Source organism: Paenibacillus sp. NPDC058367 (assembly GCF_042723305.1).
Taxonomy (GTDB): Bacteria; Bacillota; Bacilli; order Paenibacillales; family Paenibacillaceae; genus Paenibacillus_AQ.
Genome location: NZ_JBHXIZ010000003.1, coordinates 230,686 through 288,356 on the forward strand (window position 1 = coordinate 230,686; position 57,671 = coordinate 288,356).

Genomic DNA, 57,671 nt, shown 5'->3' on the forward strand with positions numbered 1-57,671 from the left:
AAGGGCACCTGTTGTTAAAATCCTAATCCGGAGGTTATGATCATGAACAAACAGAACTCAAAAACAACGTTCAAATTGTTCGTTTGCCTGTCTCTCGTGTTTAGTATGTGTTTCAACTTTGGGAATAACAAACCAGCGGAAGCTGCTACGACTTTTGCAAAAGGGGCTGATGTAGGCTGGCTATCGGAGATGGAGTACTATAATTGGTCTTTTTACAATGATAACGGTGTGAAACAAGACCTACTGCAAATTCTCAAAGATCACGGAATGAACTCCATTAGACTACGGGTCTGGGTTAACCCTTCCATTAATTTCTCTAACAAAGCCGATGTTGTGAAACAGGCCGTTCGGGCCAAGAACATGGGTTTCCGAATCATGATTGACTTTCATTACAGTGATACATGGGCAGATCCCGGCAATCAGAAGAAACCTGCTGCCTGGACCAGCAAGAACTTTACAGCTCTAAAGACAGCGGTATATGACCACACGTATGATGTTATGAATACACTCAAAGCTAGCGGTGTTACGCCGGAATGGGTACAGGTAGGGAACGAGACGAATAATGGAATGCTTTGGGAGGATGGAAAGGCTTCTGTAAGTATGAGTAATTTTGCTGCGTTGATCAATTCAGGATATAGTGCAGTAAAAGCGGTCAGTAGTAGTTCAAAAGTCATCGTCCACCTCTCTAACGGCTACGACAATTCCTTATTCCGCTGGATGTTTGACGGTCTGAAGTCTAACGGTGCCAACTATGATGTGATCGGCATGTCACTCTATCCTACTACAAGCAACTGGTCTACACTGAATGCTCAGACATTAACGAATATGAATGATATGGTTGCCCGGTATGGTAAAGAAGTGATCATTTCTGAGGTCGGGATGGACGTTAGTGCTCCAACAACGGCTAAAGCTTTTCTTACCGACATCATTAGCAAAACAAAATCGGTAAGTGGCGGCAAAGGGCTTGGCGTGTTCTATTGGGAGCCGGAGAGTTATGGTACATGGTACGCTTACACAAAAGGTGCCTTTGATTCTTCTGGTAAGCCTACGGTGGCTTTAGATGCCTTTTTGAATTAAAAAAGAAGACAGCCACGGTGCTTAACCATTGGCTGTCTTCTTTTCTAATAATCTTTAGAAATGGAGCGAATCCAGTTTCTTACCTTCAAAATCAAACAAAGCTAAATTGGACCACCCATTCTCATGCCCGACAGACCATTCCTTTTGCAAAGGAATCCAAGCAGGCTCCCAGTAATAAAAGCCGATTCCTTTTCCGTTAGGTGTATTCTCAATTACGTTTATGAAATCCTTCATATACTTAGCTTGACCTTCTACTGTGGCTGGATAACCTTCATGGAGCTGGGCTTCCTCATTCACAATTACTGGAAATCCTTCAGGTGCATTCAGTGTCCATGGATAGGCTGTTTCCACCACAATGATATCCTTGTTATAACGCAGCGCTAATTCGTTCAGGTTAAGCTGCAAGTCGTCCAAAGTACCATGCCACCAAGAGTAGAATGATAATCCGATAACATCAAAATTTACGCCATGTTCTAAGAAACGATCAAAAAAGTTACGGCTCGCCGGATGATCAGCACCCCGGTCAATGTGGATCATGATGGACAAGTCAGAATCGACGGATTTCGCACCCGCTATACCTGCTTTAACTAGCGTAGTGAACTGCTCCCACTGCTCCGGAGTATCACAATCTCCATCTACCTTGCCTTCTCCCCATAACATGCCTGGCGTAATTTCATTACCGATCTGCACCATATCGGGCAGTGTGCCTTGGGACTGTAAAGCTTTAAGGGTCTCGCGTGTATAATCATACACGGCGGATGTCAAACCACTGAAGTCAAGTGCCTCCCAAGCTTTTGGCTTCCATTGGTTAGCTGGATCCGCCCATTTATCTGAATAATGAAAATCCAGTAGAAAATCCAGCCCTGCTTCTTTGATCCGCTTTGCCATAACCAGCGTCCGTTCCAAATTGCAAAAGACGCCTGGAGGGTCATTCCAAATCCGCAGCCGTATGGCATTTACTCCATTGTCCTTAAGGATGTGGAGTAAATCCTCACCTTCCTCAGCGTTCCGAACAGAGCGACTATGGAATTTGCCTCCACCCTGCTCTATTTCATCCAAAAACGAGATGTCCATTCCATTAATAAATGTCGTTATCATCATCCCTACTCCTTTACAGAACCAAGTGTCATTCCTTTAACAAAATACTTCTGCAAAAATGGATATACAATTAGAATAGGAGCAGCCCCGATAAAGATTTGCGCGGCTCTAACCGTTGTCTGCGAGATTAATTCCATCTCCTTCGGATTAATGCTCATGGAGCTCATATCCCGTTGAATGATAACGGTCTGCAGAAAGGTCGCCAGCGGAAACTGCTTGGAATTGTTCAAGTACAATAGTCCATCGAACCAGGAGTTCCAGTGGAACACCATACTAAACAGTGCAATCGTCGCAATCGATGGTAATGAAATCGGTAAGTAAATGCTGAACAAGGTACGGAAATGTCCTGCGCCGTCAATTAGCGAAGCTTCCTCCAAATCTTTAGGAATACCGCGGAAGAAGTTCAGCATCAGAATTACCAAGAATGTATTCACCGCACCTGGCAGAACGAGTACCCAGAAGGAATCCATTAAGCCAATCTTTTGAATAACAATATAGAATGGAATCAGACCACCATTAAACACCATGCTGAACACGAACAACCAGGAATAAACATTCCGGCCTTTGAAGGCTGAGTTTTCCTTAGATAGCGGATAAGCTGCCAGAAATGTAATCAGAAGCGTAAGTCCGGTTCCGAGTACAGTTCTTTGTACGGATACCCATATAGAGTGTAGGAATATCGGATTATTCATTGTCTTTTTATAAGCTTCCAGAGAGAACTGCTTTGGCCACAAGCCCACCAGATTGGCATCAGCCGCAGACTTGGCACTGAAAGATACAGCTAATACGTGAATCAGAGGAACAATACACATGAGTGCGAGTATGATCAGAAAACAAGTATTGAATATGTTAAAAATACGATAACCTCTAGTTTTGTAATACATAGGTCTCCCTCTTCCATTGGTAGTTTAGAAAATGCGATATCCTGCCCATTTTTTAGCCAGACTGTATGATACAAGGATTAGGACCATACTAATGGCTGACTTGAACAGTCCGATTGCTGTACCAAAGCCCATCTCACCATTCAGAATAGCTGTCCGGTATACGAAGGTGTCGATAATATCGCCTTTCTGATAGACCAGCGGATTGTAGAGGTTAAAGATCTGGTCAAACCCTGCATTCAATACATTTCCGAGAGCCAGAGTACCTACCACAACAACCATTGGCAGTAGAGAAGGCATTGTGATAAAACGTGTCTGTTTCCAGCGGGTTGCACCATCTATTTCAGCAGCTTCATATAATGAAGGGTTAATTCCTGCTAGAGCAGCCAGGAAGACGATCGTGTTATAACCAAATTCCTTCCATACATCTGTGAGAATGACGGTGAACCTGAACCAGTTATTATCTCCTAAGAAAAAGATGGGTTTAATCCCCATACTCCAGAGGATCTGATTGACGAAGCCATCTGTAGCAAGCAAATCTAGCAAGATCCCGCCAAGGATGACCCAAGACAAGAAGTGAGGTAAATAAACCAATGTCTGAATTGTACGCTGTATATAAACCTTGCGAATCTCATTCAAAAGAATGGCGAAAACAAATGGCACAGCCAGATTGAAGATCATCTTCAGAACGGCAATAATCAATGTGTTCCAAATGACCTGCATGCTGTCATTACGTTCAAATAGATAGCGGAAATTATCTAATCCAACCCACGCTGATCCCGAAATTTTTAGCCATGGCTTATAATCCTGAAACGCCATCACAATTCCGCCCATCGGGATAAAGCTGAAGATGATCAGGAATATCATCGCCGGCAGCAACATTAAGTGAAATGGCCATGTTTTTTTAAGTGTTCTCATCCTTGGTCCCCCATATCGTGTCAAGTTCTTCTGTAACCATACTCAAATTATAGCAACGACAGGATTCCCCAAATAGCGAGCAAAACCAATATATATGGTACAAAACCAATCTCTTTACCGTATAGAAACAGAAGCTAATTTATACAAATTCGGATAACCGCTAACGCAAAAAGAGACGGTTCCCACAGCTAAATAAACAGCTGAGGAAACAGTCCCTAATTGTGCTACTTATACCCTTCACAGAGCATTATTTTACGCTGTCATACCATTCATTTACTTCTTTAGTGATTTGGTCGCCGCCGCCTGATTTCCAGGTCGTTACGAAGGTATCGAAAGCTTCTAGTGGCTTGTTGCCATAGATGATCTCATTAAACGTTTGGTTCTCGATTTTGTTCAGATAATCCATCTTCGATTTCATAGTTTCAGTAGTAGGACCAGTGAACATATTTTTGAAGGATTTATCCTCTTGTGCCAGCAGAACCTTTGCAGCTGCAGGGGTATCCTTACCATAGTTCACAGCTACATCCTTCTCCAAACGAGTGGTTGGTTCAGCACCATCTGCAAGATTAAGAAGGGCTTTCATTTGGGCATCCGGAATCCGGGCACCGTCACGAACCAGCATATAACGAACGCTGTTCACATAACCACCAGCAATTTTATCATTTTCAATCATCTTACCGTTTGCATCTAGTTCATAGTCATATCCTGCGAAGAGGCCATTATCCAGCTCGCTACCAGGCTTAGGATCAGCGAAGTTATCGAACAGATAGTTTTGATAGGTGAAGAATGCCTCTGGATTTTTCATCTTAGTGCTAATCAGAGTTACACCGTTGGTGAACTGTGTTCCATGACGCATAACTTTACCATCTGGTCCCGCTGGAATTTCAATTGGAGCCCATACAGCATCCGGAGCATTCTTCACAGTATCTTGAAGCGGCCAACCGCTCATCCAGTAAGGTCCTGGGAGAATACCTGCTGTACCCGCCACTGCCGGCTCAGCTGTTTTGTTCTCATCCCAAAGCGCTGCTTCTTGAGGAATGTAACCTTTTGCGAGCCATTCCTTCATTTTTTCCAGCCCTTGCTTCATACCTGCATTTACAGAGCCGTATTCCAATTTACCATCAGCATCAAGATTCCATTGCTGCGGAAGCGTTCCATAAGCACCAAAGATCCAGGAAGGATCGCCCATCCAAGTGTTCATCGATGTCTTAAAGCCGATACTAAGCGGAGTTACCTTGTCTGGTGCCAAGCCATCAGGGTTCTGATTCTTGAATGCATCCATAACTTTTTCTAGCTCATCTATCGTTTTAGGTGCTTGCATATTTAGCTTGTCCAGCCAATCTTGGCGGATCCAAAGAATGTAATCATGGTTGTACGCGTAATCGAGAACAGGCAGACCCATTCTTTTGCCATCACGGCTGTATTGGTTCCATACGTTCGGATCCTGTGCCATGGCTTCTTTCCAAGTAGCTGAAGCGTATTTATCAAACAGTGTTCCCACTTCAGCATACATACCGGAATCGATCAAATCCTGAGCAATCGTGCTATCACCCGTACCGATCGTTACAACATCGGGCATTTCCTGACCAGATGACATCGACAGGCGCAGTTTGGTTCCAAAAGCACCATTCGTATCTGTAATGGACCAAAGTGATTTAATATTGATGCCGAACTTTTCTTTTGTCCACTTCGTAGCTACGTTATTCTCAATGCTTTCCCCGTTCTTGAATTTAAGCTCAGGGTCAACACCCCATACCGTTGTAATGGTTACCTCAGGATCATATTTATCCTTGTAGGCGTTTTCAGAATTAGATGTTGTATTGGTAGTCGTATCACCGGCTGTATTCTTTCCATCAGCAGCATTATTGCCCGAACAACCTGCGAGACTACCTACCAAAAGCATACTCATACACAGGAGCGGCAGCCATCTCTTTCTCTTCATCGCGCTCATTTTGTTCCCCCTTAGATTCCTTAAGTGTTGGTTATGACTTAATTATAGGGAACGAAGATGATGTCGAATACGTCATTTAAACAAGGTTTCTGCACCTTTCTCAACCTCTCTATCCGTCACGAAACTCATTTGGTGTCATATTGTAATGCTTCTTGAACATTTTGCTGAAATATTGCGGATTCTGATATCCAAGTTCGGTCGTGATTTCATAGATTTTTTTATTCGTATTCTTAAGTAGATAAAGTGCACGTTCCATCCGCATGCGGATAATATAGTCTCCGAGCCCTTCTCCTGTCTCTGCCTTATATATTTTAGATAAGTACACAGGGTGCAGATACACATGATCCGCTATCGTCTTGACCGACAGATCATGCCCAGAATGGTTTCCTACCAGCTCATGTACCTGCTTTATAATGTAACTTTTCGTGTTCTGATCACTTTCTGAGAGTTCCTTCTGCAGCTTGTTTAACATATCAAAAGCCCAGTCCTTCAGCTTGTCAAAAGAAACAATAATGCTCTGTGTCAGCATCGGATCGAACGCATATTGATCGATTTGCGAGATGAACTGCCCCCCTTTGTGGGCAATGTACATGAATGCATTAGTAATGGACAGAAAGACTTCATACAGATGCTCACTTGAAAAGCGTGCATTCTCCATATCTCGGAACACATCAGCTATCTTCTGACGGGCTGTATCCCATTGCTTAGATTCCAGCAAATGAATGAGCGTTGGCGGACGATAAAGACTTTCGAGTGATTTGATGCTCATCATCTCCTGAAGATGACGATCCCCCAGATAAAGTACCGAGCCTGTTTCATTATGTGTTGTCAAATACATTGAACTTAAGCCACTTCGATAGGCAGCCGTCATCCCTTCGGGAAAAGCAAACCACTCCGTTACGATAAGCGATATCTCACCCTTCAGATAGTTACTCACACTAATTCTGAAGTTAGCAATCGCTGACTTAAGGATCTGTTGTCTCGCAGCATCGTAATTATTCGACTTCTCTAACTCTCGCTGGATGACTGGCTTCAGTTCCACAAGCAAAATTAAACAATCATGGGGTGCTTTGCAAAACCAGACATGGAATTGCTCCTTAAAGAGCTCCTCGGCAATATTGCCGATGGCATATTCCATTAGGGAAACCGAATGATGATCCATTGCGGCGTAATGTTTACCCAACTGAATCAATAACATCGCCGCTTCAACATCTGATTCGAAAGAGATTTCATATTCCTTAAGCTTTAATGCAAGTGTCCGCTCAGAGAGCACTCTTCCAAGTAGTAATTCATGCATCAAGTTGGCCCGCAAAACACTGTAATCGGCTTTGCGATTATAGAGTAGCAAATGATATTTATCATGTGCTTCCCATTCGTCTTTTAGAGACTCAATCGCTCCGGAGATACTATTGATAAATTCCTCATCACTTACTGGCTTCAAAATATAATCAAAAGCCTGTAGCTGAATCGCCTTCTTAGCGTACTGAAAATCAGAAAAACCTGTCAGCAGAATCGACCGGATATCCGGCCATCTCTCGCTCACCGTTTCAATTAATTGCAAACCGGACATTCCAGGCATCGAAATATCAGTAACCATGATATCTATGTCCTGCTGTTCCAATATTTCCAGAGCCTCGGCACCCGATGCCGCCTGATGCACTTGCTTTACGCCAATCTCGTTCCACGGAATCGTGCGGGCCAGACTTTCTGTTACATAAGGCTCATCATCGACTAACAATATCTCTATCATCATATTCCCTCCTAGATGTCATCCATATTATTGTCAGTTAGCGGTAACAACCACTGAAGTTTAACCTGCAATCCTCCGAGTGATGATGGTGCAATCGTCAATCCTGCATCCTCACCAAAACGCAGCCGCATTCTCTGATGCACATTCCAAAGCCCGCAGCCCATTTCTTCATCCATCGCTTTGCCTAGCTTATTTTCCAATACGATAATTTCCTCCGGGGTCATGCCTTTTCCGTCATCCTCAACCGTTAATGTCATAACTCTTCCGTTGCATGTGCCCGTAATTCGCACCAGCCCCTCTTTAGAGACAGGTTCAATCCCATGGATAACCGCATTTTCGACCAAAGGCTGAAGAACCAACGGAGGAAGATCTCTTTTCCGCATTTGCGGCGGGATATGAACTTCATATTGAAGTCTGCTCATCCTCATTTTTTGGATCTCCAGATAGTGAGTCACAAATTCCGTTTCTTCAGATAAAGCGACAAGATCGCGTTCTTGGCGGGTCGTATATCTGTAATACCGGGATAAATTATGCGACATACCGACGACAGCACCCATATTATCGAGCTTCGCCATACTCGTAATAAATGAGAAGCAATTATAGAAGAAATGCGGATTAATCTGGGATTGAAGCTGCTTTAATCTAGCTTCTCGAACATGGATCTTTTCCATTAACACATTCTCAATCAGCTTCTGAATCTGTTCCACCATGCTATTAAACCTTCCGGACAGAAAGCTGAACTCATTCTTACCTTTGATCTCCACCCGCGCAGAGTAGTCTCCTTGCTTCAACCTCTGGAAGCCTCCTACCAATAATCTAACGGGCACCTGCACCTGAACATACAGTAGATAGGCTACGAGACAGCTCATTAATAACAATGCACCAATAGCAAAATAAAATAAGCGATTGGAGGTTTGGATCGGATGCAGTATTTCTGACAGCGGCATATAGTCGATCAAATACCAGCCCATTTTATCCGAATAGACTATGTTTACACTGTAGGACTCACCATTAATGTTCACGGTACGATTTTCACTTTGCTTCAGCTGCTCTTGCTCCAGCCTTTTTACCAATTCATTAGCTAGTAGCTTGTCAGCACTACGGTTAAAGATAAGTCCAGTGCCCTGTTTATAATAAAAAGGATCTCTCCTGCCATCACTTTTGAATTTATCCAGCATATCTTCAATGTTTCGGCTGTCAAACTCCACTTTCATAATCGTATTGGCCTTTTCAGGAGTGAACTCTGACATGAAGGGGGTAAAAGAAAACCAAGAGAACACAAAATGGTCGCCATCTTGCTCAATGATCTTTTCTACATGCCAGCCTGACTTTACTTCCCGCTTCAAATCCTCATCCGAATACGGTATAGCATCATTCTCTGACACCATTCGGTGGATGGACGGTGAATATAGATACAACTTACTCTTCCAGTTGGAGGAGCTTTCCTGAATACTGATTTTGGTCTGGATCCGCTTAATCGTGTTTATCGCATCCAGGTTCAAATGTGTTCCCTTCAAATAAGTATCCTTTAAGCTCAAAATATCAGGATCATGAATGAGCAGGATCGGCCAGGAGGACAACAGCTCCATATTGCTCTCTACTTGATTCTGAAAAAAACTGAGCTGATTGCTGTTCGAAGTATTTAACTCCGTACGTAGCACATCCGTGGTCGTCTTATTGGAATAGAAATAGAGGATCGTAATAGGAATCAGCATGATGACCATGATACTTACGATTTTGGTAAATAAATTATATCTATACACTTACCTTCACACTCCGACTCAAATGTCATAACCTCTATTGTACAAATAATCTTCATTAACGCATAGATAATTTCTCCCTGCAAAATGAGGTAGACAGGTGATAGCTTGTTCAAGCACTGTTATCGTCCTCTCTATTGTAAAGGCTTAAATTATTACGCTATATGCTACGTACGAAACATTTCTGCAGTTTTTGCAGTCTAATGTATTGTAGAGACATACAAAAAGGGATGATCCGAAAGCCGCTAGGCATTCCAATCATCCCTTTATACTTTATTTAGTTCAATCTATACAATCAGAGTCTGTTCAGAGCGTTTGTGCTTTAGATTGTTGACTCGATATGAAGAATAAAGCGGTCCAGATCAACGCGAACCCGATAATTTGCGGTAGCGTGACGAGCTGCTGGAATACGATCCAGTTAATGATTACTCCCGTCATAGGAAAGCTTAGTTCAGCCAATGTAGCGAAGGAAGCTTTAGTAGTGCTTAGTCCTTTGTAATACATCAGCATACTGAGTAGTCCTGGCAGCAGAGCCTGCAGCAACAAATTAATGGCTATGGCAGCAGATGCACCAAACCCACCATTAATCTGCCAAGGAGCACCTTCTAATGTGGTGATAACGAAAAGCAACGGCAGCGCCAATATAAATCTTAGGGAAGTCACTGTCTCATATTTCATAGACCCAAGCAGATAACGTCCCATTACTGTTGAGCCACCCCACAATGCGGCCGCTCCTAAGGCCATCAGACTGCTAACACCGATAAAGTTGTTCACATGTCCGAATGGAATACTCCAGCCAAAGGTCAGCAGATAGGTTCCTACCAGTGCCACAATAATGAGGATTCCGAAATTTTTAGGCAGACGTTCTTTAAGAATTAAGGCTGCAAGCCCGATAGCGAATATCGGCTGAAGCTTTTGCAGCAACAGCACAGCATTCAAATCCCCACTGGAGAGTGCCATCGTAAATAGAATTGTCGCCCCGGCAGAACCTCCCCAGGAAACAATTAGCAAAGCTCCAATCTGGCGAAATCCAATACCTTTTAGCTCCTCCCGGTGACGCCAAAGAACAGGGGAAGCAGCCAAGAAAAGCACCACATGCTCCAAAAGAACAATTTGCGATGAGGTCAAAGATTTTAAGAGGATAATACGAAAGAGCGGATCAACGCCCCATAGTGCTGCACCGAACACAACGAGCCAAAACCCACTGCGTAACGGCGACGTGCTGCTTACCTTACTAGCTGATGATGAAGCTGTTACATTACTCATAATTCCATTCTCCTTGTCGATACAAACCCTCGATAAGAGACCAAAAACCCCCGAATCACCATAAAAGGTCGACTCGGGGGCATTATCAATAAAGACGTACAGGATAGACTCCTAGCGCCTTTATCTTATGATCCTCTCCCATCCGGACTTTACCGTCGGCTCTGGATTCACACCAGATCAGTCACTTCTCTGCAAGCAGAACAAGTGAGTCGCGGGCTCAGTTCGCTTTGAACATTACCGCCGGTTGGGAATTTCACCCTACCCCGAGAATCTTGTATTCCGTTGTTTTTTTCACAATCTCAGAATAAACCTCTTCTTGCCATTCGTCCAGTACTTTATGAAAATATACATAAAATTTTCATGTATCACAGCTTTTCTTACATATTTTTTTCGTTATTGTTCTACTGTCCCATCCCAAAAAATCTGTATAATGAAATTATGTTTATTTTTCCATAGTTTAGGAATTTTTCTAAGGAGGTTGTTATGAAGGAATCATTTTGGACGAAGGAGTCATTCTGGACGAAGTTATTGTTCTCCTTTTTTGCTGTCGGAGTCATAGCTTTTTTAGGATTCATAGGTTCGATAATTACCGCGCTTTTCGGGGGACTAATGTTTTATACTCCACTTGTGGCGATTTTATCTGTTGTGATAGCTATTTATGTTGTACTCCTTATATTTAATGTGTTGTCCCGAAAAACAAGCAATATTATGTTGCTATCCATCCTCGGACTTAGTGTGCTCGTAACCGCAGGATATGAGATCAAACAAGCATATATCAACAGCATTGCCACGGTCGATGATCGGGAAGTTAATTTGGTACAATACGAACCTTTTGCTGAGAATACCAAAGCAGTGAATTTGGATAAACCTTCTTCATATCATATCGATAACAACTTACCAAAATTGGATGGCGCAACCGCACTATACCCACTGTATTCAGCTTTCGTGCAATCTGCTTATCCTGCGGCCAGTTATAATCCATATGATTTCCAAACAAGTCAAGTGATTTGCAGTAGCACACCGGAAGCTTACAAAAGACTAATCGAAGGTGAAACTGATATTATCTTTGTCGCTGCTCCTTCTCTTGCCCAACAGAAACATGCGAAGCGAAAAGGCGTTGAGCTGAAGCTCACACCCATCGGCCGCGAGGCTTTCGTATTTTTTGTGAATAAACGAAACGAAGTAACTGGACTTTCCACCGCCCAGCTTAAAGATATCTACGCAGGCAAGATCACCAATTGGAAAGATGTAGGCGGAGCTAATAACCGTATTCGCGCTTTTCAACGCCCAGAGGATAGTGGGAGCCAGACGATGCTGCAAAAGTTTATGGGAGACACTACACTCATGACACCTCCTAAGGAAGACGTGGCGGATATTATGAGTGGAATTATTAAACAAACCTCCAGTTATCGCAATTATAAAAATGCACTCGGGTACAGCTTCTTATTTTACGCCTCAGAAATGAATCAAAGTGGGGAAATTGCACTACTCGCCATTGATGGTGTTAAGCCCGACAAAGAAAGTATTCGCAGTGGACAGTACCCTTTGGCTACAGAATTTTATGCTGTGACTGCTGGAAGTGACAACCCCAATATTCAGCCCTTTCTAGATTGGATGCAATCTGCTCAAGGTCAGGAATTGGTAGAAAAAACGGGTTATACTTCTTTGCAATAAAATATTGTTACGAAAAGAGAGCTAACCCAAATGTTTGGGAAAGCTCTCTTTTCGCTTTTTATACCGAAATTTTTCCTTTTTCACTCTAAAAGAGCGCAACTTTTGGAAACTATTGTCGTTTAAGATTTATATAAGCCGAAACTGCATCATAGGAAGAAAAAGTAAGAATTGCTAGAAACCAAGAAACGGGGATGGTAGGGATTGCAGATGAAGAAGTTTGGTTTTTTGGCGTTACTGCTGCTTTTGTTGGTGCTGGTTCATCCAGGAACTGGTTATGCCGGCTCTGCAGAGACACACATCAATCTAGACGGCAATGATCTTAAGATTTCAAAAGAAGCACAAGTTCAAATTGTAAATGGAAGCGTGATGGTTCCACTTCGCCTCGTTACGGAGCAGCTTGGTTATACCGTGAAATGGGATAATGTGACCAAGACTGCAACCATTGAGCAAAAGGGAACGACATTAAAGCTTATCGTGAATAATGCGATGGCAGAGGCTTCGGGGAAACAGGTAAAACTGGACAACCCTCCTTTTCTCAGTGGCAACACGACCCTCGTTCCTTTAAGATTTGTTGGTGAACAGACAGGAACTACTGTCGGTTGGGATAATGTGAGCAAAACGGTATACTTAACTTCTCCAGTACCAGAGATTGGCGGAAGCGAACCAGAAATTACAGTTCCAGACACATCTGTAACCGCACCCTCTGATAATGGATCGAATGGTAACACAACGACTGATGGAAACACCTCAACGGCAGCAGTCACAAATCTTAGCTTCATCGATAACAAGCTCATCATCGCGATGAACGGCAGTGTAACACCAAATGTATTCACAATGACAGATAAAGACCGAATTGTCGTAGATTTACCGAATACCAGCTTTGGCGACAGCTTTCATCAGAACCTTTCTGTCGGAAAAAACCAAAGTGGGCAGTTGACGATTACCGAATATCCTAATGTCTCAACCATTCGTTATTCATTATTCAGTAGTTCTCCCTCTACGATCCGGATCGTGATTGATCTGAACAGTGCGAATAACTACAGTGTAACGAATGCTAACGATGGACTTATTATAGTGGATCTAAATGGGACAAGCACCACGCCTCCTGCAACCACTGTACCTGAAGTACCCGTCACAACGCCTCCACCTTCTACTGGCAACACAGACAAGAAGATAATCGTTATTGATGCAGGACATGGTGGGAAAGATCCCGGCACTGGAAGTAACCGCAAAGAGAAGGATTTCACCTTGCCAACAGCACTAAAAATTGCAGAATTACTAAAGAAAGAGCCAAATATCGAGGTTGTGCTCACTCGAAGTGATGATACATACCCGACCCTGCAGGACAGATCCAACCTCGCCAATAAGGTAAAAGCAGATTTGTTTATCTCTGTCCATGCCAATAGTATCCCAGTGGGCAGTAAGAGCAATCCTAGTGGTACAGAGACCTATTACACACGTAAAGATAGTTTATTATTCGCGCAAACCGTTCATAAATATCTTACTGTTGCTACAGGTCTTCAGGATCGAGGGGTTCGTCAAGCAAATTATCATGTAACAAGAGAAACTAAAATGCCAGCCATTTTATTAGAATGCGGTTACTTAAGTAATACCAAGGACGAAGCATTACTCTTCACAGTAGATGTTCAGAATAGGATAGCCGAAGCAGTAGTTCTAGGGATTAAGGAATATTTAGGTCGATAGAAAAAAGGGGAGCTTCTTAGCCAATTGGCTAAGAAGCTCCCCTTTCTATTTTTATTCTTGTTTGTTATTCCAAACACTCATTCGTTCTCTTAGATTAGAAGTGTGTAGCTCTAACTGAATCCCATCTGGATCGAGAAAGTTGACAGTCCAGCCTACTCCCCTTTTAACAGGTCCTCTAATGATTCGTACTTCGTGGGTACGGAGTACCTGTAAAGCCTCCTCGAAATGTTCTTCCGCTATACTAAAGGCAATGTGGTCTATCCCAATTACACTGCCCATTAATTCAGTGTATTCTGGCTTTTCAATGAGGCAAATCCATGCGCTTCCCCATTCCAGATAGGCATCTGTATTGCCTTTGTGTATTAGCTGAAGACCCAAAATACCAGTATAAAAATTCAATGAACGTGATAAATCACTCACATTTACCGTCACATGATTAAATCCTTGGACCTTCATCCCCGTTCATCTCCTCAGACTTCTCAAACCAGAATAGAGACAATTCTCTTGCGTTTCTCTGAATCGGGATCTTGAGTTACTCGCATCTCTTCATCAAAGATCAGTGTAGGACGTTCTTCCAGATTATACTCAGGCCATAATAGCTCAGATGTAGCTGGGTTTCCTCGATGAGCAAAGGCAATCCATGCCGCATGCATACTTTCAGCCAATTTTTGCATCGCTGGCGTAATTTCCGCACCCAAGCGAGTTACATGAGACAGATTGTTAAAAGCATAGACAATTTCCGCACCATGTACAGCTTTATTTAACAATGGATGGCCAGGGACCGTCCCATCAAAACGATACATCCAAACAGGCGCATAGGCCAATTGATTCTCAGCTAAGGATATAGAGGTTCCCCAGAAATATAGATCCGTTAGAATCTCCGCCTGTCCTTCCCATGTAGAAGAATAGTGGCTGGCAACCTCCGCCAGACTTCCAGTTCCCATCATCTGCTCCAGCGCCTTGAGCGATTCATCAAAGTCTGCACCTGGTGTTTCTCCCCTGAAAAATAAATTCCCCTCATCTCGATTGGTTCCAATCAACAACGGAATCCCCTGGGCTGATCCTTCTGCCACAGCCTGTGCAGGATCTACAGGAAGCGTATCCCCATCAATGACAGGCTGAAATAACATGCCTATTGAACCACCCGTTAATTTAATAGTCATTCTTGTGGCTGCTTCTATAATTTGTTCCGCTGAGAACGTATTAAGTAGGCTAGTATCTCCATCAGGAGAAATGCCTAGTTCAGTAAGTAATGCTACAGCAATATCTTTTCCTTGTTGATTTGGCAAGGTTTGAGCAGCCCCACTTTGCATGATCGCTCCAGCAAATAATCCCTTTGCAGCAGGCATAGCCAGAAGGGCAGCGATACTCATGCTGCCAGCTGATTCTCCAAATACCGTAACTCGCTGAGGGTCGCCTCCAAAGGCGGAAATATTAAGCTTTACCCATTCCAGCGCGGCAATTTGATCCAGCAAGCCTTGATTAGACGCAAATCCATCACCAAGCGAAGACAGATGCATAAAACCAAATGGTCCCAGTCGATAATTAATCGTCACCAAGACTACATTACCATTCTTCGCGAAGCTAGTGCCATCAAACTGTGGCTGACTTCCAGCACCAGTCACAAATGTACCCCCGTGGATCCAAAACATTACAGGGAGTGCCTCGCCTGGGGATGCAGGTGACCATACATTTAAATATAAACAATCTTCAGAATGACGAGGTGTTAAGCCACCGAAACGCGTACCTCTCGTATCCGCTGGCTGATGGCTAACTGGACCAAATTCAGAAGCATCTCTAATTCCGCTCCAAGCTTCTGGTGGCTGCGGCGCACGAAATCGAAGCTCTCCAACTGGTGGAGCGGCAAAAGGGATTCCACGCCAAACGTTCACGCCATCCTCCTCTCGTCCTTGAAGCTTACCGTAAGAGGTTACTGCTATCGGTCCTACCATTACATTTCACCCTCCACATTATTCCTTATTCTCTTCAATCTGCTTATACAATCCGGACTGGAACCGGAACCATTGAAAAATATGTGTAAATACAACCTTGAGCACCGCGTAACCAGGAACTGCAAGGATAATGCCAAGAACGCCAAACATTTTGCCGGCAAAAATAATCACAAAAATGATCGTGATCGGATGAATCTTCAGTGTCTTGCCCATAATCTGCGGAGAGATAAACTTTCCTTCAATCAGCTGTACAGCCGTCCAAACGATGATCATCTTCAGCAGCATAAATGGTGAAGTGACCATGGCCACAATTAAGGCTGGTGTAATAGCAATTGCCGGACCCAAATAGGGAACAACTGCTGTACATGCAGCGGCAATGGCAAGGACAAGTGAATACTCCAGACCAATAATCAAGTAGCCAATATAGAGCAGCGCACCAATGCAGCAGCTTACTATAATTTGCCCTCGAATATAGGAAGATACCTGGGCGTTCATCTCCGACATTACCATCCGAGTCTGCGGCTGCAGCGCGGTAGGTACAAATTTCAAAATGTAATCTGGCAATCTTTTTCCATCACGAAGCAAGTAGAATAGAATAAACGGTGTCGTCACCACCGCCAGCACAATCTCCGTAACGGCTCCGACGAAGCTCCCTACACCTGTTAGCGCATTATTCAGAAAAGAAGTGCCCCAAGCCGTAATTTTACTGGTGATTTCACTTAGGTTAGTTCCTATACTATCTTGAACTTGACCAAAGAATTCGCTTCCCGTCAGATTCATAAATCGTTCCTGGATCAAGTCACTATACCTTGGAAAATCGTCAATCAAACCAGATAATTGCGCTCGAAGAATCGGAATCACCATCACCAGAATCAACGTAATAATACCCGCAATTAACAGATAAAGAATAATGATTGCATACACACGTTTCATCCTGAATCTTTTTCCCATCAGGTCTACTAACGGATTCAGCAAATAATAAGCGATACCGGATAGTAACAATGGTGCAGCCACCGTGTGCAGCAATACAGATATAGGCGTAAAAATAAATGGTATCTTTGAGAACACCAGGATAGTTACCCCAGTTAACAATAAAATAAGTAAGGTTACCACAAATTTATTGTTCAGAAAAAACTTCTTAAACTTCCCCGGCCACACTTGCAGCCTCTCCATCGAACCCTCTCCCCTCATGCGCCACCTTATATGAAGTGTTATTTTATTCACTTTTTAATAGCATAGTCAACGTTAGGGGCGCAAGTCAAATTTGATATCTGCAGTTCTGCCCGCCTCCACAAAACCAATCGATTGATATACTTTGTTAGAATCCGGGTTTTTGGCATCTGTTACGCCATGAATTCTGCAATCGTAGTACTGTATTTTTCAGTCGCAAGCATCATATATGTATGAAAAGTTTCTTCATGTAATTCACAAAAAGATTCCGTAAACAACTGCGCCGTTTCTGCATGATCATCCACTGTAAACCTCTTAAACATGTCTATTCCCCCCAGATCTTCCTTTCATTCAATCATAATCCTCTACTAAACAAAAAGAAACGAAGTTGCTTTCCTGAAAAGACAAAAAAATACCGCCAGCGCATTGACGGTACTTCAATCATTTCTACTTAGATTTCACTTAGCTGCGAACCTTCGATCAGTGAACAGCTATTTTTTCTTCTTCCCTTTAGCTCCCTTGTCATTTGCAGCCATCAGCTGACCATCATATGTATACAGCAGATGATCCTCAAGTCTCTCGCCTTGTAAATGCTTCCGTACTAGCGATTTCGCTGATTTAGGTGTGATCTCTTTATACCACACGCCTTCAGGGTATGCGATTACGACGCAGGAATCTGAACATCTACCATTACAACGGGTTACCGTCGTATGTATAAGACTCTGTGCACCTTGCTTTTCAATCTCATCTTCTATCGCTTCAGCTACCTCTTCACCTTTATGTTTCTTGCAGCTGCTACCATTACATATCAACAAGTGACTTACGGTTCCTTGTAAATTCCAAGTTGTCATGAAATCCCCATTCCTTTCATACCTAAAAATATTCGTTAGCGGATTATTCTAAACACTATCATAAGAGCCATTATAGTCAATAGAAAGAAAGACTGGTATACTATAATTGAGAATGATTATCATTGAAAAAAGGGAGCGACTTCTACCATGCCCATCCAATCCGGCGGGATGCCACATCATTCCCATCCTTTTTATATGCCTGTTAAGATTAGTAGCCTAACAAGTCTTTCCCACTACGCAACCGATAACATCCCAGCTACGAATTCCTGTATTATGTTTGTCTGGGAAGGTAAAGGTCAGCTTGAGATAGATGGCGAACTTCATAGCCTCGAATCCGGAAACATCATGATCTTTGCTGCAACTTCAAATTTGAAGCTAGAGAATGAGCAACAGTTACAGGGGATGTGGATAGAGTACACCAGTATGCCCAACCGTAGGCAAGAGCATTATTCTCTAAATGGCAGCCCAGCCTTACACCACGCCTCCACACAATTGATCGCATTGTCTGGTGAGCTTTACAGTGCTTGGATAGAACCCGATGATCGGAAACCGTTTAAGGTCCAGCAATTATTCACCCAATTCATTGTGGATCTTCATCATGAACTGACTGCAAAAAAGGAGACTTCAGGAGGATGGATTGAAAATGTGTTTGAATACATAGAAGCTCATTACAACGAAGATATTACTCGGGAGCAGATGGCTACGTTAGCTGGGGTAAGCCCTGAACACTTCTCACGTACCTTTCGTAAAATTATGGGTCAAACTTTCAGCGCTTATATTACACTGTTAAGAATCCGCAGAGCACAGCAGCGAATCCTCACCAGTTCCCCAAATCTAACAACACTGGCGCATGAGGTTGGTTATGAAGAAGGAACTTATCTGAGCCGTAAATTCAAGCAGCTTGTGGGTCTTTCACCTACAGCCTATCAGAATAAGAACAAAAAAATTGTTGCTTTAAACTACAATCACACAGCTATCCTACGGGTACTGGAAATTATGCCTCAACTCGGTGTTTATTCGGATTGGCATCGGAGCTTAGAGCAAGTGCCAGCCTCCAAACAACTTACGATGAACGAAGGTAACTCTTCCCTTCTATTTGATTCGATAGCTTTAGCAGAGCCAGATATCATTATCAGCTACAATATTCCTGAGAATAAGATGCTGACTCCAGTTGCTCCGGTCATTGAATTACCCTTTATGCAAATGAGCTGGCGAGAGCAATTTGGCTTGATCGCTGATGTAGTCAACCGGCGACAGCGAGCAGAAGAATGGCTAGGTCATTACGATGGGCTCTGCCATACTGCCAATAAGAAACTGAATCATTCGATAGGATCGGAAAGAGGGACAGCTATCGTTTGGGAGCTTAGTTCCCGAGCAGCTTATTGTTTCAGTAGCAGTTACGGTAGGGGGTGTCAGATTTTGTACGGAGATCTTGGATTCAAGCCACCATCCATCATTATGGAGAACGGAATAATGGATTCAGGGTATCTAGTGTCATCTATTGAGGAAATCGGAACCTATCCTGCAGACTTTATTATTATCACTAGCATCCCATCATCTTCTGAGGGAAGAAAACGCCTCTCTCGCCTTCTGCGTTCTCGTGATTGGAAGCAGTTAGATGCAGTCCGTAACAATCGGGTATACATCCTGAACCAGGGTGACATGTTCTATGGATTTGATCCGCTGTCTTCTCAAGCACAGCTTAAAGAATTGCTGCATGTGATGACATCATAAATATGCACAAACGAAGATCATATTCGTCCATAGTAAATAACCAGAGAAGATTGTAAAGTTCTTATTGAGAATGATAATCAATTACCATAGGAGGAACAACAAATTGCATAATCTACAAAAGAATACTTCGAAACAGAATCATTGGCTTCTATTTCCCTTCATGCTGACGTTAATTCTAGTCCTATCAGCTTGTGGAAATTCCAATACTACGGTGGAGAATACAGGTGGTACCAGTAATACAACAGCAGCAACACAAGCACCAACCGAAACTAATCAAGAAGCAGAAAGTGCTGAAACCCCTACTGTCAAGACAGTAAGTACCGTAAAAGGTGATGTTGAAATCCCTGTTCATCCTAAACGAATTGTCGCTGAGGAATACTTGGGAAGTCTAATAGCTCTTGATACCATTCCTATCGGAGCTCCAGGCTTGACCTTAGAGAATATGTATTATAAGGAGGCTCTTACCGGTGTTACAGACACAGGGGCGTACGGTAAAATGTCACCTGAAAAAATCATCGCACTAAATCCTGACTTGATTATTTCGGGACAAGCAGAAAGCTATGAAACGCTTAGCAAAATTGCTCCTACCATCATTGTGCCTTACGGGGATTTAAAAGATGCTCATGCAGAATTAACCTATTTCGGAGAACTCCTTGGAAAGGAACAAGAAGCAAAGAATTGGCTTGCAGATTATGACAAACGGATAGCCGAAGCTAAAGCAAAAGTGGACAAGGTCCTACCTGCAGATGCAACCTTCTCCATCATGGAAGACGGTGGAAAATCCATCTGGGTCTATGGCGATAACTTTGGCCGAGGCGGACAGCCCATCTATCAAGCGCTTGGTCGCAAGCCGCCTACAGAAGTAGCCGCGGAGATTATGGAGAAACAATGGGCGGAAATATCTAAAGAAGCGTTAACTAAGTATGCCGGAGATTATATTATCTTAACCTCAAATAACCTTACAGAAGCTGATTACAAGGCTGATTCATTTTGGGGCAACCTTCCTGCAGTCAAAAATGGACACCTCTATGTTTGGAAAGAAGAACGTTCCTGGTATTATGACCCTATCGCGGTATTAACCCAGACCGAAGAGCTGGCCGATTGGCTAATAAATAATAAATAATGCATGAGGAAAAGGGATGTCCGAAGCCATAGCGGCTAAGCGGACATCCCTTTATTGTTGTACAAAATTCCTACTAAGATAACTTATAAGCATCTAAAGGCGTTTTATCTGTGAGTGTTGTTATCTCACGCTTCAAATTTAACTTATTGCAGGGACTTCAACAACGTGACTATCTCATCCAGCTGCTTGTCCAGCGCATAAGCATCAGAGAGATAATAAGTTTTGAGATCGTAGGTGAACACATGACCCGCCTTAACAGCAGGTAGACTTTGCCAGAAGACACTGTCCAGAATGTCCAGCTTATCCTGCTCCACACCACGGCTGAAGCCTTGGAATATATAATCAGCTTCTCCTAGATACTCGGGCAGCGTTTCGAGAGAAAGGGAAGCCCAGCCTTCCTTAAAGGCTACCTCTTCGACAAGATCAGGTGCATGCAGCCCCAATCCGTTGTATATAATCTCTCCACCACGCCCATATGACGAACCGTATAGAAACAGCTCTTTACCGGCAATTTCAAAGATTGCCACCTTTTTGTCAGCTGCGATCAGATCGGCCAATTCCGCTTTCTTCGCTTCCAGCTTCTGATTGAAATCCGTCACCCATTTTACAGCCTGCTGCTCCTTGTTCAAGATTTTCCCGATCTCAATCAATCGTTCCTTATAGTCGTATTTACCCCAAGGAATAAAGACAGTCGGAGCAATCTTGGAGATTTGCTCATAGGTATCTTCCTGATAAGTGATAATCAAATCCGGTTCCAGGCTCGTTATTTTCTCCAGGGACACCGTCATGTCATCACCCACTACTTCTACACCTGTAAGCGCCTCTTTGAAATATGGATGATTCAAGATGTCATTCCCAGCTACGGCAATGGGCGTCACCCCCAGCGTCAGAAGATCACCGATAAAGTCTTGTACCGGAATTACAATTCTTTGTGGATTGCGTGGGATCTGCACCGGACCTTTATCGCTTTCGTATGTCCAGTACTCTGCATCAGCAGCCGGCTCCGTGCTGGCAACTACAGAATCATTAGTGCTTTTAGCCACTTCAGCAGACGTGCTAGCTGGAGCATTCCCCTGATTAGCAGCTTGTCCGCATGCGCTCAACATTAGCACCAGCGTAAGTACAACGGCTATCATACTTGTTTTTCCTAACGATATTACTCTGTACAATGTAAATCCCCCTTGAGACTTTATATTATTGTGATATTGATAATCAATATCATTTAGATCCATGTTTAATATAACGTCTCCGTGGGAAAACATATATACACGCTAATACATCAATTTGGCTATGGACGATTGTCAGCTTAACTTATGGCCGGTTAACAAATCTGTCTGTATCTCCAACTGACGTTCGAGTGCAAGCCCTTCGCTGCCCCAAAATTCCTCAAGCTTGAGGAAATATATGCGTTCATTTCTGAATGCTGGAAGATTGCGCCAAACCACACTCTTGCTAATGCGTTTACGTGTTCTCGACATCCAGTCCTCTCGTCCTGATACAACCACAAACATATGGTCAGCCGCGTATATTGGCAATTCCGACAATGAGATGCATAGATGATCATTCCGCTCCAGAACATCTGACCTTACCTTGTCCGGCGGAGCTAACCCTAGCATTGGATACAGATTGTACACACCTCGGGCTGTATGATTCCAGATATAAATACTGTTATCTTGCCTAATCTCATACACCGCTACCGTTTCACCAGATTCAATTAGTGAGGACAAGCGCTGCTTGGCCAAATCTATTTTCAAATGATAGTGTCTTATCCATGCTTCTGCCCTCTCCTCTTCTCCCAGCAGTCTGCCGAATAAACGAATCTGTTCTAAGCGGTCCATTTCATCACATTCCACCGTAACTAGTGGACCCAATTTTTCCATCCATTTAAGCTGACGGGGGCTCAGATAGGTCGGTGCAATGACTATATCAGCTTCCAGTCCAGACAAGTCCGCTTCCGCCGAACATCCCTGCAACTCAAACGATCGTACATCCGCCAGTTCCGGCTGTAAAAGCAATGAGTAGTTCATCACATCTTTTTCAACCGCGACAGGCTTCACACCCAGCGCAAGTAAATCCCCGAAAAATTGCAACGCTACAATCCGCTTCGGTTTGGGACGCAAACGGAAATCTGTTGGAGTCATCCCGGTGACTTGCTTGAATTTCCGGCTCAGATATAGTCCATCTGAATAGCCTACTTTTTGAGAAATTTGCTGGATTGTTGCTTGGCTGGACATTAAATATTTTTTCGCTTTATTCACTCTTAAATGAGCTACATATTCGGTGAAGCTCCACCCCGTCTGCTTGCGGAACCATACTGAGAAATAGCGAGGATTAAATCCCATCATTCTAGACATCATCTCTCGCGTAATCTCCTTTTGGATGTTCTGGTGAATATAAGAGAGCATTCTGAAATATGAACTATCCGTTATGTCTGCTTCAGTGTCAGCCTCTACGACCAGTTGATGCAGCTGATACAGCAAGGATTGAATTCTATCTGCCTGTACTTCTAAATTATTGGCAGCAACATCTTCCAATTCGCTGAATAAGCGGGTTATTTTATTCGTCGTACGTACTGGTAAAATCCCATTGACCGGAAAAAATTCACGGCAAAGTCCATAAACCAATTCTTGCTCAGTGCTATTGCTTAGCCCATATACCTCATAGGAGATTGCTAGAACAGAGATAACGGTCTCTAATGAAGCATTAATATGATAAATCGTACCTGCACTTAAAAAAAGAATTTCACCTATTTTAAGAGCTACTGTCTCTCCTTCAATGGTTATTAGAACGGTAGCTTCTTTTGGTGTCAGGAAGAGTGGGGACTGGGCCATCTGGAGATTATTGATGTGACCACCGCCGCATTGGCGTTTCCCAGCCTCTTTTAACATATAAATTCTGTGTACCAGGTTATTATTAGATAGCTTCATTCCTGCTCCCTTCCAGATCATCAGGCTATTAAACCTTGAAATATAAAGAAGGCGCATAAGGCTTCTCTCCGCTCGAAATGGATAAGAAGCCCTATACGCACAACATTAAAATCAAACCTATTCCTTAAGAATTTACCGCTATTAATGGTCGTCAACGACACCAAGCGCCTTATTCTTCTCTTTGAACCGCTCATTGTGAGAAGACACATAAGCAACTTTAGCCGCAGTTGGATCTATGAACAGCTTGGCACTATTAAGCGCCAGAACTGCATCGGTGAAGGCACCGGCAATTAAACGTACCTTACTTGTATAATCCACAAAGTCACCAGCTGCAAATATGCCTGGGAGATTGGTCTCCAGCTTATCAGATACGTTCGCACACCATTCGCCCATATCAAGGCCCCACTCTTTTAACGGACCAAAATCGCTCTTAAGACCATGGTTTACGATCACTGCATCCACTTCAAATTGCTCTGATTCACCTGTCTCTATGTGGTTGATCGTCACCTGATCTATCGTTTCCCCATTACTGCTGTGTAATTGGCTTACTGCATAGGGCACGCGGACATTGACCGAAGATTCCTTCATCCGCACAATATTTTTCTCATGACCCCCAAACTGTTCACGACGGTGCACAATCGTTACACTTGCTGCAATCGACTCCAGTTCATTTGCCCAGTCTACTGCAGAGTCTCCTCCGCCGGAGATCAGCACCCTTTTACCACGGAATGGCTCTAGCTCCTGAACGGTATAATGAAGATTCGTCACCTCATAGCGATCCGCACCTTCGATTTCGAGCTTAGCCATTTGTAGGATTCCGTAACCAATTGCCAGAATAACGGTTCGTGTCCAGTGTTGTTCCCCGGTAGACGAGGTTAAGATATATGTCCCGTCTTCTTGTCTCTCTTGATTCATAATTTGCTGTCCCAGCACAATGGTGGGTTCAAAGGTCTGCGCCTGCTCCTTGAGCTGCCCAATCAGCTGATGACAGAGAGTCGGCGTTACTCCACCTACGTCCCAGATCATTTTTTCAGGATAAATAAGCATTCTTCCTCCGAGCTCATCCTTCGCTTCAATCAACTTCGTCTTGAGGTCTCTCATTCCACTATAAAAAGCTGTATACATCCCAGCAGGTCCGCCGCCAATAATCGTTACATCGTATAATTCCAGTTGATTGTTCATTATGTCCCTCCAAAAGTATATTCTATTGATGCCCTTAGCTTCTTACGCTCCAAATTGTGCCTCATGTAGTCGACTGTAAATTCCGGTAGTCTGTAACAGTTCTTCATGTCTGCCTTGTTCAGCGATACCACCTTCCGCAACAACAACAATACGGTCGGCATTCTTGATCGTTGCCAATCGATGAGCAATAACAAGCGTCGTACGACCTTGTGACAACTCTGCAAGTGCTTCCTGAATTGCGGACTCCGTCTCGGTATCCAACGCCGATGTGGCTTCGTCTAGAATGAGAATCGTTGGATTCTTCAGGAACATCCGGGCAATGGACAGCCGCTGCTTCTGACCTCCAGAGAGCTTAACGCCCCGCTCCCCGATCATAGTATCCAGTCCAGCAGGCTGGGATTTGATCAGCTCTTCCAATTGGGCGCGCCGTGCTGCCTCCCAGATTTCTTCATCGGAGGCACCCAACCGCCCGTAAGCGATATTCTCACGGATGGTTCCGTCAAACAGAAATACATCTTGCTGTACAATCCCGATGTGTGAACGAAGAGATTCAAGCTTCATGGAACGAATATCAATTCCATCAATGCTAATGTTACCCTCACTTACATCATAGAAGCGAGGTAGTAGACTGCAAAGCGTTGTCTTACCCGCACCAGATGGACCGACCAGAGCAACGGTCTCTCCTGCTTGAATCGACAGATTCACATTTTGGAGTACGTTCTCTTTATCGCTGTAGGCGAAAGCCACATCATGGAAGGTTATATTCCCCTTAAGATCATGAACTGTCTTAGCGTCAATCGCATCATCAACATCCGGCTCCGTCTCCAGCAGTTCGAGATAACGTTTGAAACCTGCAATGCCTTTGGGATAGGTCTCAATGACCGAGTTAATCTGTTGTAATGGTCCTAAAAATACATTGGACAACATCACAAAAGCAATAAATTCACCGTAGGTCATTTGCTTCTGGATTACAAAATATGTTCCGCATACGAGAACAAATAACGAGACCAGTTTCATGAGAACAAAGCTAAAGGATGAATTCCAAGCCATAATTCGATAGGTCATCAGCTTTGTTATACGGAAGCGTTCGTTATTGACCGCAAAACGGGAAATTTCATGATTCTCATTAGCAAAAGCTTGCACAACGCGGATCCCGCTTACATTGTTCTCCACACGTGCGTTATAGTCAGCAATATCCGCGAACATAATGTGGAAGGCTTTAGACATTTTCCGGCTGAAGTACATGGATAAATAAATCATAAGCGGAACGATCACAAACGTCAGAATAGCTAATTGCCAATTGATACTGAGCATAATGCCGAACACACCGAGCAGCGTCATTACTGCTATAAAGAGATCCTCTGGACCGTGGTGGGCAATCTCACCGATGTCCATCAAATCATTTGTCATCCGGGATACTAGATGGCCGGTCTTGTTGTTGTCAAAGAAATTGAAAGATAACTTCTGAACTCGGTCAAAAAGCTTTTTTCTCATATCCGATTCGATATTAATCCCCAGCTTATGCCCCCAGTAAGTGACGACAAAATGCATAAAGGCACTGACAATATATATCCCCAGCAAGCCGAGGCATGAATAGAGTATCCATCTCCAATTGCCGCTTGGCAGCAGATCATCTACTACCCGGTTAACGGCTAACGGAAAGACCAGTTCAAGTAGTGCAGCAGCAATCGCACAAGAAAAATCAAGAATAAACAATCCCTTATAGGGCCTATAGTAAGCAAAAAAACGACGCAACATGTTAATAATTCGCTCCTTCTGGTGAGAGATCAGCCTACTTTCATCAAGATTTCGTACGGGCTAACAAATACAAAAAGTATGGTGCTCCAATTACAGCTACAACGATACCCGTAGGAATCTCAGACGGCTGGAGGATCCAGCGTCCAATGGTATCCGCTGTAATAACGAGTAGTGACCCAAGCAGTGCCGAAGTCGGAAGCATGAGTTGATGCTTCGGCCCAACTAACCGTCTCGCCAAATGGGGTCCGACCAATCCCACAAAACCAATTCCACCGCTGACAGCGACACTCGCCGCTGCTAATCCTACCGCAGCCGCAAGAAGCCGAAATTGTTCCTTCGTTACTGCAGCACCAAGTCCCACAGCGGTCTGCTCCCCTAGATTCAGTACGTTCATCACCCTTGCCTTATAGATGACATAAGGCACCAGAATAAGAATCCACGGTAGGAGTGAAAGTACAAACTTCCAGCTTGTTCCCCAAATGCTGCCTGCTAGCCAAGTAGCGACGAATTGGTATTTTTCTGGATCAAGCCTTAGCGTAAGCACGATCATAGCTGCACTCATCCCAGCTGCGACAGCTACACCAGTCAACAGTAGACGCATAGGCGATATTCCTTGGTGCCGTTTATACGCTAGAGCATAGATTAAGGCAGCTGTAAGCCCCGCACCGACGAACGCTACCATTGGCAACAGATACACCGGAGCCGCGGTTGCCGTAGGGTAAAAAGAGATTAACAACATAACCATAATTCCTGCACCAGCATTAATCCCTAAGATACCAGGGTCCGCTAACGCGTTACGAAAGACGCCCTGCATCACAGCACCGGATACAGCCAGACCTGCCCCAATTAGAACGGAAATCACAATACGTGGCAGCCGAAACTGAAACAAGATTAACTCTTGCTTGTCGGTTCCTTTACCGAACAATGTATTAATCAACTCCATAGGAGTCAAACGTATGTAACCTGTATTCATACTAATAATAAAAGCAATCACAATTAGTACAGCCAACGAAATCATGATAATTAAGCCCCGTTTGTTTTTGGCGGCTTCGAAGGAACCGAATGTCGTCTTTTCCATCATTACAGCTCCCTCCTTTCTTTACGTGCAAGATAAAGGAAGAAAGGTACACCAATCAGTGCAATAATAGCGCCAAGTGGCGTTTCATTAGGTGGATTAATCATCCGCGCAGTTAAATCTGCAAATACAGCAAGTAAACTGCCGAGGATCGCTGAACACGGAATAATCCATCTGTAATCGACACCCACAAAAAATCGTGTCAAATGCGGAATAATTAGTCCAATGAAACCAACTGCACCAACTACGGCAACCGATGATCCAGCCAAAATCAATACGATTAATGCACCTGCTAACTTCACAAGCCCTGTACGCTGACCTAGACCTTTCGCAACATCGTCACCTAAACTGAGCATCGTGATCGATCGAGAGATTACCATTGCACCAATTAAAGCGGCCCCTATCCAAGGGAACATGATTTTGAGTTGGATCCATTTCGTTCCAGCCACACCTCCCGCATACCAGAAAGCTAAATCTTGACCGATGTGAAAATATAAAGCTACCCCTTCACTCAGTGCCGACAAAAGCGCACTAAAAGCAGTACCGGCCAGCACCAAACGAGCAGGAGTTAATCCTCCCTTAGCAAGTGATCCAATTCCGTATACGACGCCCGCGCCTACGCCGGCACCCACGAAAGAATATAGAATCAAATACATAAACGATAAATTTGGAAAAAAAGCAAAACATAGTGCAAGCGCAAATCCTGCACCTGAGTTGATACCCATCAGACCTGAATCAGCCAATGGATTTCGCGTCATCCCTTGCATAATGGCGCCAGCAACTGCAAAGCTAGCCCCTATCATTGCCCCGCCAAGTACACGAGGTAATCTTAATTCTCTAATAATCTGATGATCCATGATCTCCGGATCAAAGTGAAACACAGCTGACCATACCACAGACAGCTTAATATCTGCTGCACCGAAGGAGACGGAAACAGCAATTCCTAATAATAATAGCGCCAGACCGCCGACCAAGATTAATGTTGCCGCCCAAGGACGTGAACGAAATTCTCGTTTAACTACTCCTTTATCGGCTCCTATCCTGGTAGTTATCTGTTGATTCATGAATGCCACCCTATTTCTGTGAAATTGATTCTCATTATCATTAGACTATTGTAAATTACATTTCCTAGGTTTGGCAATAGATAGATTTAATTGGAACCATTTAATTTATTGCATTGACAGAAATTCTAAGCTTTGATACAGTTCAAATTGAAAATAATATTGATAATGATTCTCATTATTATTTGGTACATATACTTAGGGAGGTTTACCATGCTAAAAAGAAAGACCCTTTTCCCCATCCTGGCACTCGTAATGTTATTGTCTGTATTTGTGACGGCTTGCGGGGGAAACAACAATGCTTCATCTAATACACCAACAGCGACAACTGAAACAACAACAGCCCCGAGTGCAGAGGCAACAGCTGTTCCTGATGCTTCCGCTGCCGAAATGCGCAGCTATGAAACTACTAAAGGTACTGTTCAAATCCCAGTTAGACCTCAGCGGATCGTTACAGATTATTATGGTGGGGAATTACTCTCCGTTGGAGCTAACGTCATAGGTGTTGAACCTAGTACTTTTGATAACCCCTTCTTGAAAGACCTGCTCAAAAACACACAAGATGTTGGTGCTCCAGTCAACGCTGAGAAAGCATTAGAGCTTGCACCTGATCTAATTGTAGTTATGTACGATGACAACTATGATGCTTTATCCAAAATCGCTCCAACCATTCATATACCATACGGAACTGCTACGAACATCTATGAAACCGTAAAACTGTTTGGAGATATTGTAGGAGCACCTGATAAAGCTGAGCAATTCATTGCTGACTTTGAGAAAAAGGCTGCTGAAGGCCGCGAAAAGCTTAAAGGTGTCGTGAATGATAATGATACATTCGGAATTTATGAGCTGACTGACAAAGGTGAGCTATGGACCTTCGGTAACAATGCAGGCCGTGGTGGACAAGCCCTATATAATGCACTTAAGCTGAAAATGCCTACTAAGAACAGCAATGACAACCAAACACTTCAGCTATCCATGGAGCTATTGCCAGAATATGCAGCGGATTACATGTTCCTAACTACTTATGATCCTGATAAAAAAGGTGATAAGCTGAAAGAGCTGAAGGAATCACCCGTTTGGAACGGACTTGCTGCTGCGAAGAACGACCATCTGTTCTACAACGATTTTGATACTTTTTATCGCTATGATCCTATTGCCATTACCGCACAAATCGATCTGTTCGTTGATATGATTCTTGAGCGCAACGGTAAGAAATAAGAATAGACACATAAAGAAACACCCCACTTATTAGGCATCGCCTAAAGTGGGGTGTTTTGGTTATACATAAGAAGTTTCTATTAAATTTATATCATCTAGTATATTCATTATACTCATCAGTGTTATTTAATTTTTTGTACATATACTCATCATTTTTAAGCTTATAGAGCTGCCCCATCCCCGCAAATACGAAAAACAGCACCAAAATTAATCCATACGCATAGGTGAATTCACCAATATAAAAGCAAGTGACTATCGCAACAAGGGTCAAGATCATTAATGCGACTGCAATTCTGGAAAAAATCTTTTTCAAATGGAATCCCCCCTACGTTTTTATTTGTTAATATTATCATAATTGGAATTAAATTTACATCTTGTATTATTCGTTGTGGGAACATCAAGCAGTTCGATATGAGCCAGCATATTGCGAGTGTATATTTTGGTGTATATACGATAAAAGAGGACTTGAAATAAAAGATACGCTCCGCCTACCAACAAACAAAACCACATCGGCTCCAGAGCTGTAGACATTTCAACCCTAGAAGAACTAACAACATAAAAAGAAGACAATGCAATACCTAATGCATACGGGAGAAAAAACAGTACTTTTAAAGGGCCGCCTATAATGCGAGCCACGTCCTTAGAAGTAATTCCAATCTTGTTCAGCTTCCTGAATTTGATCCTCTCACGCTCTAAATCAGTCTGAATACTGAAATGCAGCACTATCCCGGAGGCGCCGAAAAATATTAAACCAACAAATGAAATTACGAAGATTCCAAATCGGCCAGACTCCTGTAACTGTAGATAGTCACTTATTCTAGACTTCGTAGAGAATACGAGAGCTTCGTGCCGTTCATTGCCATACCAGGACTCTGTATTGTCTTTGTTATATTTGGCTAAAGCGGCATTTAACTTAGCATCTATATCCGCAGTTTTTTTCCAATCCTTAAAATCCAGGAGCTGAAGGTTACCGATCGCTTTTTTATTTTCCGCTTTCAGCGCCATATAGTCCTCTTCGTTTACAATGACATGAAGACCATTCATAAGATTCGGCACAGGGTTAAATAGCATTTTAAATATAAGTCCTTGTGAGTACAACGTATGATTCCCGGAAGAAAGCTTCATTTCGAAGGTGGGCATCTCTGGTCTTTGATTCTTCCATTCTTCTCCTCGAGCAACTAAGGCAAGATTAAGAAAGTGATCTTTCTCCACATGATAATCAGTGCCGATTAATGTGTTGATGTTTTGATCCAAAAATACTTTGAAATTGAACAAATCAATGTATTCAAGCGTTTGGTGTGAAATCAGCGGTGTAGCACCATGATCCGTGATTTCGCTGAGTGTCTCAGATGGAAGGCTATTTTTCCCGAATACTTCTGCATAGGCAATATCATAAGGGTTGTTTTTCACAGGAATATTCTCAGCATCCCAGGTAATATAAAAGATAATACCGCTTAGAGAAATTGTTATGAAGACGAGGAAGGTGATAAGAGAAAGCACTATTTTGGAGCGACCAAGGGTATAGTTCAAATCGGAGCTAAACATTAAATGCTTATGATAAGCTTTCGTAGATCGCGAAAAGATGAGTTTCATCCAGTCCCCAAGTCCTGACAGCAGCAAATAGACACCCACCATACTTACTCCCAGATTGATTAACATCATACGGGCATCATCAGGACTGTAATGAGTAATCATATCATAAACGGAGATCCCCAGTAGTACGACTCCGATGATCCCTGTGATTTTACCATGAAGAAGGCTACGTTCTGCGGTTCTGGATTCTTTTAAAAGGCGTACAATGTTGTATCTCAGCGTTAATATTAATTGGATTCCAATCACAGCTATGTAAATAATCCCGAAGAATTTAATGGTATACAGATAACTTTCCAGCGTAAGTGAAAAAGAACTGCCCCCTATATTAACAAACAACGAGATGATGAAGAAGAAAAGAACGGAGAAGACCGTCCCTGCACCTAAACCCGTGAGAATCGAAGCTAACGCAATCAAGCTATTTTCTAACAAAATAATTTTACGGATATTGTGGCTCGTCATTCCAAGAACCATTAACAGCCCAAAGTCGCTTTTTCTAAATTTCAAAAAGGCCATTTGCGCATATACAATAAATAGAACAGCAAATACTCTCATCACCAAAAAAGGAGCATATAAATTACCGGACACCATTCCATTCACTTGATAGGGGTCATTAAAATCAGGGTTTATATACAGGGAGTAAAAGGCGAAAAAGACCATAATCGTAAAGCTGCTGCATAGGAAAAATAACAAGTACCTTCTAAGGTTCGCCTTAAACATCTGAATAGCCATTCTCTTAAAGGTCATCTTCTCCCCCTCCAATGAAGGCCAGACTCTCCAGAATCCTATCAAAAAATGCTCTCCGTTCTTTATTGTCCCTAGTAATCTCTAATAGAGCCTTCCCATCCTTGATAAAGAGCACGCGATTACAATAGCTGGCCGCAAAAGGATCATGCGTGACCATCACAATTGTTGCTCCTTTCAGAGCATTCAGTTTGGCGAAGGTCTTCATTACTATACTTGAGGATTTGGAATCCAAATTCCCCGTCGGCTCATCCGCAAAGATCACCTCCGGATCATTAATAATCGCTCTGCTAATCGCCGCTCGTTGTTGCTGTCCTCCTGAAACCATATACGGATATTTATCCTTCACCTCGCCCAGATCAAATAGCAATATCGTCTCATCTGTCTTGGTATTGATGTCGTCTACCTCTTGGTCATCCAAAACCATGGGCACCATTATATTTTCCCGTAGGGTCAGGCTATCCAGCAGATTGTAATCTTGAAAAACGAACCCCATTCGCTGCCGGCGAAACAGTGCAAGCTCATTCTTAGACATCTCGCTTATACTAGTCTCTGCAATCCGGACTACCCCACTATATTCCGTGTCGATCCCGCTAAGGATGTTTAGCAGCGTCGTTTTACCACTCCCCGAAGGCCCCATAATCGCAACAAGCTCTCCGCTATCCACACTCAGGCTTATGCCGTTTAGCGCCCGAAACACATTCATTTTGCCCTTGCCTTTATATTCTTTTGAGAGATTCTCTACCTCTAGAATAGGCATGCTCGCACCGTCCCCTTCATAGCTTGGCGGATTAACATTAAATGGAATTATGTTATTCCTGTAAATACTATAAAACTAAGTGAAGAGAACGGTTGTTAGATTGCTCACAGAACAAGAAAACTTGATTCCTCCTCTATCATTTCCGCTCTTGCAAGAAACAAAGACAAACAAAACCAGTAAAAGCAAGTCCTCCGATAGCTGCCAGTGAGAAGGAAAACGCCCTTACATAATCCGATAAATCTGCTTCCAAAAGAGAATGTTTCAACGAAGTGGAGAACAAAATACCGATTAGAGCCACCCCTAACGAGTTTGCTAAATACATAATTGTAGTGATCAGACCTGATCCTGTGCCCGTAATCCTTGCTGGTACTGAACTGAGCGTGACGTTGACTAATGGTGTAGTAGCCATGCCGAGACCGAAGCCATATATCAATAATATTAAAATATTTCGTGCGCCCAGCAGATGCGTCGCATCCACATTTAGCTCCCATATAAGCAATAAACTAGAGCATCCCAACATCAGCGCTCCTATTTTAAGTACACTCATCCCCCATCTTTTGACCATTCGAGACGATATCAGGGAAGTCAGAAAAAAGCCTATACCTATAGCCAAAAAAACCAAACTTGTATCTTGAACATTATAGTGCAAGCCAAATTGCATATAGTAGCTTAAAACAAAAAAGAAGGAGAACATGCCTAGATAAAGGACAAGCACGGTCGCCAGACCTATACTAAATGTTCTATGTCTGAAAATAGACAGATCGACTAATAAACAATTCCCCTGCTTTCCTTTCCGATTTTCAACCCAGATAAAAGTAAACAACACGAATAAAGCTATAATTAGACAGCCTGAGATCCACAATGGCCACCCTTGTTTTTGTCCCTCAGATAACGGATAGATCAGCAGAAACAAACCGATCAGTAGTAGGAAGCTTCCCGTCCAATCAATACTGTGCGTCTGCTCGGCCCGTGTTTCAGGAACAATCGGCATTAACAGCAAGACGAGAAGTCCGAAAGGCACATTGAAAAAAAATACCGTTCGCCAACCGAGATCGAACGGATTCCAATTCACAATAGTGCCTCCGAGAATAAATCCGAAAGCGAATCCAATGCCAATCATTGCACCATAAATACCGAAAACAAGCCCTTTTTCCTTTGGCAGAAAGCTAACCTGAAGTGTAGACAAAACCTGAGGCTGGACAAGCGCAGCTGCCATACCTTGTACGATGCGAATAACAATCAGAAGTGTCGGATCTGAGGTCAAACCACCCAACACTGCCATAATCGTAAATCCACTCACTCCGATAATCAGCATTCGTTTTCTGCCGTATATATCCCCAAGCTTTCCACTAATGATCAACGCCACAGCTAATCCTAGCGAAAATCCGGTGACGATAAGCTGTGCTTCAGAGAAGCTCGCATTCAAGCGATTTTGCATTAATGGAAGGGCGACTTGAATCATATAAGTATTCAATGAAATGAGTAAAGTTGGAAGTAGAATAACCCATAGCGCATACCAACGTCGCGAATCAACTCCTTGCATTGTATTACCACCTCTTTATGAAATATATGATAATGATTATCAATTAGAATAGTCTTTTTCTCTACCTGTTAAGGGAGGTTTACTCCTTGATAAGGGAGCAAACACAAAAAAACCTCAAGCAGGCAGAATATAGTGTTCGATTCCGAACCCTATGTTCTACTGCTTGAAGCCATCTATAAGTACAAATCCTTCTAGATCCTATTTCGCTCCAAAGTCTGTTGTTCGATACGTTTTAAGTACTCGCTTGGATTGCAGCCATAGTGCTTACGGAAGGTTGTCGTGAAATTGCTGACATTACTATATCCGACCGAAACGGCTGTTTTTCCTATATTCAAACCTTCTACCTCCATGTACCAAAGCGCCTTCTCCATCCGCTTTATACGAACAAGCTCGAAGATCGTCATGCCAAATAACTCACGGAAACCCTTTTTTAGCTTGAATTCATTGATGCCTACCCGCTTGGCTAACTCACGTATGGACAGCGGTTGTTCGAAATGGATTTGCACCAACTCATGTACCCGCTTTAGATTTATAATATCATCAGGCCGGAACGTCATACTCCCGCTCATAGAGCCGTAACCATCGGACTCCCCAAATAAAGCGATAAATTCAAGCGCTTTGCTCTCCATATATAATCGTCTCAATGTTCCATGATAAGTACAATGGATCATTTCAGAGACACATTTTCGAATCGCCGCAGTGTCAGGATAACGGTCAATATTTCCATGATGATGTTTAAGCCAGTTCTCCATCTGTTGTTTCTCCGCTAGATCTCCGGCATAATACAGCAGTTCGCTTGGAGCTAGCCGTATTTCTAACAATTGATTGGGGACACCAGCTTTTTTCTCTTCATACACCTGAACATCCTCTAAAAAAAGAACATTGCCTGTTTGTTTCTCCGTGTGACTTTCCTTACCGTTCCATTCGCAATAGATTTCTCCACTCACGTTATAGCTTAGTTCGAACAACGGACAAGCTTCCTGAATGTAGAGCTTCATATCTTGTTCGTAAGTTATATCCGTATACATGATCTCCATACCTGGACGAATCCGCGTACGTGTAATGCTTCCCTGACCGATATGCGAGGGTATGGTAAGACGTTGTTCCCACTGGTTGTGCTCAACATGCCCTTCTATCCGCTCTGTAAATTGTTCAAAAAGATCATGAATCTCCAAATTCAATATTTTTAAAGCCATCGAAAGCCTCTCCTTCTTCGCCAATACAAATAAAGCCATTCACAACTCAAATGATAATCGTTATCATTTGGAGGTGTCAACATGGAATAAATCTATAGGATTTTTATCCCCACTTGGGATGAAACCCTAGGTTTACATAAAAAAGCGTTGGTGGATTTTCCTCCTACCAACGCCTATGGTAATAATTTATTCATCAAATTTGTTCGTCCAACATCCCCGTAACCTCCATAATCTTCGAGGCTAACAAAAATGAAGGAGCTTCATAATCCACGCACTTGAGCTCAACCGCCGCTTCAGGCATTTCATTTACAATCGAAGTCTCTTGCGACTCTACAAGGGTAGATTGGGCGCCAGCTTGTTTGGCATTCAGCATGCCTCTTGCGCCATCGTTTCCCCTTCCCGTCATTAGAATCAAATGCTGCTTCAAGCTTTTCAGTCCAGAAATCGATTCGAACAATACATCAATGGATGTACGGTATCCGTTCAATGGAGCTTTCTTGTGAAGTTTGATTCTACATACTTGCCCTTGCTGAACTACAGTCATATGACAATTACCAGGTGCAATATATGCCGTTCCTCCAAGTACCAATTGATCATCTTTCGCCTCAACCACCCGTACACTTGAGAATCGATTCAATCGTTCTGCTAATACTTTCGTATACTTGGGTGGCATATGCTGAACGATTAATAAAGGATATGGGAAGTTTGCCGGGAGCGAGCTAATTACGATTTCAAGCGCCTTCGGACCACCAACTCCACATCCTATGGCTACGATTTGATCGAATTCATCCGTACATCCGTTCTTAGAATTGTCTTCTGCCTGTAGTCCTATCATCACTTTCGAAACAGTAATATTGTTAAGGATAAGGGTTCTCAAAGGAATTTGAGCAGCTTGTTTAATTTTGAATATTAGCTCGTCTTTTATTTGGGATAAATCAGGTCCATGGATTTGAGTGGGCTTGGATATAAAGTCCACTGCTCCGTTCTGTAGACCTGTGATGGTTGCTGTTATTCCATCCTTTGACCCCGAGCTTAGGATAAGGATAGGGGTTGGACGTTGTGACATAATACTAGAGAGCGCTACTAAACTATTCAATTCCGGCACTTCTATATCAATCGTCACGACATCAGGCCTGAGTTCTTGAACCATGCTAACCGCTTCGGATGCATTTCGAGCTGCTCCAATGACCTCGATAATTGAATCCTCCGCAATAAGGTTCGAGATCTGTTTACGCATCATTACTGAAGTAGCTACAACGAGCACCTTTAACTTTTGCACTACTTCTCCTCTCCTATCAATGATGATCCCCATGACACGGTTTATTTAACTTTAAAAATAGATACGAGTGCATTTAGTTCCTCCGCAAGCTGTGCTAATGCATTAGCCGTTGTTGCCGTTTCACTACTGCTTGCCGCCATTTCTTCCGTTGCTGCCGATATGCTCTCAATCGAGTACAACACCTCTGATGACTGCGCGGCCTGTTCCTCACTGGCAGCAGCGATTTCTGTTACTTTATGAGCGGTATCGTTCACCATAGAGAGAATATGATCAAAGGCTTCCCCATTTTTTTGTGAAAAAGCTACGCCTTCGGCTACCGCATTCACACTTTGGTGTGTATTTTTTTGCATTTCTTTAATTATGTCCGTGACTTGCTTAGTAGCCTCACTGCTCCGCTCTGCTAGCTTTCTTACTTCATTCGCTACAACGGCAAAACCTCGGCCCTGTTCACCTGCACGAGCCGCTTCTATAGCTGCGTTAAGAGCCAGCAAATTTGTCTGTTTTGCAATATCATCAATGACCGCAATGATCTCGCCAATTTTATCTGAGCCTTCTTCTAGTCTAGACATTTGGTTGTTAAGTAACGTCATCCCTTGAATGGAGTCAGTAACCACCGCACCTCCATCCTGAGCAATACGCATCGTATGATCTGACAGTTCTGAGGCTTGCTCTGCACTCTGAGCTACTGAATTAATCGCTTCAGACAATTCTCGGAACAACTCATTCATCGTTTGCGCTGCAGTGGCTTGACTCATACTTCCGCTAGCTACTTCCTCAGTACTTGCTGATATTTGCTGTGCTGCCGCCGAGACACTTTCCGCAGAGGATAAAATCCCCCCCACAGTATGCCTTAAGTTCAGAACCATTTCATTCACAGAATTCGCAAGTTTTCCGATCTCATCCTTAGAATTTAGATTCGAAGTTTCGCTTAAGTCTCCGTTGGCTACTTTACCTAGCAGGCGCATCACTTGATTAAGAGGCCGTGCTATAATTTGCGAGATTAGATAGCCAAAACCCACGCTGATTAAAAGTGCAATGATAGTAACACTAAAGGTAATCAACCGAGAGGATTGATATAATTCATTGGCGTTATCACTGGATTCCTGTGCCTGCTTCATATTGATGTCGATTAAACCTTGCAAGAAATCCGTCATCTCCGTAGTGGCCAGCTGTAAATCTCCTGTTAGTAAATAATTCGTATATTCTTCATTACTAATGATCTTCTTATCCAATTCAATTGCATGATCCACGCTGGTGGTATAGCGTTGCCAGATCTCAGGATAATCCTTCATTTTCTCTAATTCTTCTTCTCTCAATCTTGTCTTACTATATTTACTCATGATGTCTTCAATGCTTTGGACATTCTTATGTAATTTATCCCGATATTCTTTTTTCTTCACCTCGGTTTGGGCCATCGTATTTATATCCCGGATGTTTATTCTATTCGTTAAAAAAAGTTCATTCGCTTCACCGAGATAGGCAATCGGTGTTAAGCGATTTTTATACATATCCTCGATGGACTCATCCATCTTACTCAAATTACTTATTCCATAGAATCCTACAAAGCATAAAATGACTGATACCAACACAAATGCTGAGATTAGCTTCACTGCTGTTCTCAAATTATAAAACCATTTCATCCTTCTGCACCTCATTACGTTAGTCAATTTTTAGTAATTCTTAGGAACTATTTCATCATAAACGGTAAGCAGAATATGGTAACCGAAAAAAAATAGCGTGATCACGCAAAATTATTGCGCACCTCCGCAATGAAGCGCAAAACAAAAAATCCCGCCTCACTATCTAGTGATCGGGATTTCAATCTATAGGGTTGTTACTTATTTTCACAATGAATTAGTAAAATCTGATTCCTTCAATATTCCGAGCCGTTTAGCTTTTATAGCCGCTTCAATTCTAGATTTCACATTTAGCTTTTGGAACAAATTCGTTAAACTATATTCTAGTGACCGCTGACTCATAAGCACAATCTCCGCGATTTCCTTATTACTTTTTCCTTTTGCGATTTCCGTCAGCATTTCATGTTCCCTTTTGCTAATCATGGAGGTTGCTTGTTCATCATTGATTTCTAATCCTTTAGGCGGTACTTTTCTTAACTGCTTGACTAAGGTCCGCGGTAGAATGACTTCCCCTCTTAATGCACATCTTACCGCTGTAATCAACTGCTCTCTATTGGTTGTTTTTGAGATAAAACCAAAGATCCCCGATTCGATCATCAGGTTAAATTTGTTAGTAAATTCATATCCGGTGTAGATTAAGATAATCGCATCCGCGTTCATTGTTAATACTTGCTTCGCCAAATCAATCCCATTCACATCCGCGATATGAAGATCAAATAACATTACGTCAAAGGAATGACTACTCACCATTTCAAGCACTTCATTCGCTGAATTAGCTAGAGTAACCTTCATGTCTCCCTCTTGCTCTAATATCATTTTAGTCCCTTCCATCACAGATGGATGATCATCCACTAACAATATTTGAATCATGCCTATGACTACCCCTCTATCCAATTGTTATGCCGCATGATTAATCTACAGGTATAGATATATTGACCGCTAATCCCTTTTTATCTGGCGATCGGAATACTATTGACCCATCCATACTTCGAACCCTTTCCTTCATCCCATAAATCCCCATACTTGTAAGTGAATCCTCACCAAATAAATTCATTCCGATTCCGTTATCTTTATAATCCAAATGAATATGATTGTCTTCACTAGCTAAGGTGATGTAGACTTCTGTCGCAAAAGAGTGCTTTGCTGCATTAGCTAAAAGCTCTTGCACAATACGGTACAGACCTATAAGCACTTCATCATCTAACTTATGCGTGAACCCTTCAGACTCGAAATAAATCTGATAGTTGGTACGTAGCTGCGTAAATTCAAACAACGTCTCCAGCGAGGAGATAAGACCTTCATTGATTAATGCAGGAGGTCGGAGCTCGTTACAAATAATCCGCAGTTGATAAATAACATCAAGTAAACCTTCTGAGATCTGTTCTAGTTGTTCTCTAAGTTCCCTATTAATGGACCTTTCACCTAAAAGAAAATCCAGCTTACGATACCAGATAATCTGTTCTTGAAGCGCTGAGTCGTGTAAGTCCTGGGCAAGTCTTTTTCGCTCATTCTCGGACAAATTAAACATAAATCGGAGAAGCCATGTAGGAGCCACTTGCTTGGAAGCTGCTAGCTCAAGATCCTTCGTTAAATCTTCGATAAGCAAAAAATGATCAAAGAGAACACTGACATAACGGGTAATCGTCTCAAGCCACACTCGAATAGAGCCGATTTCTAGTAAAAGCGTCTTCTCGTTAATCGATAGCAAGTAGCTTTTTCCTCGGGACTCCCCGATCTTGAGTGAATACCCTTGCTCAGTCTCGATAATTTCACATAATTTATCATGGTTAGATTCAACTGCGATAAATTTTATATTTGATATCTGCAGAGTTTCTCTGACTTCTCTAAGTAACCGCTGCTCCATATGACTAATCTTCATCACACCAAAAAGATCTTGGGAGAACTGATCGAGACTCATTTGCAGGCGAAAATACCGTTCCTCACTCTCTCGAATAATCTGCTCTGTATGTTCTCTGTCCTCATCTGCTTTTTTTCGATCACTAATATCCCTAAATATAGAGATACATGCGACTTTTCCTTTGTACAAAATGGAGCTAGCTGTTACCTCTACATCGATAATCGTTCCATCTGAACGTACGACCTTTTGTTCAATAGGAGCTAAGATCTTATAGGGTTCTTTATAGATCTCTCGCATGCGTTCTTTCGACAGCCGCAGATACTCCGGGTGCGCCCAAATGAAAATATTTTTACCGATCAATTGACTCTCATCGCTAACTCCAAATAATCCAAGACAAGAGAAATTTACATAAACAAACTTATAATCGCTATGCAGAACAACCGCTTCAGGCGACATCTTGATCAGCTGCTGATTGAACTCCTCGCTTTCCCTTAATTCATTTTCCATCTGGACTCTCTTAGTAATGTCTCTTGCTACAATTACGATACTCATTACTTCTCCATCCTCACCTAGAACAGGAGTAGCAAGACATTCTAAATTTAAGATATAACCTTTTGTATGAATAAAACGATTGTAAAACATCTTGCTTGCTTTTGTCCGAAAAATATTTGATATCTGTTCACGCAAGCTTTCTTGCTCATCTGGATCGATATACTCTAGGATGGTAGTGTCCTTGATTAAACCTACAGGAATACCGATTAGGGTTTCGCAGGAAGGCGAGGCTACAATGAAATTACCTTTTTGATCCAAAACCCCCATCATATCCTTCATGTTATTAATAATAAGTCTATACTCTGCTTCACGCTGTGCTAACTTGTGTTCTACTTCTACTGCTGATGTTATATCTCTAGCAACTACAAAAGCCCCAACTATACGACTATTCACATAAACCGGGATATTTTTCATAGACCAATGGCTCACTGATCCATCCTTACGGGAAGAGGCCACAACATAGTGCTGAGCAGATCCCCGTACTGTTCTTCCGAAATAATCCAACATCCTCGGCATATTCTCTGCTCCAAATAGATTCATGATGGACAAATTCTCTCCGACCATACTTAAAGCTTCTCCAGTAATTTGCTGTGCCGTAGAATTGATTGCCAAAATATTACCTTGCAGATTCACCTCACATACGACGTCTGAGTTATAGTCAAATAAGGATTTATAGCGCTGTTCACTTTTGAGTAAAGCCTCCTTCATTAACTTTCTTTCAGTAATATCTGCCAAGATCCCATCAAGCCGAACTACCGCTTGGGATTCATCCAGACTGGGTATGATTCTGACCTGTAACCATCGAGGCTCACCACTTGCGTGGATGATTCGATATTCACTAAGTTGTGGAATCCCTTGACCAACTGATGATATGATCTCTTGAATCAAGGGGTTTTCTTCCTTATAAGCAATACGAAGCCAAAAATCATCCTCTTTTGCCTGCTCAACGGAATAACCGGTGATATTGAGAATGGCATCCGATATAAATAACACTTTCTTAGATACGTAATCGTAAGACCAAACCGCCACATCTAGATTAGAGAACATCTGTTGATACAAAGAAAATGTGCTTTCTAATTGAATTTGTGCCATTTTTTGTTCAGTAATGTCCAGCATAATTCCATCTATTCGGCAGACCTTGTTCTCCTTATTTAGGATAGGCGTGCCGATATTTTGAACCCACTTCAGTCCTTCAGTAGGTAGTTGCATCCGATACTCAAGACTACTGATATGACCAGCATTTAATCTTTCCATGTAGGCATCATATCGATCACGATCCACTACATTCACAAGTTCCCGTAAAAAACTAGGGCTGTGCTGTTTAGTCTTACTTGTGCAACCAACCCATTCCTCTAAAATTCCCGACATCGTCAGTAGATTTTCTTCCATATCCATAGACCATGTGATCACATTCTCGTCGCCGAGTGAATGCATATTGAGATCACCTCCACATAAAAAGCCCCCCCTTTTCGGGGCGGCTTTTTGTTCTAATTCGCTATTTTACAAGCGTCATTACATGAATAACTTTATCCTACTGAGCAATCTGCTCACGGATATTCTGCAATATTTTCTTCTCCAGCCGGGATACCTGCACTTGAGAGATCCCTAGACGACTGGCGACCTCCGACTGCGTTTGATCACGATAGTAGCGAAGATAGACAATCAGACGTTCACGTTCACTGAGGCCTCCGATAGCTTCATTTAATGCCAGCTTATCGAACCAACGCTCCTGTGATTCGTCAGCGATTTGATCAATCAGCGTGATCGGATCTCCATCATTCTCAAACACCGTCTCATGGATAGAGGTCGGTGGTTTATTGGCTTCTTGAGCGAATACCACTTCTTCCGGTGTAACTCCTAGCGCTTCCGCAACTTCACCAATCGTAGGCAGACGATCAAGCGTTTTAGACATTTCGTCCTTCATCTTACGAACTTTATTAGCCATTTCCTTAAGGGAACGACTGACCTTCAAGGTGCCATCGTCACGAAGGAAGCGCTGAATCTCACCGATAATCATCGGCACCGCATAAGTGGAGAACTTGACCTCATAGCTGAGGTCAAATTTATCAACGGACTTCAGGAGTCCAATGCAACCGATCTGGAACAAATCGTCAGGCTCATACCCGCGGTTCATAAACCGCTGTACTACCGACCAGACCAGTCGGATATTACAGCTTACAAGCGTGTCACGGGCAAGACTATCTCCGGCCTGACTGAGCGCGATAAGACGTTTGACCTCCGCATCGTCCAAATAGGTCGGCGGAGCTTTTTTTGACTCTGCATCCATGGCTCCAACCCCTAATTGTATAAAGCTTTTTTCGAGACGATGGTTTTCTTCATTGAGATAGAAGTACCGTGTCCCGGTTCACTAGTGACTTCAAATTCATCCATGAAATTCTCCATAATAGTAAAGCCCATGCCCGACCGCTCCAGCTCTGGCTTAGAGGTATACAGCGGCTGTTGGGCCAGCTCCAAATCCTCAATGCCCCGTCCTTGATCCTCAATGGTTAGATGTACCGTTTCGTTGTCCAGCGATGCCGAAATGGTCACAATACCTTCCGGATCACTATCATACCCATGAATAATACAGTTGGTGACCGCTTCCGACACGACTGTCTTCAGATCATTCAGCTCGTCCATCGTAGGATCAAGCCGGGAAACGAACGCCGCTACGACTACACGCGCGAACGATTCGTTCTCCGAGCGTGCAGCGAACTGCACGTTCATGAAGTTACCAGCCTTACTATTTGTCATAACGCAACCTCCAAATCCGAGAGTGCAGTACTCTCGTCGTCATATAGGGGCATGATTTTGAACAGGCCTGACATTTCCAGCAGCCTCTTCACAGGTGCCGTTGCATCACACACAACCATTTTTCCACCTTTACTGTGGATCAGTTTATACCTTCCCAGAATCACGCCTAGGCCTGAACTGTCCATAAACTGCAGATGCTTAAGACTAAGAACCAAATGCGATACCTGACCACGCATAATCGCTTCATCCATATCCATTCTTACAAAATCGGCTGCGTGATGATCCAACTCCCCTGATAAACGGACAATCAACACACCCCTGTGATGCTCCATCTCCACATGAGAATTCATGCTTGCCACTCTCCTCTTCGTTGCTTTGAAAACTGACCTTGAAAGACAGTACCTATTCCCTTCAAGGACAAGGTTTTCTACGCGGCAAATCAGGAATCCTGCCTCACGACAAAACTAGAAGAAAACCCCTATGAATCTACAGAGTACATGGGGGTAATCTACAAAAAAACTGTTTTTAATCTACGCCGAACATCGAGCCTGTTGTGCGCTTAAAGAGCTTCCACCAGCCTGCTTTCGGCACAGCTTCCCCTGCTTTTAATTCATACTCCTTAATCACTTGGGTTCCTTGGTAGACCACTAGCTTGCCCACAGATTGACCTTCAGCTACTGGAGCCTTCACGCTTTCCGGCAATACTAGTTCGTGGCGAATGCCTTCTTGAGTCACACCTTTTTTCAAAAGAACACTGTACGTCTCTTTGGCTGTTATCGGCAACTCAGATTTTACGCCCTTTTCAATCTTTAGGGTGCCGATGGCATCTCCTTCTTTGTGGATCGTGTGTACTTTATATTGCGAGAACAGGTAATCGAACATGCCTGACACTTCACTATTGCGTGTCTTTGTGTTCGGCTCGCCTAGCACAACAGCGACAGCACGTAAGCCATCTCTTGCTGCTGTAGCGGACAGACAGAATTTTGCCTCAGCAGTATAACCAGTCTTCAAACCATCAGCACCAGTGTAGAAACGCACTAGCTTGTTCGTGTTCACCAACCAGAACGGTTTGGTTGAATCCTTACGTAAGTAATCCTGATAGGAACCGGTATATTTGATAATTTGATCATGCTTCAAAAGCTCACGACTGATGACCGCAATATCGTAAGCTGAGGAATAGTGATTGGCGGCTGGAAGACCGTTGCAGTTGGCAAAATGGGTATCTTTTAGACCCAGTTCCTCTGCACGTTTATTCATCAGATCGACAAAAGCACTCTCTGAACCAGCTATTTTCTCCGCCATCGCCACAGAAGCATCATTACCAGAAGCCATAGCGATACCTTTAAGCATATCGTCTACCGACATTTCTTCACCAGGCTCCAGAAAAATCTGCGATCCGCCCATAGAAGCCGCATATTCACTTGTTCGCACCTTATCAGTCAGCTGCAGCCTTCCTTCATCCAGCGCTTCCACCGTTAGTAACATTGTCATAATCTTCGTAATGCTTGCGGGAGGCAGCTTATCATGGCTGTTCTTCTCATAAATAACGGTTCCGGTACCAGCGTCCATCAAAATAGCAGAACGCGCTCCCGGTGCGAGGTCTACAGCGGCAGCATTACTGCCAGAGTCCTTGGTTTTTTCTTCTGCATAAGCGCCTGACATAGGTCCTAGAACCGATACAGCGATACAGAGCACAAGCACAGCAAAACGCATTTTTCTCACAATGGTTCCCCTCCTGAACGTTAACCTTCATATCACAGGTACTGTGTTCCAGTTTCGTCAGAAAGGGTGAAAATTATTCCATTTTTAAGGAAATAACAACAATTATTTATCTCAAGAATTAAGGATGTCATCAATTAAAAAAAGCCCAGCAGCAGTTGCAGAGCATTTTTATTATAGGGGAGATTAAATAATATTTCAAATTTAAAGTATTTCCATTTTTTTAGCTCTCATTTTAGGACTTTTAAAGGTAAATCGTAGACTTTCACGAATGTTAACTAAGAACCTATACTGTCTTACAGAGGAGTGAATATACGAATGAACCCACTTGAAACTTATATTGAGACAGAAGCAAAACAGAACGATTTCTCAGGCGTAGTACTAGCAAAACAATATGATAAAGAAATCGCCAGCAGCTGTCACGGTTATGCCAATAAGTCGGATAAGCGCGAAAACAATATTCATACTCGGTTCGGGATCGCTTCCGGGTGTAAAATATTCACAGCAATTGCCGTCTGTCAACTGGTCGAAAGGGGATTGATTTCTTTCGAAAGCAGATTATCAGACTATCTGAAGAAGGTAGAGTTCCCTCTCTTTAGTTCTGAAATCACCATACATCAGTTACTTACGCATAGCTCTGGGATTCCTGATTATTTTGATGAAACAATCATGGATGACTTCGAAGAACTGTGGAAGACACAACCTATGTACACTTTACGGCAGCTGGAAGACTTTGTACCGATGTTTCGAAACCTCCCCATGATGTGGACCCCTGGTGAACGTTTCCACTACAACAATGCCGGATATATCGTGCTAGGTCTTCTGGTAGAGGAATTGAGTGGAATGTCCTTTTCCGATTATGTGGAGCTTCACATCTTTAAGCCTTGCGGAATGGAGCAATCCGGTTACTTTACGTTAGATGCCTTACCAGCCAACTGTGCACTAGGATACATAGAGGAAGAGAACGGTCGCTGGAGAAGCAATATCTATTCAATCCCGGTAAAAGGAGGCGCTGACGGTGGAGCTTTCGTAACCGCTCCCGACATGCAGTTATTCTGGAACGGGCTAATGAACCATACCCTTTTGAGCCCAGTACTCACTTCATTGTTGCTTACTCCCCACATACATGTGGATGGTGAAGGCTATTATGGTTATGGTGTATGGATCACCCTCCGAGAAGAAAAAGTGTTCAAATTTCACATTATGGGCTACGATCCCGGTGTTTCCTTCCGATCGGCTTTCTATCCGGCTAGTGGAGAGACTGTGGTCGTATTATGTAATACAAGCAGCGGGGCTTCTCAGATTTTCAATCTTATCGATAAGCATTTGTAGCTGCTCCGTCAAAAACGTAAAACAGCGAGCCTCCTATTAACGGAGGCTCGCTATTTTACTCTCTATTTCAGGTCTTTGTCATGAAAATAATTACATTTCCTTGGCTAGTACCGTGTTACTCCATCCTTCGTAACAAGCGCGAATACCAGTGGCAATGGTGGAACCGATTCAGAAGTAATACGGTAAGCTTCCAGCACCTTGCCCTCAGCTTCCTCTACTTTCTTATCACTGGCATCATTGATATGCAATACTGCAAGTGTATCCCCAATCTCTACAGCATCTCCAACTTTTTTAGAGAGTTGAATACCTACAGCCAAATCTATTACAGATTCCTTGGTTTCACGTCCTGCACCAAGCAGCATAGCAGCAATGCCGATTTCTTCTGCTTGAATCCCCTCAATGTAACCCTTAGTCTTCGCTTTCACTTCAATGAATCGTTTAGCAGCAGGGAGTTTCTCCGGATCATCGATTTGCGAAACATCTCCGCCTTGCGCACTCACGATCTGTTTGAATTTCTCCAGCGCTGTGCCATCTTCAATATGTGTCATCAGAATCGAACGAGCCTCCGCTTCATCCTTGGCTTTACCGCCAAGAACAAGCATCTGACTGCCCAGAATAAGGCAGACTTCCTGCAAATCTTTAGGACCGTGACCCTTCAAGGTCTCGATTCCTTCCTTAATTTCCAGCGCATTTCCGATCCCATAACCCAGTGGCTGATCCATATCACTGATGATCGCAACGGTATTACGACCCAAATGGGTGCCGATATCCACCATAGCCTGGGCAAGCGCAATAGAATCATCAAGCGTCTTCATAAAAGCACCGCTGCCGGTTTTGACATCCAGTACAATGGCGTCTGCACCCGCTGCAATCTTCTTACTCATCACTGAGCTTGCAATAAGAGGGATGGATTCAACAGTTGCCGTTACATCCCGAAGGGCATACAGCTTTTTGTCAGCGGGTGTAATGTTGCCCGACTGGCCGATCACGGCAGCTCCGATCTCCCCTACTTGATCAAAGAAACGCTCGCGATCCATCTCTATAGAAAAGCCAGTGATCGACTCCAGCTTATCAAGTGTACCTCCTGTATGCCCAAGTCCGCGGCCGGACATCTTCGCTACCGGTACTCCAGCAGAGGCTACCAACGGTGCAAGCACCACGGTGGTTTTATCTCCCACTCCACCTGTGGAGTGCTTATCAACCTTAATGCCTGCGATTGGGCTCAGATCCACTTGATCACCGGACATCGCCATTTCCATCGTTAGATCGCCGGTCTCCCGTGCGTTCATGCCTTGAAAATAAACCGCCATGGCCCAAGCGGCAAGTTGATAATCAGGAACTTCACCTTTACTATAGCCTTGAATTAGAAAGGATATTTCCTCACGGCTCAGCTCTCCACCGTCTCTTTTTTTCTGAATAATGTCGACAGCTCTCATTTTACACCTGCATTTCACGGACATTTGCGCGAGCAAATCCGATATATTTTGGTTTAGTTACATTAACTACCTGTTCATGCGTCAATGGCTTAAATTTAATCACTTGTGTCATAAAGATGACCTCCCAGTAATTCAAAATGCAGTGCCCGAAATTACATTTTCGGAATAAAGCCTAAGACCAGTTTCAAGAAACGTTCACGCACACGTTCTGCAGTTTCCATCACCTCTTCATGATTGAGAGGTTGATCCAGGATTCCCGCGGCCATGTTAGTAATACAGGAGATGCCCAATACCTCGATACATGCATGACGAGCAACAATGGTCTCCGATACAGTAGACATGCCCACAGCATCGGCACCTAGCGTACGAAGCATTACGATTTCAGCAGGCGTTTCGTAGCAAGGTCCCAATAGACCTGCATATACGCCTTCTTTGAACTCGAAATTCTGCTGAGCTGCCGTTTCCTTCGCTACCTGGATCAGGCGGCGACTGTAGGCGGTCGACATATCCGGGAAGCGCACACCAAGTGCAGGATCATTAGGTCCTATTAAAGGATTCCTTCCAGTCATATTAAGATGATCCGTAAGAAGCATAAGATCACCCGGCGTGAAATCAGTGTTCACTCCACCAGCTGCATTCGTTACTAGTAAACTGGCTATACCAAGCTCTTTCATAATTCGTACAGGGAATGCCGTTACCTCCGGTCCATAACCCTCATACATATGAAAGCGGCCCTTCATCATCACGACTCGGCGGCCTTCGATCATACCAATTAATAGCTCGCCCTCATGTCCTTCTACAGTAGAAACAGGAAAGTGAGGAATCTCATCATATGGAATGCTTACTCCATCAGTAATAAGGTCTGCAAGCACACCGAGGCCTGAACCAAGGATCAATCCAATTTCCGGAGCCACCGGACATTTGTCTTTTATATAAATGGCTGCTTCTTGAATTTCTTTTTGAGTTAATGCGCTCATGGATGATCCTCCTTCATTGATGTTGTGGAGCAACCCACAACCCTTTTATTGCAGTTTCGCTAAAAAGCTTGTCCCATACTGCGGCGCCTTCGCACCAAAGTTATCAGCAATGGTTGCAGCTACATCAGAGAAGGTTTCACGAATGCCCAAACTTTCTGGATGTTTAAACCGCGGGCTATAGATTAAGAGCGGTACATATTCACGGGTATGGTCAGTTCCACTATGGATCGGATCGTTACCATGGTCTGCAGAAATAATCAATAGATCATCTTCACCGAGCGTAGATAGAATTTCAGGCAGGGCCTGATCGAACACTTCCAGTGCACGACCGTATCCTTCTGGGTCACGACGATGTCCATACAAAGAATCAAAATCCACCAGATTCGTAAACAGGAAACCGTCAAACGGTTGACGAAGCTGCTCAATAGTAACTTCGATTCCATGTTCATTGCTCTTCGTTGGATAAGAAGCCGTAACTCCTTCTCCTGTAAAGATATCGTTGATCTTACCAACCGCGATAACATCCTTACCGATATCAGTCAGCGCGTTCATTACCGTTGGTTCTGGCGGCTTCACAGCATAGTCATGCCGGTTTGGCGTACGAACGAATTTCCCTGGTTCGCCAACATATGGACGAGCAATCACGCGACCAACCGAGAATTCTGGAGCCATCGTCAGCTCACGGGCTATTTTACAAGCGCTGTACAGCTCTTCAAGTGGAATGATATCTTCATGTGCAGCAAGCTGGAATACGCTGTCCGCAGAGGTATAGACAATCCAAGCACCGGTTTTCATTTGCTCTTCGCCGTATTCAACAAGAATCTCCGTTCCGGAAGCCGGTTTATTCCCGATTACCTTACGACCAGTTGCCGCTTCGAACTTCTCAATCAATTCTGCTGGAAAACCGTCAGGATACGTATTGAAAGGAACCTCAATCTTCAGCCCCATTAGCTCCCAGTGTCCGGTCATCGTATCCTTGCCTACAGATACTTCCTGCATTTTTCCGTAGTAACCTGTTGGTGAAGCTACAGGCTCTAGCGGTGGCAGCGGAGCAATATTAGCTAACCCGAGCTTCTGGAGATTAGGAAGCTTCAAACCAGGAACACGATCCAATATATGACCAAGCGTGTGCGACCCAGCATCACCGAAATTCGCAGCATCTGGCGCTTCACCGATACCAACACTATCTAGAACAATAAAACCAATTCGTTTAAATGAGGACATTGTTGTCTTCACTCCTTTTTTAATGTAGATATTCTTTCGTACCAACAAGAAGAAACGGCTGTACCGTCTTCCAGAAGACATACGCTTCCGAAGCTAGCGATACAATGTACCGCTTATCAGGTATCCGTTTCTGCTAAAAGATAACCTGCGGATCATTCCCCAGTCTATCCTTTCAGTATGATTCCATCATAACCATCTTACTCACAAAAAGCATCTTTAAAGCAGAATTATCGAGCTCTAGGATGGTGGCTCTCATATACTTCCTTCATATTCTTACGGGCTATACCGTTATAAATCTGAGTCGTCGAAATATCGGCATGACCCAGCATTTGTTGTACGGAACGCAAATCTGCTCCGCCTTCCAGTAAATGGGCTGCGAAGGAATGCCTAAGTGTATGCGGGGTAATATCCTGCTCAATGTTTGCTTCCCGTGCATATTTTTTTATGATTTTCCAAAAGCCTTGCCGGGTTAATCTTCCGCCTAGACTATTCAGGAACATGGCTGGTTCCTCCTGGTGATCACGAAGCAGCTTGTCCCGCATAAGTGAAGTGTAAGCCGCTACACTCTCAGCTGCAAGGGTTCCAATGGGAACTACCCGCTCCTTGCCAGAAGTTCCTGTACAACGCGCAAATTTCATATCCGTGTGCACATCATCCACGTTAAGTGAGATTAATTCAGAGACCTTTATGCCTGTTGCATAGAGTAATTCCAGCATAGCCTTATCGCGCATCCCTTGTGGCGTACTTACATCCGGCGCAGCCAATAACTGCTCTATTTCCGAAATGGTAAGCACCATAGGAGGTTTCTTATCAGGCTTCATGGTCTCCATGTCCAGTGTAGGATCCTGCTCAATCAAACGTTCCTTCAGCAAATAATGAAAAAAAGCACGGAGTGACACTGCGCTCCTGTTCAACGTTGCTGTTGCTCGACCAGCTCCGCGTAATGAGCCGAGATATAATATCACATGCGATCTTCGGATCTCATCAGGCTGACTAGCCCCCCGCTCTTCAGCGAACTCCAGAAACTGCGATACATCCCTACCGTAAGATTCCAGTGTATTCGGGGACAAGCCTTTATCTCCGGACAAATAATGTAAAAACGGCTGCAAGTGTGACTTCATTATTTCACGCTCCTGTCCTGGCGCAGCTACTCATAGTGACTTCCTGCAGCACATTCAGCATGAGGGTTCTGCAGATGTGTACATTTAGTATACGCTGCATGAATCCACCTTGTTTTCTTCGACATTCTTCTCGCTTGTTCCTGCTTCCTGCGAAGCTTTCATTCTCCATACCAGTAATAGAAGCGCAAACGCTGTCTTGTATCCAGACCATCATCACCACGATCGGCATGATCAAAAGCCCGAACAGCAGAGCCTTCAGGAATTCCATAATTCTCTATCGGACTGATCCATTCACCAAGCCAGCTCATAGCACTGTAGAGCAAATAGCTTAGAGCCACAAACATGATCATAAAATACAGCTTTCGAACTGTTTTGGGCACAGAAACGATCATATGGACGCCTCCCTCTAACATACAGTTAAGATCTGCTCGTCCTTCACCTTATGCACCAAAACGGACTGATATGTATACCTCCAATAGACCAATCATTTAAAAAGCTCTCTCCGGTAAAAAAACCGGGGAGAGCTTATGAAGTGAATTTCATTATAAGATGACTTAGGACGGATTTCCGTTTGAATTATTCTTATCGCTACACCGATAGCATATCCCATGAAAATCAAGTCTATGATCAAGCACTGTGAAATTAAATTCTTTCTCCAGTCGCTCTTCTAGCGGACCTAGCCAATCCTCGCGAATCTCATCCATACTACCGCATTGCACACAAATTAAATGATGATGATGGTGCTTCGCAGTATCTGTTCGCAGATCATAACGGGCGACACCGTCACCGAAGTTAATCTTTTCTACGACGTGAAGCTCGCTAAGAAGTTCCAGGGTACGATATACAGTCGCAAGACCGATCTCGGGAGCTTTCTCTTTCACGAGCATAAAAACATCTTCTGCGCTAAGATGGTCTTCCTCATTCTCCAGCAGCACTCTTAAGGTCGCTTCCCGTTGGGGTGTAAGCTTGTATCCTTGGGATTGTAACTGTTGCTTAATTTTGTCTATCCGAGCTTCCATTGTCTCCCTCCCCCTTGGAAAATAACCTCACCGGTCTTCAAACCACTTCTTCCATTATAGGGGGTGTCGCTTTGAGAAGTCAAACGCTTTTACTGCAAGCCCAAGGTAGTCACTGCTTGTACAAGTGAAGGCGTAACCCAGCGCATCATGATCGGCGTAACATAGGTCTCAAAACTAGAAATGCCCAGAATCAACAGTGCCATTACAAGTGACAATATGGTGTACATAGTAAAAGGTCGAGTCACTGGTGTCCGACGTTGTCCTAGCACTCGGCTACGAATCATCTGTAAGGAAAAGGCGATCGCCGCTGCACTACTTACTAACAACACAGGAATCAGTACCAGATTGTGCGGAGCCACGGAGACTAATGCGAATAGCATTCCATGCCATGAATATTGACTTACTAGACAACCGACCGTAAAGCCGATCAAAACCCCTTTAAGAAAATCAAGAATCAAGATTCCCGGAAGCCCAATGACTGATAATCCAAGGATCCAGATCAGCCCAATCCATTTCAGATTTAAGGCCGCTATACTCCAGTACGAATCAGGTGCTGCGGATAGACCCTGCTGATCAACCGTTACAAAGAAATTTCCTAGATAATCCCCCAGCTCCTGTTGCTGATCCATCGTAAGCGCACTAACGATAAGAGCTCCAAATACAACACCTACCAGAAATAATACGCCGACAAAAATATACAGAGGCGTCTGTTCCTTCATCATCAGCCTTAAATTACGCATCGAGACGTTCCCCTTTCCGGTTACATGTTACACCATATGAGAAAACGTCCCGCGATATGACTTGTCCTTAGGACAATAACTCTACTTTCCAGGTTGTACGACTTTACCGTATGTTCCCCCACCGCCTGCTGATAATTCCAATATGCCTGAGCGAGCCCGAACGATCATAGCCGCCAAATCCACTCCTACTACGCTAGCAATTTCCGCTTCACCACAATTATGTAAAATGTTCATCTCCGTGCCAAAAGCTTGCAGTAACGCGTTCATCTTAGCTTTCCCGAGGCCTGGAATAAATTCAAGTGGAACCTGATAGTGATAAGGCGGACGGTTTGCGGGTACTAGAGGCGTCTTGCGGTCTGCGATATCTAGGATCCGGTCGAATACACCTCTCACCAATTTAAGACTGCCACAATACTGGCAGCGTTCCGATGTGACATAAGCTTCGTCAATAATACTGCCACAACCTCCGCAGTAGGTTCGGTGGTATTTACCCAGCCGGGGGTTAAGTCCGAAATTGGCTGTTACCTTCCGCCCTTCCTTACGTTCTAGTGCGAGTCGTAGTTCAGCAAAAGAAGGTCGTGCCAACGCCATTACATTATACTCGCGACCTAGTTTGCCCAGTGAATGCGCATCAGAGTTCGTTAGGAATGTGAAGTTATCCAGCTCAGAAAGATAACCCGCCATTTCCGAATCTGCACTCAGCCCTAGCTCAACTGCTGCTATGCGATCCAGATCAAAGATGTCTGCCATACGCTCCGCTGCACAGCCGTACAAGCCCTTGTGAGGCGTGAATATATGTGCAGGGATAAGAATGCCTCCCCGCCCATAAATCTCATCCTGAAGCTCTCTAGCCGGAGCATACAGGCGCTGGGAACTTAGATTCACATTCCGCATATAGCGGCTCATCCACGCACTAAAATCGGTCATGCGCTCCACGTCCGGCATGTAGGCGAGCACATGGCACTCTTTTCGCCCAGGCTCGCGGATTTCAATCTCTGTTCCCAGAATGATCGTAGTCCCTCGGTAAGCAATCCCTCCACCTTCAGCTAACGTCATCTCTCCAGATTCCAAGGAACGCTGAATATCACGTAGAACGCCTGGTGAATGACTATCAATAATACCGATCATTTCTAGTCCCTTGCGCTCTGCAGCCTCTTTGGCAATGCCCGCAAAGGTAAGCTCGCGGCTGCCGCTGATTTTGACCGCTTGTCCTTCCGACGTTCGTCCAATATGAACATGCAGATCGCAATAGAAACTCTTCAATTCAGTTGTTAATTCCATTGGCCTGTCAGCGTATATAGATGCCAAGCATACACTGCCATCATCGTCTTCGCGTCCGCGATGCGCCCATCAGCCATATATTGATACGCTTCCTCCAGGGTAAGCTCCGAAACTTCTAGAAATTCGTCCTCGTCCAGGGACATATCCCCTGGCTTTGCATTAGTAGTCACATACAAATGAATAATCTCATCGGCGAAGCCGGGAGAAGTATAGAAGGATTTAAGCAATTTCAGATCTCCACTGTGAAATCCAGTCTCTTCCTGAAGTTCACGACCAGCCGCAACTAATGGATCTTCACCTTTATCCAGCTTCCCAGCCGGAATTTCTACTTCAGTGCGTTGCATGGGCTGACGGTATTGCTCTACAACAAGCATTTTGTTGTTGTTTAAAGCAAGCACCGCTACGGCGCCGGGATGCTTCACAACTTCACGTGTCGCAGTATTACCATCAGGCAGTCTCACTGTGTCCACCTGTAAAGATATAATCTTCCCATCAAAAACAGGCTGTGTAGATAATGTCACTTCATCAAGCTCGGGTTTGCTGTGCAAATGTTGTTCTCCCATAAAGTTTCTGGTCTCCTTTTTCTCTATTGTGCATACGGTGTATTATAGCAAACTTAAAGGGAAAGAAGGAATTTCAGATGAACGAAATCTTCAGCCGTACAAGCTCATCCGCAGTTACAATGGTAGGTAAACCGGAGGAAATCAAGGCCATTTTATCTAGGTGGATAGAGCGGTATGGGCCCGATATGCCTCTCTCATACATTCTCTCCCTAAAGGATCAATCCAAGATCATTCCAACCAAAGCAGGGTGAATTCTTAATCAAACATGCTTTTATAAATATAAGGAGCTGCTCCCAAGCTTAATAACTTGGAGGCAGCTCCTTCATTTAATTAAAAGAACTTTAGGTTAGCCCTTCACACTCTCTTTAACAATATTTACTACAAGCTCAGCCACTTTAACGATATCTTCGGCTTTAATTCGTTCCTTAGTGGTATGAATATGCTCATATCCTACAGCGAGATTAATGGTCGGAACATCTAAGCCATTGAATACGTTAGCGTCACTTCCTCCACCAGAGTGGAACAGACGCGGCGTAAGACCCATAGAAGTGATAGCCCGCTGTGCAAGCTGTACCACTGGATCATTTTCATTAAAGCTGAACGCCGGATAAATAATTTCACTGCGGAATTCGCATTCTGCACCGTATTCGCGGACAGTGGTCTCCAGTGCTTCACGCATCGAAGCGATTTGATCGCCAACTTTTTCCTGCACGATACTACGTGCTTCTGCGTCCAATTGAACGTGATCGCAAACCACATTCGTAGGTCCGCCGCCAGCGAATTTACCGATATTCGCAGTCGTTTCGTTGTCGATCCGACCAAGCTTCATGGCAGCAATCGCTTTGCTGGCTACTTGAATCGCACTGATGCCGTCTTCTGGATTAACACCTGCATGAGCTGATTTCCCGAAGATTTGCATCGTAATCTTAGCTTGTGTAGGTGCCGCAACTGCAATCGCACCGACTTCACCATTGGAATCGAGTGCGAAACCGAAGTCTGCATCCAAATTGCTCGGATCCATCGAACGTGCACCTAGCAATCCAGATTCTTCACCCGCAGTAATTACGAACTGAATCTGACCATGTGGCAATTTTTGCTCTTGAATCACTCTGATCGCTTCGAACAGTGCAGCTAGCCCAGCTTTGTCATCTGCTCCAAGGATCGTAGTGCCGTCACTTGTAATCCATCCATCCGCGCCGAGCGTAGGCTTGATATTTTGTCCAGGAACAACTGTATCCATATGGCAAGTGAACAGAAGCTTTGGCGCAGATCCACCGTTCTCAGCCGGCCAGGTAATGAACAGATTACCCGCTCCATGTCCAGTTCTTTCCTGGGAATCATCTTCGGTAACTTCTAAGCCAAGAGCGTTAAATTTGCTCTTGAGCACATCGGCAATCTGCCGTTCATTTCTTGTTTCACTATCAACTTGGACAAGCTCCATAAATTCTTGAATCAATCTGTCTTGTGAAATCACTGGACTTCCCTCTCTTTCGTGAATACGTTACAATGGTTGTACAGAAAGACCATCCATCTTCATGCTATTAACTTAAACTAAATCTAAAGGAGTTACTCATGCAACGTAATAAGTGGTTCAAAATCTTCATCTACGTCATGTTGTTCGCCATGATTGCCTCTACGCTCTTTATGGTTATCGAGCCTTTCCTTGCAGGATAATCTCTTCACAAGGAACATTGATAATAGCGGCTAGGGACCCCCTTGCCGCTATTTGGCTTGCCTGTTAGTTCGTTATTAAACCTTAAGCCATAGTGCCAAAGAACTCATCCTGCTCTTCATAAGGAAAGTGTCTTAGGAAATATGGAACCAATTCTTTGGCCACATCTTGTAGTTCAAAATGACGACCTGCACACTCTTCTAGGGAAGTTACTCCAAATTCAGTGATACCGCATGGAATAATCCCTTGAAAGCCGTATCCAGATATTCCTTCAGAAATGTTAAAAGCAAAACCATGGCTAGTAACAAACCCTCTTCGGAATTTGCTTTTGTTAAACTTGACACCAATGGCACAGATCTTCTCGTCGCCAACCCATACCCCTGTATACTCCGGCTTCCGTTCCCCTACAATTCCGTAGGATGCCAAATAATCAATAATCACTGCTTCCAGACTGCGCAAGTACCCGCGTAAATCTACCTTACCTTCTTCACCGAGCATAAGGATCGGATAACCTACAAGCTGACCCGGTCCGTGATATGTA

The 57,671-nt window shown here is 43.6% G+C and carries 51 protein-coding genes and 1 riboswitch (1 of these 52 running past the window's edge); of the genes, 9 read left to right on the plus strand and 42 right to left on the minus strand.

The genetic code is table 11. From position 1 onward, the window contains the following. The first annotated feature begins 42 nt into the window (after nt 1-42). A complete protein-coding gene (locus ACFWMP_RS17905) occupies nt 43-1,077 on the plus strand; it encodes a glycoside hydrolase family 53 protein (RefSeq protein WP_042190300.1) in 1,035 nt (344 codons plus the stop codon). Between the two features lie 54 nt (nt 1,078-1,131). Here the strand turns inward: ACFWMP_RS17905 and ACFWMP_RS17910 are convergent, their stop codons facing one another. The 7 genes from ACFWMP_RS17910 to ACFWMP_RS17940 all read right to left on the minus strand — a co-directional run bounded on the left by ACFWMP_RS17910 (nt 1,132) and on the right by ACFWMP_RS17940 (nt 10,701). Further along, complete coding sequence (locus ACFWMP_RS17910; protein WP_379424380.1) at nt 1,132-2,178, minus strand: glycoside hydrolase family 53 protein; 1,047 nt, start codon at nt 2,176-2,178, stop codon at nt 1,132-1,134. Nucleotides 2,179-2,180: 2 nt separating this feature from the next. Continuing rightward, complete coding sequence (locus ACFWMP_RS17915; RefSeq protein WP_042190304.1) at nt 2,181-3,059, minus strand: carbohydrate ABC transporter permease; 879 nt, start codon at nt 3,057-3,059, stop codon at nt 2,181-2,183. A 24-nt stretch (nt 3,060-3,083) separates the two neighbouring features. Continuing rightward, nucleotides 3,084-3,974: an ABC transporter permease gene (locus ACFWMP_RS17920; protein ID WP_379424381.1), complete on the minus strand. Its 891-nt coding sequence runs from the start codon at nt 3,972-3,974 to the stop codon at nt 3,084-3,086. A gap of 247 nt (nt 3,975-4,221) precedes the next feature. Beyond that, nucleotides 4,222-5,925, minus strand: coding sequence for a type 2 periplasmic-binding domain-containing protein (locus ACFWMP_RS17925; protein WP_042190306.1), 1,704 nt, complete (start codon nt 5,923-5,925; stop codon nt 4,222-4,224). 109 nt (nt 5,926-6,034) lie between these two features. Further along, entirely contained in the window at nt 6,035-7,675 is a 1,641-nt protein-coding gene (locus ACFWMP_RS17930; RefSeq protein ID WP_379424597.1) for a response regulator transcription factor, read from the minus strand. An 11-nt stretch (nt 7,676-7,686) separates the two neighbouring features. Next, nucleotides 7,687-9,438, minus strand: coding sequence for a sensor histidine kinase (locus tag ACFWMP_RS17935; RefSeq protein ID WP_042190311.1), 1,752 nt, complete (start codon nt 9,436-9,438; stop codon nt 7,687-7,689). Nucleotides 9,439-9,741: 303 nt separating this feature from the next. Next, entirely contained in the window at nt 9,742-10,701 is a 960-nt protein-coding gene (locus tag ACFWMP_RS17940; RefSeq protein WP_339242787.1) for a DMT family transporter, read from the minus strand. Between the two features lie 126 nt (nt 10,702-10,827). Continuing rightward, a riboswitch (FMN riboswitch) is annotated at nt 10,828-10,976 on the minus strand. 208 nt (nt 10,977-11,184) lie between these two features. Between ACFWMP_RS17940 and ACFWMP_RS17945 the strand changes: the two genes are divergently transcribed. Further along, nucleotides 11,185-12,375 carry a PstS family phosphate ABC transporter substrate-binding protein gene (locus ACFWMP_RS17945; RefSeq protein ID WP_379424382.1) on the plus strand — a complete coding sequence of 397 codons (1,191 nt, stop codon included), beginning with the start codon at nt 11,185-11,187 and terminating at the stop codon, nt 12,373-12,375. Nucleotides 12,376-12,582: 207 nt separating this feature from the next. Next, entirely contained in the window at nt 12,583-14,079 is a 1,497-nt protein-coding gene (locus ACFWMP_RS17950) for an N-acetylmuramoyl-L-alanine amidase family protein (RefSeq protein ID WP_379424598.1), read from the plus strand. A 51-nt stretch (nt 14,080-14,130) separates the two neighbouring features. On the opposite strand, the gene ACFWMP_RS17955 is transcribed toward ACFWMP_RS17950, so the two are convergent. The 5 genes from ACFWMP_RS17955 to ACFWMP_RS17975 all read right to left on the minus strand — a co-directional run bounded on the left by ACFWMP_RS17955 (nt 14,131) and on the right by ACFWMP_RS17975 (nt 18,052). After that, nucleotides 14,131-14,535 (minus strand): VOC family protein, encoded by a 405-nt coding sequence (locus ACFWMP_RS17955; protein WP_379424383.1) that lies wholly within the window; start codon nt 14,533-14,535, stop codon nt 14,131-14,133. Between the two features lie 23 nt (nt 14,536-14,558). Beyond that, nucleotides 14,559-16,031 (minus strand): carboxylesterase/lipase family protein, encoded by a 1,473-nt coding sequence (locus tag ACFWMP_RS17960; protein WP_379424384.1) that lies wholly within the window; start codon nt 16,029-16,031, stop codon nt 14,559-14,561. 18 nt (nt 16,032-16,049) lie between these two features. Next, on the minus strand, nt 16,050-17,204 hold the full coding sequence (locus ACFWMP_RS17965) for an AI-2E family transporter (protein WP_379424385.1): 1,155 nt from the start codon (nt 17,202-17,204) through the stop codon (nt 16,050-16,052). 170 nt (nt 17,205-17,374) lie between these two features. Beyond that, a complete protein-coding gene (locus ACFWMP_RS17970; protein ID WP_339242795.1) occupies nt 17,375-17,524 on the minus strand; it encodes a hypothetical protein in 150 nt (49 codons plus the stop codon). 168 nt (nt 17,525-17,692) lie between these two features. Then, entirely contained in the window at nt 17,693-18,052 is a 360-nt protein-coding gene (locus tag ACFWMP_RS17975) for a (2Fe-2S) ferredoxin domain-containing protein (protein WP_042190321.1), read from the minus strand. 147 nt (nt 18,053-18,199) lie between these two features. Here ACFWMP_RS17975 and ACFWMP_RS17980 point away from each other — a divergent pair, with 147 nt between their 5' ends. Together ACFWMP_RS17980 and ACFWMP_RS17985 are read left to right on the plus strand one after the other, a co-directional pair. Further along, nucleotides 18,200-19,786 (plus strand): helix-turn-helix domain-containing protein, encoded by a 1,587-nt coding sequence (locus ACFWMP_RS17980; RefSeq protein WP_379424386.1) that lies wholly within the window; start codon nt 18,200-18,202, stop codon nt 19,784-19,786. A gap of 103 nt (nt 19,787-19,889) precedes the next feature. After that, nucleotides 19,890-20,909: an ABC transporter substrate-binding protein gene (locus ACFWMP_RS17985; RefSeq protein ID WP_339266244.1), complete on the plus strand. Its 1,020-nt coding sequence runs from the start codon at nt 19,890-19,892 to the stop codon at nt 20,907-20,909. A 143-nt stretch (nt 20,910-21,052) separates the two neighbouring features. Here ACFWMP_RS17985 and ACFWMP_RS17990 read toward each other — a convergent pair whose 3' ends face one another. The 6 genes from ACFWMP_RS17990 to ACFWMP_RS18015 all read right to left on the minus strand — a co-directional run bounded on the left by ACFWMP_RS17990 (nt 21,053) and on the right by ACFWMP_RS18015 (nt 28,915). Continuing rightward, nucleotides 21,053-22,078: an iron-hydroxamate ABC transporter substrate-binding protein gene (locus tag ACFWMP_RS17990; protein ID WP_231573323.1), complete on the minus strand. Its 1,026-nt coding sequence runs from the start codon at nt 22,076-22,078 to the stop codon at nt 21,053-21,055. 132 nt (nt 22,079-22,210) lie between these two features. Beyond that, the gene (locus tag ACFWMP_RS17995; RefSeq protein ID WP_379424387.1) at nt 22,211-23,836 is read right to left on the minus strand and encodes a helix-turn-helix domain-containing protein; all 1,626 of its coding nucleotides are present in this window, start codon (nt 23,834-23,836) and stop codon (nt 22,211-22,213) included. Between the two features lie 141 nt (nt 23,837-23,977). Continuing rightward, the gene (locus ACFWMP_RS18000) at nt 23,978-25,018 is read right to left on the minus strand and encodes an NAD(P)/FAD-dependent oxidoreductase (RefSeq protein ID WP_042190330.1); all 1,041 of its coding nucleotides are present in this window, start codon (nt 25,016-25,018) and stop codon (nt 23,978-23,980) included. A gap of 42 nt (nt 25,019-25,060) precedes the next feature. Next, on the minus strand, nt 25,061-26,776 hold the full coding sequence (locus tag ACFWMP_RS18005; RefSeq protein WP_042190332.1) for an ABC transporter ATP-binding protein: 1,716 nt from the start codon (nt 26,774-26,776) through the stop codon (nt 25,061-25,063). A gap of 43 nt (nt 26,777-26,819) precedes the next feature. Further along, nucleotides 26,820-27,854, minus strand: coding sequence for a FecCD family ABC transporter permease (locus ACFWMP_RS18010; RefSeq protein WP_042194295.1), 1,035 nt, complete (start codon nt 27,852-27,854; stop codon nt 26,820-26,822). Between the two features lie 2 nt (nt 27,855-27,856). Beyond that, complete coding sequence (locus tag ACFWMP_RS18015) at nt 27,857-28,915, minus strand: FecCD family ABC transporter permease (protein ID WP_379424388.1); 1,059 nt, start codon at nt 28,913-28,915, stop codon at nt 27,857-27,859. A gap of 210 nt (nt 28,916-29,125) precedes the next feature. On the opposite strand from ACFWMP_RS18015, the gene ACFWMP_RS18020 reads away from it, so the two are divergent. Beyond that, nucleotides 29,126-30,133 (plus strand): ABC transporter substrate-binding protein, encoded by a 1,008-nt coding sequence (locus tag ACFWMP_RS18020; protein WP_379424389.1) that lies wholly within the window; start codon nt 29,126-29,128, stop codon nt 30,131-30,133. A 91-nt stretch (nt 30,134-30,224) separates the two neighbouring features. On the opposite strand, the gene ACFWMP_RS18025 is transcribed toward ACFWMP_RS18020, so the two are convergent. The 13 genes from ACFWMP_RS18025 to ACFWMP_RS18085 all read right to left on the minus strand — a co-directional run bounded on the left by ACFWMP_RS18025 (nt 30,225) and on the right by ACFWMP_RS18085 (nt 45,708). Continuing rightward, nucleotides 30,225-30,446: a hypothetical protein gene (locus tag ACFWMP_RS18025; protein WP_042190339.1), complete on the minus strand. Its 222-nt coding sequence runs from the start codon at nt 30,444-30,446 to the stop codon at nt 30,225-30,227. Nucleotides 30,447-30,466: 20 nt separating this feature from the next. Next, nucleotides 30,467-32,470, minus strand: coding sequence for an FtsX-like permease family protein (locus ACFWMP_RS18030; protein ID WP_379424390.1), 2,004 nt, complete (start codon nt 32,468-32,470; stop codon nt 30,467-30,469). Then, nucleotides 32,460-33,227 carry an ABC transporter ATP-binding protein gene (locus ACFWMP_RS18035; RefSeq protein WP_042190343.1) on the minus strand — a complete coding sequence of 256 codons (768 nt, stop codon included), beginning with the start codon at nt 33,225-33,227 and terminating at the stop codon, nt 32,460-32,462. Before ACFWMP_RS18035 ends, ACFWMP_RS18030 begins: the two co-directional genes overlap by 11 nt. A 136-nt stretch (nt 33,228-33,363) precedes the next feature. Next, on the minus strand, nt 33,364-34,770 hold the full coding sequence (locus ACFWMP_RS18040) for an MFS transporter (protein WP_379424391.1): 1,407 nt from the start codon (nt 34,768-34,770) through the stop codon (nt 33,364-33,366). Nucleotides 34,771-34,961: 191 nt separating this feature from the next. Then, the gene (locus ACFWMP_RS18045) at nt 34,962-35,966 is read right to left on the minus strand and encodes a helix-turn-helix transcriptional regulator (protein ID WP_379424392.1); all 1,005 of its coding nucleotides are present in this window, start codon (nt 35,964-35,966) and stop codon (nt 34,962-34,964) included. A 193-nt stretch (nt 35,967-36,159) separates the two neighbouring features. Further along, on the minus strand, nt 36,160-37,245 hold the full coding sequence (gene cheB, locus ACFWMP_RS18050; RefSeq protein WP_379424393.1) for a chemotaxis-specific protein-glutamate methyltransferase CheB: 1,086 nt from the start codon (nt 37,243-37,245) through the stop codon (nt 36,160-36,162). A 41-nt stretch (nt 37,246-37,286) separates the two neighbouring features. After that, nucleotides 37,287-38,885: a HAMP domain-containing methyl-accepting chemotaxis protein gene (locus ACFWMP_RS18055; protein WP_379424394.1), complete on the minus strand. Its 1,599-nt coding sequence runs from the start codon at nt 38,883-38,885 to the stop codon at nt 37,287-37,289. Between the two features lie 204 nt (nt 38,886-39,089). Beyond that, a complete protein-coding gene (locus tag ACFWMP_RS18060; protein ID WP_339242807.1) occupies nt 39,090-39,752 on the minus strand; it encodes a response regulator transcription factor in 663 nt (220 codons plus the stop codon). 40 nt (nt 39,753-39,792) lie between these two features. Further along, a complete protein-coding gene (locus ACFWMP_RS18065; protein WP_379424395.1) occupies nt 39,793-42,726 on the minus strand; it encodes a sensor histidine kinase in 2,934 nt (977 codons plus the stop codon). Between the two features lie 97 nt (nt 42,727-42,823). Beyond that, on the minus strand, nt 42,824-43,579 hold the full coding sequence (gene sigF, locus ACFWMP_RS18070; RefSeq protein WP_042129724.1) for an RNA polymerase sporulation sigma factor SigF: 756 nt from the start codon (nt 43,577-43,579) through the stop codon (nt 42,824-42,826). Nucleotides 43,580-43,590: 11 nt separating this feature from the next. Continuing rightward, nucleotides 43,591-44,046, minus strand: a complete 456-nt coding sequence (gene spoIIAB, locus ACFWMP_RS18075) for an anti-sigma F factor (protein ID WP_042129726.1) — start codon at nt 44,044-44,046, stop codon at nt 43,591-43,593. Then, on the minus strand, nt 44,043-44,396 hold the full coding sequence (gene spoIIAA, locus ACFWMP_RS18080) for an anti-sigma F factor antagonist (protein ID WP_042129729.1): 354 nt from the start codon (nt 44,394-44,396) through the stop codon (nt 44,043-44,045). The genes spoIIAB and spoIIAA overlap by 4 nt, the downstream gene beginning before the upstream one ends. Before the next feature lie 175 nt (nt 44,397-44,571). Next, a complete protein-coding gene (locus ACFWMP_RS18085) occupies nt 44,572-45,708 on the minus strand; it encodes a D-alanyl-D-alanine carboxypeptidase family protein (protein ID WP_231573502.1) in 1,137 nt (378 codons plus the stop codon). A 375-nt stretch (nt 45,709-46,083) separates the two neighbouring features. Here ACFWMP_RS18085 and ACFWMP_RS18090 point away from each other — a divergent pair, with 375 nt between their 5' ends. After that, nucleotides 46,084-47,097: a serine hydrolase domain-containing protein gene (locus tag ACFWMP_RS18090; protein WP_379424396.1), complete on the plus strand. Its 1,014-nt coding sequence runs from the start codon at nt 46,084-46,086 to the stop codon at nt 47,095-47,097. Nucleotides 47,098-47,201: 104 nt separating this feature from the next. Here ACFWMP_RS18090 and ACFWMP_RS18095 read toward each other — a convergent pair whose 3' ends face one another. The 9 genes from ACFWMP_RS18095 to ACFWMP_RS18135 form a co-directional block, all read right to left on the minus strand. Then, nucleotides 47,202-48,533, minus strand: a complete 1,332-nt coding sequence (locus ACFWMP_RS18095) for a pyrimidine-nucleoside phosphorylase (RefSeq protein WP_341124494.1) — start codon at nt 48,531-48,533, stop codon at nt 47,202-47,204. Between the two features lie 152 nt (nt 48,534-48,685). Beyond that, nucleotides 48,686-49,510, minus strand: coding sequence for a purine-nucleoside phosphorylase (locus ACFWMP_RS18100; RefSeq protein ID WP_379424397.1), 825 nt, complete (start codon nt 49,508-49,510; stop codon nt 48,686-48,688). A 45-nt stretch (nt 49,511-49,555) separates the two neighbouring features. After that, nucleotides 49,556-50,734, minus strand: coding sequence for a phosphopentomutase (gene deoB / locus ACFWMP_RS18105; RefSeq protein ID WP_042190363.1), 1,179 nt, complete (start codon nt 50,732-50,734; stop codon nt 49,556-49,558). Nucleotides 50,735-50,961: 227 nt separating this feature from the next. Then, the gene (gene xerD, locus ACFWMP_RS18110; protein WP_042190365.1) at nt 50,962-51,855 is read right to left on the minus strand and encodes a site-specific tyrosine recombinase XerD; all 894 of its coding nucleotides are present in this window, start codon (nt 51,853-51,855) and stop codon (nt 50,962-50,964) included. A gap of 158 nt (nt 51,856-52,013) precedes the next feature. Beyond that, a complete protein-coding gene (locus ACFWMP_RS18115; protein ID WP_188114651.1) occupies nt 52,014-52,247 on the minus strand; it encodes a DUF4227 family protein in 234 nt (77 codons plus the stop codon). A 162-nt stretch (nt 52,248-52,409) separates the two neighbouring features. Further along, on the minus strand, nt 52,410-52,874 hold the full coding sequence (gene fur / locus ACFWMP_RS18120) for a ferric iron uptake transcriptional regulator (RefSeq protein ID WP_042129744.1): 465 nt from the start codon (nt 52,872-52,874) through the stop codon (nt 52,410-52,412). 89 nt (nt 52,875-52,963) lie between these two features. After that, entirely contained in the window at nt 52,964-53,614 is a 651-nt protein-coding gene (gene spoIIM / locus ACFWMP_RS18125; RefSeq protein WP_339242821.1) for a stage II sporulation protein M, read from the minus strand. A gap of 81 nt (nt 53,615-53,695) precedes the next feature. Then, nucleotides 53,696-54,895, minus strand: a complete 1,200-nt coding sequence (locus ACFWMP_RS18130) for an endonuclease Q family protein (RefSeq protein ID WP_379424398.1) — start codon at nt 54,893-54,895, stop codon at nt 53,696-53,698. After that, on the minus strand, nt 54,886-55,458 hold the full coding sequence (locus tag ACFWMP_RS18135; RefSeq protein ID WP_076299537.1) for an NUDIX hydrolase: 573 nt from the start codon (nt 55,456-55,458) through the stop codon (nt 54,886-54,888). The genes ACFWMP_RS18130 and ACFWMP_RS18135 overlap by 10 nt, the downstream gene beginning before the upstream one ends. A 77-nt stretch (nt 55,459-55,535) precedes the next feature. Between ACFWMP_RS18135 and ACFWMP_RS18140 the strand changes: the two genes are divergently transcribed. After that, a complete protein-coding gene (locus tag ACFWMP_RS18140; protein WP_379424399.1) occupies nt 55,536-55,709 on the plus strand; it encodes a hypothetical protein in 174 nt (57 codons plus the stop codon). A gap of 95 nt (nt 55,710-55,804) precedes the next feature. Here the strand turns inward: ACFWMP_RS18140 and ACFWMP_RS18145 are convergent, their stop codons facing one another. Beyond that, entirely contained in the window at nt 55,805-56,932 is a 1,128-nt protein-coding gene (locus ACFWMP_RS18145) for a tripeptidase T (protein ID WP_339266270.1), read from the minus strand. 98 nt (nt 56,933-57,030) lie between these two features. Between ACFWMP_RS18145 and prli42 the strand changes: the two genes are divergently transcribed. Then, nucleotides 57,031-57,132, plus strand: coding sequence for a stressosome-associated protein Prli42 (prli42, locus tag ACFWMP_RS18150; protein ID WP_094872112.1), 102 nt, complete (start codon nt 57,031-57,033; stop codon nt 57,130-57,132). A gap of 82 nt (nt 57,133-57,214) precedes the next feature. Here prli42 and lipB read toward each other — a convergent pair whose 3' ends face one another. Beyond that, nucleotides 57,215-57,671 carry the 3' portion of a lipoyl(octanoyl) transferase LipB gene (gene lipB, locus ACFWMP_RS18155; RefSeq protein ID WP_076284505.1) on the minus strand. The gene runs 254 nt beyond the window's last position, so the window shows 457 of its 711 coding nt (coding positions 255-711); its start codon lies off the right edge, out of view — the gene reads right to left on this strand; its stop codon occupies nt 57,215-57,217.

Bases quoted from the DNA above. Each gene is read 5' to 3' on its own strand.
- ACFWMP_RS18035 (WP_042190343.1), bottom strand. From the start codon at position 33,227: ATGCCTATTCTAGAGGTAGAGAATCTCTCAAAAGAATATAAAGGCAAG.
- ACFWMP_RS18100 (WP_379424397.1), bottom strand. From the start codon at position 49,510: ATGAGCGCATTAACTCAAAAAGAAATTCAAGAAGCAGCCATTTATATA.
- ACFWMP_RS18015 (WP_379424388.1), bottom strand. From the start codon at position 28,915: ATGAATCAACAGATAACTACCAGGATAGGAGCCGATAAAGGAGTAGTT.
- ACFWMP_RS18060 (WP_339242807.1), bottom strand. From the start codon at position 39,752: ATGATTCAAATATTGTTAGTGGATGATCATCCATCTGTGATGGAAGGG.
- ACFWMP_RS17960 (WP_379424384.1), bottom strand. From the start codon at position 16,031: ATGGTAGGACCGATAGCAGTAACCTCTTACGGTAAGCTTCAAGGACGA.
- ACFWMP_RS17955 (WP_379424383.1), bottom strand. From the start codon at position 14,535: ATGAAGGTCCAAGGATTTAATCATGTGACGGTAAATGTGAGTGATTTA.
- ACFWMP_RS17965 (WP_379424385.1), bottom strand. From the start codon at position 17,204: ATGGAGAGGCTGCAAGTGTGGCCGGGGAAGTTTAAGAAGTTTTTTCTG.
- ACFWMP_RS17945 (WP_379424382.1), top strand. From the start codon at position 11,185: ATGAAGGAATCATTTTGGACGAAGGAGTCATTCTGGACGAAGTTATTG.
- ACFWMP_RS18065 (WP_379424395.1), bottom strand. From the start codon at position 42,726: ATGCATTCACTCGGCGACGAGAATGTGATCACATGGTCTATGGATATG.
- ACFWMP_RS18000 (WP_042190330.1), bottom strand. From the start codon at position 25,018: ATGAACAATCAACTGGAATTATACGATGTAACGATTATTGGCGGCGGA.
- ACFWMP_RS17980 (WP_379424386.1), top strand. From the start codon at position 18,200: ATGCCCATCCAATCCGGCGGGATGCCACATCATTCCCATCCTTTTTAT.
- ACFWMP_RS18040 (WP_379424391.1), bottom strand. From the start codon at position 34,770: ATGCAAGGAGTTGATTCGCGACGTTGGTATGCGCTATGGGTTATTCTA.
- spoIIM (WP_339242821.1), bottom strand. From the start codon at position 53,614: ATGCGTAATTTAAGGCTGATGATGAAGGAACAGACGCCTCTGTATATT.
- ACFWMP_RS17950 (WP_379424598.1), top strand. From the start codon at position 12,583: ATGAAGAAGTTTGGTTTTTTGGCGTTACTGCTGCTTTTGTTGGTGCTG.
- sigF (WP_042129724.1), bottom strand. From the start codon at position 43,579: ATGGATGCAGAGTCAAAAAAAGCTCCGCCGACCTATTTGGACGATGCG.
- ACFWMP_RS17995 (WP_379424387.1), bottom strand. From the start codon at position 23,836: ATGAAGCTATCTAATAATAACCTGGTACACAGAATTTATATGTTAAAA.
- ACFWMP_RS18005 (WP_042190332.1), bottom strand. From the start codon at position 26,776: ATGTTGCGTCGTTTTTTTGCTTACTATAGGCCCTATAAGGGATTGTTT.
- spoIIAA (WP_042129729.1), bottom strand. From the start codon at position 44,396: ATGAATTCTCATGTGGAGATGGAGCATCACAGGGGTGTGTTGATTGTC.
- ACFWMP_RS18090 (WP_379424396.1), top strand. From the start codon at position 46,084: ATGAACCCACTTGAAACTTATATTGAGACAGAAGCAAAACAGAACGAT.
- ACFWMP_RS18140 (WP_379424399.1), top strand. From the start codon at position 55,536: ATGAACGAAATCTTCAGCCGTACAAGCTCATCCGCAGTTACAATGGTA.
- ACFWMP_RS18135 (WP_076299537.1), bottom strand. From the start codon at position 55,458: ATGGGAGAACAACATTTGCACAGCAAACCCGAGCTTGATGAAGTGACA.
- prli42 (WP_094872112.1), top strand. From the start codon at position 57,031: ATGCAACGTAATAAGTGGTTCAAAATCTTCATCTACGTCATGTTGTTC.
- ACFWMP_RS17925 (WP_042190306.1), bottom strand. From the start codon at position 5,925: ATGAGCGCGATGAAGAGAAAGAGATGGCTGCCGCTCCTGTGTATGAGT.
- ACFWMP_RS18045 (WP_379424392.1), bottom strand. From the start codon at position 35,966: ATGGCTTTAAAAATATTGAATTTGGAGATTCATGATCTTTTTGAACAA.
- ACFWMP_RS18085 (WP_231573502.1), bottom strand. From the start codon at position 45,708: ATGTCAGGCGCTTATGCAGAAGAAAAAACCAAGGACTCTGGCAGTAAT.
- spoIIAB (WP_042129726.1), bottom strand. From the start codon at position 44,046: ATGACAAATAGTAAGGCTGGTAACTTCATGAACGTGCAGTTCGCTGCA.
- ACFWMP_RS18030 (WP_379424390.1), bottom strand. From the start codon at position 32,470: ATGACCTTTAAGAGAATGGCTATTCAGATGTTTAAGGCGAACCTTAGA.
- ACFWMP_RS18115 (WP_188114651.1), bottom strand. From the start codon at position 52,247: ATGATCGTTTCTGTGCCCAAAACAGTTCGAAAGCTGTATTTTATGATC.
- xerD (WP_042190365.1), bottom strand. From the start codon at position 51,855: ATGAAGTCACACTTGCAGCCGTTTTTACATTATTTGTCCGGAGATAAA.
- ACFWMP_RS18130 (WP_379424398.1), bottom strand. From the start codon at position 54,895: ATGGAATTAACAACTGAATTGAAGAGTTTCTATTGCGATCTGCATGTT.
- ACFWMP_RS17975 (WP_042190321.1), bottom strand. From the start codon at position 18,052: ATGACAACTTGGAATTTACAAGGAACCGTAAGTCACTTGTTGATATGT.
- ACFWMP_RS17920 (WP_379424381.1), bottom strand. From the start codon at position 3,974: ATGAGAACACTTAAAAAAACATGGCCATTTCACTTAATGTTGCTGCCG.
- ACFWMP_RS17910 (WP_379424380.1), bottom strand. From the start codon at position 2,178: ATGATGATAACGACATTTATTAATGGAATGGACATCTCGTTTTTGGAT.
- ACFWMP_RS18020 (WP_379424389.1), top strand. From the start codon at position 29,126: ATGCTAAAAAGAAAGACCCTTTTCCCCATCCTGGCACTCGTAATGTTA.
- ACFWMP_RS17905 (WP_042190300.1), top strand. From the start codon at position 43: ATGAACAAACAGAACTCAAAAACAACGTTCAAATTGTTCGTTTGCCTG.
- ACFWMP_RS18055 (WP_379424394.1), bottom strand. From the start codon at position 38,885: ATGAAATGGTTTTATAATTTGAGAACAGCAGTGAAGCTAATCTCAGCA.
- ACFWMP_RS17970 (WP_339242795.1), bottom strand. From the start codon at position 17,524: ATGTTTAAGAGGTTTACAGTGGATGATCATGCAGAAACGGCGCAGTTG.
- ACFWMP_RS17940 (WP_339242787.1), bottom strand. From the start codon at position 10,701: ATGAGTAATGTAACAGCTTCATCATCAGCTAGTAAGGTAAGCAGCACG.
- deoB (WP_042190363.1), bottom strand. From the start codon at position 50,734: ATGTCCTCATTTAAACGAATTGGTTTTATTGTTCTAGATAGTGTTGGT.
- ACFWMP_RS18095 (WP_341124494.1), bottom strand. From the start codon at position 48,533: ATGAGAGCTGTCGACATTATTCAGAAAAAAAGAGACGGTGGAGAGCTG.
- ACFWMP_RS18010 (WP_042194295.1), bottom strand. From the start codon at position 27,854: ATGGAAAAGACGACATTCGGTTCCTTCGAAGCCGCCAAAAACAAACGG.
- fur (WP_042129744.1), bottom strand. From the start codon at position 52,874: ATGGAAGCTCGGATAGACAAAATTAAGCAACAGTTACAATCCCAAGGA.
- ACFWMP_RS17915 (WP_042190304.1), bottom strand. From the start codon at position 3,059: ATGTATTACAAAACTAGAGGTTATCGTATTTTTAACATATTCAATACT.
- ACFWMP_RS17930 (WP_379424597.1), bottom strand. From the start codon at position 7,675: ATGATAGAGATATTGTTAGTCGATGATGAGCCTTATGTAACAGAAAGT.